Source organism: Pseudomonas emilianonis (genome assembly GCF_023072625.1).
Taxonomy (GTDB): domain Bacteria; phylum Pseudomonadota; class Gammaproteobacteria; order Pseudomonadales; family Pseudomonadaceae; genus Aquipseudomonas; species Aquipseudomonas paraveronii.
The window spans coordinates 1-57,671 of record NZ_JAKNRV010000001.1; the positions used below are offsets into that span (position 1 = coordinate 1).

Annotated in this window: 51 protein-coding genes (1 of these 51 running past the window's edge); 27 read left to right on the plus strand and 24 right to left on the minus strand. The window is 59.9% G+C overall.

All coding sequences use genetic code 11. The annotated features are described in order from the left end of the window. From L9Z73_RS00005 to L9Z73_RS00025, 5 genes are all read left to right on the plus strand, one after another. Positions 1-1,000, plus strand: a 1,000-nt coding sequence (locus tag L9Z73_RS00005; RefSeq protein ID WP_247395476.1) for an amidase, incomplete at its 5' end; no start/stop codon positions are given. 10 nt (positions 1,001-1,010) lie between these two features. Next, on the plus strand, positions 1,011-2,456 hold the full coding sequence (gene gatB / locus L9Z73_RS00010) for an Asp-tRNA(Asn)/Glu-tRNA(Gln) amidotransferase subunit GatB (protein WP_247395477.1): 1,446 nt from the start codon (positions 1,011-1,013) through the stop codon (positions 2,454-2,456). 159 nt (positions 2,457-2,615) lie between these two features. Continuing rightward, complete coding sequence (locus L9Z73_RS00015) at positions 2,616-2,987, plus strand: septal ring lytic transglycosylase RlpA family protein (RefSeq protein WP_247395478.1); 372 nt, start codon at positions 2,616-2,618, stop codon at positions 2,985-2,987. Positions 2,988-3,045: 58 nt separating this feature from the next. After that, the gene (locus L9Z73_RS00020) at positions 3,046-4,092 is read left to right on the plus strand and encodes a calcium/sodium antiporter (RefSeq protein WP_247395479.1); all 1,047 of its coding nucleotides are present in this window, start codon (positions 3,046-3,048) and stop codon (positions 4,090-4,092) included. After that, positions 4,089-4,472 carry a carboxymuconolactone decarboxylase family protein gene (locus L9Z73_RS00025; RefSeq protein WP_247395480.1) on the plus strand — a complete coding sequence of 128 codons (384 nt, stop codon included), beginning with the start codon at positions 4,089-4,091 and terminating at the stop codon, positions 4,470-4,472. Before L9Z73_RS00020 ends, L9Z73_RS00025 begins: the two co-directional genes overlap by 4 nt. Positions 4,473-4,495: 23 nt before the next feature. Here the strand turns inward: L9Z73_RS00025 and L9Z73_RS00030 are convergent, their stop codons facing one another. The 5 genes from L9Z73_RS00030 to kdgD all read right to left on the minus strand — a co-directional run bounded on the left by L9Z73_RS00030 (position 4,496) and on the right by kdgD (position 11,095). Beyond that, entirely contained in the window at positions 4,496-5,437 is a 942-nt protein-coding gene (locus L9Z73_RS00030) for an AEC family transporter (RefSeq protein WP_247395481.1), read from the minus strand. 215 nt (positions 5,438-5,652) lie between these two features. Further along, entirely contained in the window at positions 5,653-7,206 is a 1,554-nt protein-coding gene (gene garD, locus L9Z73_RS00035; RefSeq protein WP_247395482.1) for a galactarate dehydratase, read from the minus strand. Positions 7,207-7,218: 12 nt separating this feature from the next. Further along, complete coding sequence (locus L9Z73_RS00040) at positions 7,219-8,583, minus strand: MFS transporter (RefSeq protein WP_247395483.1); 1,365 nt, start codon at positions 8,581-8,583, stop codon at positions 7,219-7,221. A gap of 100 nt (positions 8,584-8,683) precedes the next feature. Then, positions 8,684-10,129, minus strand: a complete 1,446-nt coding sequence (locus L9Z73_RS00045) for an aldehyde dehydrogenase family protein (RefSeq protein WP_247395484.1) — start codon at positions 10,127-10,129, stop codon at positions 8,684-8,686. Between the two features lie 54 nt (positions 10,130-10,183). Next, entirely contained in the window at positions 10,184-11,095 is a 912-nt protein-coding gene (gene kdgD, locus L9Z73_RS00050) for a 5-dehydro-4-deoxyglucarate dehydratase (RefSeq protein ID WP_247395485.1), read from the minus strand. Positions 11,096-11,327: 232 nt separating this feature from the next. Between kdgD and L9Z73_RS00055 the strand changes: the two genes are divergently transcribed. Both L9Z73_RS00055 and L9Z73_RS00060 read left to right on the plus strand, forming a co-directional pair. Continuing rightward, the gene (locus L9Z73_RS00055) at positions 11,328-12,482 is read left to right on the plus strand and encodes a phospholipase (RefSeq protein ID WP_247395486.1); all 1,155 of its coding nucleotides are present in this window, start codon (positions 11,328-11,330) and stop codon (positions 12,480-12,482) included. Positions 12,483-12,530: 48 nt separating this feature from the next. Next, positions 12,531-12,704: a hypothetical protein gene (locus L9Z73_RS00060; protein WP_247395487.1), complete on the plus strand. Its 174-nt coding sequence runs from the start codon at positions 12,531-12,533 to the stop codon at positions 12,702-12,704. Here L9Z73_RS00060 and L9Z73_RS00065 read toward each other — a convergent pair whose 3' ends face one another. From L9Z73_RS00065 to rplM, 8 genes are all read right to left on the minus strand, one after another. Further along, positions 12,705-13,451, minus strand: a complete 747-nt coding sequence (locus L9Z73_RS00065; protein WP_247395488.1) for a FadR/GntR family transcriptional regulator — start codon at positions 13,449-13,451, stop codon at positions 12,705-12,707. A 158-nt stretch (positions 13,452-13,609) separates the two neighbouring features. Then, positions 13,610-14,029, minus strand: coding sequence for a ClpXP protease specificity-enhancing factor (locus L9Z73_RS00070; RefSeq protein WP_247395489.1), 420 nt, complete (start codon positions 14,027-14,029; stop codon positions 13,610-13,612). Positions 14,030-14,046: 17 nt separating this feature from the next. Then, a complete protein-coding gene (locus L9Z73_RS00075; protein ID WP_247395490.1) occupies positions 14,047-14,664 on the minus strand; it encodes a glutathione S-transferase N-terminal domain-containing protein in 618 nt (205 codons plus the stop codon). 146 nt (positions 14,665-14,810) lie between these two features. Beyond that, on the minus strand, positions 14,811-15,590 hold the full coding sequence (locus L9Z73_RS00080) for a cytochrome c1 (RefSeq protein WP_247395491.1): 780 nt from the start codon (positions 15,588-15,590) through the stop codon (positions 14,811-14,813). Continuing rightward, positions 15,590-16,801: a cytochrome b gene (locus L9Z73_RS00085; protein ID WP_017845421.1), complete on the minus strand. Its 1,212-nt coding sequence runs from the start codon at positions 16,799-16,801 to the stop codon at positions 15,590-15,592. The genes L9Z73_RS00080 and L9Z73_RS00085 overlap by 1 nt, the downstream gene beginning before the upstream one ends. After that, positions 16,801-17,394, minus strand: coding sequence for a ubiquinol-cytochrome c reductase iron-sulfur subunit (gene petA, locus L9Z73_RS00090; protein WP_247395492.1), 594 nt, complete (start codon positions 17,392-17,394; stop codon positions 16,801-16,803). The genes L9Z73_RS00085 and petA overlap by 1 nt, the downstream gene beginning before the upstream one ends. 266 nt (positions 17,395-17,660) lie before the next feature. Then, positions 17,661-18,053, minus strand: coding sequence for a 30S ribosomal protein S9 (rpsI, locus tag L9Z73_RS00095; protein ID WP_003216038.1), 393 nt, complete (start codon positions 18,051-18,053; stop codon positions 17,661-17,663). Between the two features lie 14 nt (positions 18,054-18,067). Beyond that, positions 18,068-18,496 carry a 50S ribosomal protein L13 gene (gene rplM / locus L9Z73_RS00100; RefSeq protein ID WP_010568039.1) on the minus strand — a complete coding sequence of 143 codons (429 nt, stop codon included), beginning with the start codon at positions 18,494-18,496 and terminating at the stop codon, positions 18,068-18,070. A gap of 248 nt (positions 18,497-18,744) precedes the next feature. Here rplM and L9Z73_RS00105 point away from each other — a divergent pair, with 248 nt between their 5' ends. Continuing rightward, positions 18,745-19,785: an NADP(H)-dependent aldo-keto reductase gene (locus tag L9Z73_RS00105; RefSeq protein ID WP_247395493.1), complete on the plus strand. Its 1,041-nt coding sequence runs from the start codon at positions 18,745-18,747 to the stop codon at positions 19,783-19,785. A gap of 114 nt (positions 19,786-19,899) precedes the next feature. Here the strand turns inward: L9Z73_RS00105 and L9Z73_RS00110 are convergent, their stop codons facing one another. After that, the gene (locus tag L9Z73_RS00110; RefSeq protein WP_247395494.1) at positions 19,900-21,036 is read right to left on the minus strand and encodes an acyl-CoA dehydrogenase family protein; all 1,137 of its coding nucleotides are present in this window, start codon (positions 21,034-21,036) and stop codon (positions 19,900-19,902) included. Between the two features lie 219 nt (positions 21,037-21,255). Here L9Z73_RS00110 and L9Z73_RS00115 point away from each other — a divergent pair, with 219 nt between their 5' ends. Beyond that, positions 21,256-22,176: a GlxA family transcriptional regulator gene (locus L9Z73_RS00115; RefSeq protein ID WP_247395536.1), complete on the plus strand. Its 921-nt coding sequence runs from the start codon at positions 21,256-21,258 to the stop codon at positions 22,174-22,176. Between the two features lie 67 nt (positions 22,177-22,243). On the opposite strand, the gene zapE is transcribed toward L9Z73_RS00115, so the two are convergent. From zapE to L9Z73_RS00130, 3 genes are all read right to left on the minus strand, one after another. Next, positions 22,244-23,338 carry a cell division protein ZapE gene (gene zapE, locus L9Z73_RS00120; protein WP_247395495.1) on the minus strand — a complete coding sequence of 365 codons (1,095 nt, stop codon included), beginning with the start codon at positions 23,336-23,338 and terminating at the stop codon, positions 22,244-22,246. Positions 23,339-23,417: 79 nt separating this feature from the next. After that, positions 23,418-24,773 (minus strand): tryptophan--tRNA ligase, encoded by a 1,356-nt coding sequence (locus L9Z73_RS00125; protein ID WP_247395496.1) that lies wholly within the window; start codon positions 24,771-24,773, stop codon positions 23,418-23,420. 24 nt (positions 24,774-24,797) lie between these two features. Further along, positions 24,798-25,427 carry an alpha/beta hydrolase gene (locus L9Z73_RS00130; RefSeq protein ID WP_247395537.1) on the minus strand — a complete coding sequence of 210 codons (630 nt, stop codon included), beginning with the start codon at positions 25,425-25,427 and terminating at the stop codon, positions 24,798-24,800. A gap of 147 nt (positions 25,428-25,574) precedes the next feature. Between L9Z73_RS00130 and L9Z73_RS00135 the strand changes: the two genes are divergently transcribed. After that, positions 25,575-26,012 (plus strand): YhcB family protein, encoded by a 438-nt coding sequence (locus L9Z73_RS00135; RefSeq protein ID WP_247395497.1) that lies wholly within the window; start codon positions 25,575-25,577, stop codon positions 26,010-26,012. 197 nt (positions 26,013-26,209) lie between these two features. Here the strand turns inward: L9Z73_RS00135 and L9Z73_RS00140 are convergent, their stop codons facing one another. The 3 genes from L9Z73_RS00140 to L9Z73_RS00150 all read right to left on the minus strand — a co-directional run bounded on the left by L9Z73_RS00140 (position 26,210) and on the right by L9Z73_RS00150 (position 29,849). After that, entirely contained in the window at positions 26,210-27,934 is a 1,725-nt protein-coding gene (locus L9Z73_RS00140; RefSeq protein ID WP_247395498.1) for an ABC transporter ATP-binding protein/permease, read from the minus strand. A 99-nt stretch (positions 27,935-28,033) separates the two neighbouring features. Continuing rightward, complete coding sequence (locus L9Z73_RS00145; protein WP_004372278.1) at positions 28,034-28,594, minus strand: response regulator transcription factor; 561 nt, start codon at positions 28,592-28,594, stop codon at positions 28,034-28,036. Continuing rightward, positions 28,587-29,849, minus strand: coding sequence for an ATP-binding protein (locus L9Z73_RS00150; protein ID WP_247395499.1), 1,263 nt, complete (start codon positions 29,847-29,849; stop codon positions 28,587-28,589). Before L9Z73_RS00150 ends, L9Z73_RS00145 begins: the two co-directional genes overlap by 8 nt. Before the next feature lie 204 nt (positions 29,850-30,053). Here L9Z73_RS00150 and L9Z73_RS00155 point away from each other — a divergent pair, with 204 nt between their 5' ends. The 11 genes from L9Z73_RS00155 to L9Z73_RS00205 all read left to right on the plus strand — a co-directional run bounded on the left by L9Z73_RS00155 (position 30,054) and on the right by L9Z73_RS00205 (position 47,580). After that, the gene (locus L9Z73_RS00155) at positions 30,054-30,764 is read left to right on the plus strand and encodes an SIMPL domain-containing protein (RefSeq protein ID WP_247395500.1); all 711 of its coding nucleotides are present in this window, start codon (positions 30,054-30,056) and stop codon (positions 30,762-30,764) included. A gap of 191 nt (positions 30,765-30,955) precedes the next feature. Beyond that, entirely contained in the window at positions 30,956-34,855 is a 3,900-nt protein-coding gene (locus L9Z73_RS00160) for a dermonecrotic toxin domain-containing protein (protein ID WP_247395502.1), read from the plus strand. Positions 34,856-34,959: 104 nt separating this feature from the next. Next, on the plus strand, positions 34,960-36,561 hold the full coding sequence (locus tag L9Z73_RS00165; RefSeq protein WP_247395503.1) for an ABC transporter substrate-binding protein: 1,602 nt from the start codon (positions 34,960-34,962) through the stop codon (positions 36,559-36,561). A 258-nt stretch (positions 36,562-36,819) separates the two neighbouring features. Further along, positions 36,820-38,448 (plus strand): ABC transporter substrate-binding protein, encoded by a 1,629-nt coding sequence (locus tag L9Z73_RS00170; protein WP_247395506.1) that lies wholly within the window; start codon positions 36,820-36,822, stop codon positions 38,446-38,448. Between the two features lie 363 nt (positions 38,449-38,811). Beyond that, a complete protein-coding gene (locus L9Z73_RS00175; protein ID WP_430624270.1) occupies positions 38,812-40,356 on the plus strand; it encodes an ABC transporter substrate-binding protein in 1,545 nt (514 codons plus the stop codon). A gap of 170 nt (positions 40,357-40,526) precedes the next feature. Beyond that, a complete protein-coding gene (locus tag L9Z73_RS00180) occupies positions 40,527-41,942 on the plus strand; it encodes an OprD family outer membrane porin (RefSeq protein WP_247395510.1) in 1,416 nt (471 codons plus the stop codon). An 80-nt stretch (positions 41,943-42,022) separates the two neighbouring features. After that, positions 42,023-43,621 (plus strand): ABC transporter substrate-binding protein, encoded by a 1,599-nt coding sequence (locus L9Z73_RS00185; RefSeq protein ID WP_247395512.1) that lies wholly within the window; start codon positions 42,023-42,025, stop codon positions 43,619-43,621. A 76-nt stretch (positions 43,622-43,697) separates the two neighbouring features. After that, positions 43,698-44,708: an ABC transporter permease subunit gene (locus L9Z73_RS00190; RefSeq protein WP_247395514.1), complete on the plus strand. Its 1,011-nt coding sequence runs from the start codon at positions 43,698-43,700 to the stop codon at positions 44,706-44,708. Positions 44,709-44,718: 10 nt separating this feature from the next. Further along, on the plus strand, positions 44,719-45,630 hold the full coding sequence (locus L9Z73_RS00195; protein ID WP_247395517.1) for an ABC transporter permease subunit: 912 nt from the start codon (positions 44,719-44,721) through the stop codon (positions 45,628-45,630). A gap of 10 nt (positions 45,631-45,640) precedes the next feature. After that, positions 45,641-46,609, plus strand: a complete 969-nt coding sequence (locus tag L9Z73_RS00200) for an ABC transporter ATP-binding protein (RefSeq protein WP_102617145.1) — start codon at positions 45,641-45,643, stop codon at positions 46,607-46,609. Next, entirely contained in the window at positions 46,609-47,580 is a 972-nt protein-coding gene (locus tag L9Z73_RS00205; protein ID WP_247395518.1) for a peptide ABC transporter ATP-binding protein, read from the plus strand. Before L9Z73_RS00200 ends, L9Z73_RS00205 begins: the two co-directional genes overlap by 1 nt. Positions 47,581-47,686: 106 nt before the next feature. On the opposite strand, the gene L9Z73_RS00210 is transcribed toward L9Z73_RS00205, so the two are convergent. Both L9Z73_RS00210 and L9Z73_RS00215 read right to left on the minus strand, forming a co-directional pair. Continuing rightward, positions 47,687-47,953, minus strand: a complete 267-nt coding sequence (locus tag L9Z73_RS00210) for a hypothetical protein (RefSeq protein ID WP_247395519.1) — start codon at positions 47,951-47,953, stop codon at positions 47,687-47,689. 294 nt (positions 47,954-48,247) lie between these two features. Next, positions 48,248-49,831: a peptide chain release factor 3 gene (locus tag L9Z73_RS00215; RefSeq protein ID WP_247395520.1), complete on the minus strand. Its 1,584-nt coding sequence runs from the start codon at positions 49,829-49,831 to the stop codon at positions 48,248-48,250. Between the two features lie 328 nt (positions 49,832-50,159). Here L9Z73_RS00215 and L9Z73_RS00220 point away from each other — a divergent pair, with 328 nt between their 5' ends. The 5 genes from L9Z73_RS00220 (at position 50,160) to L9Z73_RS00240 (ending at position 55,255) form a co-directional block, all read left to right on the plus strand. Continuing rightward, entirely contained in the window at positions 50,160-50,876 is a 717-nt protein-coding gene (locus L9Z73_RS00220) for an ABC transporter permease (protein WP_247395521.1), read from the plus strand. Between the two features lie 20 nt (positions 50,877-50,896). Then, positions 50,897-51,790, plus strand: coding sequence for a glycine betaine ABC transporter substrate-binding protein (locus tag L9Z73_RS00225; RefSeq protein ID WP_247395522.1), 894 nt, complete (start codon positions 50,897-50,899; stop codon positions 51,788-51,790). A gap of 15 nt (positions 51,791-51,805) precedes the next feature. Further along, complete coding sequence (locus tag L9Z73_RS00230) at positions 51,806-52,459, plus strand: ABC transporter permease (RefSeq protein WP_247395523.1); 654 nt, start codon at positions 51,806-51,808, stop codon at positions 52,457-52,459. Continuing rightward, on the plus strand, positions 52,456-53,613 hold the full coding sequence (locus L9Z73_RS00235) for a betaine/proline/choline family ABC transporter ATP-binding protein (protein WP_247395525.1): 1,158 nt from the start codon (positions 52,456-52,458) through the stop codon (positions 53,611-53,613). The genes L9Z73_RS00230 and L9Z73_RS00235 overlap by 4 nt, the downstream gene beginning before the upstream one ends. Positions 53,614-54,091: 478 nt before the next feature. Next, the gene (locus L9Z73_RS00240; RefSeq protein ID WP_247395527.1) at positions 54,092-55,255 is read left to right on the plus strand and encodes a type III PLP-dependent enzyme; all 1,164 of its coding nucleotides are present in this window, start codon (positions 54,092-54,094) and stop codon (positions 55,253-55,255) included. Positions 55,256-55,304: 49 nt separating this feature from the next. Here the strand turns inward: L9Z73_RS00240 and L9Z73_RS00245 are convergent, their stop codons facing one another. Together L9Z73_RS00245 and L9Z73_RS00250 are read right to left on the minus strand one after the other, a co-directional pair. Continuing rightward, the gene (locus tag L9Z73_RS00245) at positions 55,305-56,054 is read right to left on the minus strand and encodes a tetratricopeptide repeat protein (RefSeq protein WP_247395529.1); all 750 of its coding nucleotides are present in this window, start codon (positions 56,052-56,054) and stop codon (positions 55,305-55,307) included. A 2-nt stretch (positions 56,055-56,056) separates the two neighbouring features. Next, on the minus strand, positions 56,057-56,737 hold the full coding sequence (locus tag L9Z73_RS00250; RefSeq protein ID WP_247395531.1) for a Fe2+-dependent dioxygenase: 681 nt from the start codon (positions 56,735-56,737) through the stop codon (positions 56,057-56,059). 204 nt (positions 56,738-56,941) lie between these two features. On the opposite strand from L9Z73_RS00250, the gene L9Z73_RS00255 reads away from it, so the two are divergent. Continuing rightward, a protein-coding gene (locus tag L9Z73_RS00255; protein ID WP_247395533.1) for a TonB-dependent receptor crosses the window boundary here: on the plus strand, positions 56,942-57,671 show its 5' portion. It continues 1,556 nt past the right edge of the window; only the first 730 of its 2,286 coding nucleotides appear in the window; its start codon is at positions 56,942-56,944; its stop codon lies off the right edge, out of view.

The window sequence follows — 57,671 nt, forward strand, 5'->3', positions numbered from 1 at the left end:
AGCGATCCGTATCGAGTTGTTCGACGATGAAGTCGAGAGCCTGTCGGCCTTCGACCCGTTGACCGGCGAAGTGATCCGCAAACTGCCGCGTTTCACCAACCTCACCGGGATGAAGCCGACCTACGGTCGCGTGTCCCGCTGGGGCATGATCGCCTATGCCTCCAGCCTCGATCAGGGCGGCACACTGGCACGCACCGCCGAAGACTGCGCAATATTGTTACAAGGTATGGCAGGCTTCGACGCAAAGGACTCCACCTGCATCGATGAGCCGGTGCCGGACTACAGCGCCAGCCTCAACACCTCGCTCAAAGGCCTGCGCATCGGCGTGCCAAAAGAGTATTTCAGCGCCGGCCTCGACCCGCGTATCGCCGAACTGGTCCACAACAGCGTCAAGGAGCTGGAAAAGCTCGGCGCCGTGATCAAGTCCATCAGCCTGCCGAACAACCAGCACGCGATTCCGGCGTACTACGTGATCGCCCCGGCCGAAGCGTCCTCCAACCTGTCGCGGTTCGACGGCGTGCGTTTCGGCTATCGCTGCGAAAACCCGAAAGACCTCAACGACCTGTATAAACGCTCCCGTGGCGAAGGCTTCGGTGTCGAAGTGCAGCGCCGGATCATGGTCGGTGCCTACGCCCTGTCGGCCGGTTACTACGACGCGTACTACCTCAAGGCGCAAAAAATCCGTCGCCTGATCAAGAACGACTTCATGGCGGCCTTTGAAGAAGTCGACGTGATCCTCGGCCCAACCACGCCGAACCCGGCCTGGAAGATCGGCGCCAAGACCGGCGACCCGATCGCCGAGTACCTGGAAGACCTGTACACCATCACCGCCAACCTCGCGGGCTTGCCGGGCTTGTCCATGCCCGCCGGTTTCGTCGATGGCCTGCCGGTCGGCGTGCAATTGCTTGCCCCGTATTTCCAGGAAGGCCGCCTGCTCAATGTGGCGCACCAGTACCAGTTGAACACTGACTGGCACACCCGCACCCCTACCGGCTTCTGAGGAGAACACTATGCAATGGGAAGTTGTGATCGGGCTGGAGATTCATACCCAGCTCGCCACCCAATCGAAGATTTTCTCCGGTAGTGCCACCACGTTCGGCGCAGAACCCAACACCCAGGCGAGCCTGGTAGACCTGGGCATGCCCGGTGTGTTGCCGGTGCTGAACCAGGAAGCGGTGCGCATGGCGGTGATGTTCGGCCTGGCGATTGACGCCGAGATCGGCCAGCACAACGTGTTCGCACGCAAGAACTACTTCTACCCGGACCTGCCCAAGGGCTACCAGATCAGCCAGATGGAGTTGCCGATTGTCGGCAAGGGCTACCTGGACATCCCGCTGGAAGACGGCACCATCAAGCGTGTCGGTGTGACCCGCGCGCACCTGGAAGAAGACGCCGGCAAGAGCCTGCATGAAGAGTTCAACGGTGCCACCGGTATCGACCTGAACCGCGCCGGCACGCCGCTGCTGGAGATCGTGTCCGAGCCGGACATGCGCAACGCCAAGGAAGCCGTGGCCTACGTCAAGACGATCCACGCGCTGGTGCGTTACCTGGGCATTTGCGATGGCAACATGGCCGAAGGCTCGCTGCGCTGCGACTGCAACGTGTCGGTCCGGCCAAAGGGCCAGGTCGAGTACGGCACCCGCTGCGAGATCAAGAACGTCAACTCGTTCCGTTTCATCGAGAAGGCGATCAACACCGAAGTGCGTCGCCAGATTGAACTGATCGAAGACGGCGGCAAGGTGATCCAGCAAACCCGCCTGTACGATCCGAACAAAGACGAAACCCGCGCCATGCGCAGCAAAGAGGAAGCCAACGACTACCGTTACTTCCCCGACCCGGACCTGTTGCCGGTAGTCATCGAAGATTCGTTCCTCGATGACGTCCGCGCCACCCTGCCGGAATTGCCGCCGCAGAAACGCGAGCGCTTCCAGGCGCAGTTCGGCCTGTCGGTCTATGACGCCAGCGTCCTGGCTTCGAGCCGTGAGCAAGCCGACTACTTCGAAAAAGTCGTGAGCATCGCCGGGGACGCCAAGCTGGCGGCCAACTGGGTGATGGTGGAGCTGGGCAGCCTGTTGAACAAACAGGGCCTGGAAATCGACGAAGCGCCAGTCTCGGCCGAGCAGTTGGGCGGCATGCTGCTGCGCATCAAAGACAACACCATCTCCGGCAAAATTGCCAAGACCGTGTTCGAAGCCATGGCCAGCGGTGAAGGCAATGCCGATGAGATCATCGACAAGCGTGGCCTCAAGCAAGTCACCGACAGCGGCGCCATCTCCGCCGTGCTCGATGAAATGCTCGCGGCCAACGCGGAACAGGTCGAACAATACCGCGCGGCAGACGAAGCCAAGCGCGGCAAGATGTTCGGCTTCTTTGTCGGCCAGGCCATGAAAGCCTCCAAAGGCAAGGCCAACCCGCAACAGGTGAACGAACTGCTGAAAAGCAAGCTCGAAGGCTGATAGCGGTGAACGGTCCGAGTGAGATTTCATGCTCGACTCGGACCTCCTGTGGGAGGGGGCTTGCTCCCGATAGCGGTGATTCAGTCAAAACAGTAGTGACTGACACTCCGCTATCGGGGGCAAGCCCCCTCCCACATTTGTGATGAGGGCACCTTGATAATGAAGCGCTTACTTGGCCTTTTAGCCCTGTTCTCTTTACTGGCCGGTTGCGCCAGCGGCCTCATCGACCCCAACGGCTACGACGAAACCGGCACCGCCTCCTATTACGGCGCCAAGCACCATGGCAAAAAAACCGCCAGCGGTGAACCCTTCAACCAAAACGCCCTGACCGCCGCCCATCGGCGCCTGCCTTTTGGCACGCAGGTCAAGGTGACCAATCTCGATACCGACAAATCCGTGGTGGTGCGCATCAACGATCGCGGCCCGCACACCCGTGGACGACTGATCGATCTGTCACGCCAGGCCGCCGCGCAACTGGGCATGCTGGGCAGCGGCACCGCGCGGGTGCGTGTGCAAGCCCTGAGCAATTGAAGACGGAGCCCTGGCCATTTACGGATTAACCGCCCTCTCGCCCTGGAGCCTGATCGAATTGATCAGCGGCCTGGTGTTGCTGATCGTCGGCGCCGAAATCCTGGTGCGCGCCGCCGTGCGCCTGGCTGCCAGCCTCAAGGTCCGGCCGTTGATCATTGGCCTGACGATCGTCGCCTTCGGCAGCAGTGCGCCGCAGATGACCGTCAGCCTGCAAGCCACCCTGGCCGGCAACACCGACATTGCGGTGGGCAGCGTGATCGGCAGCAGCATTTTCAACATCCTCGTCACCCTGGGCCTGTCGGCGCTGATCGTTCCGCTGCGGGTCTCGCGGCAACTGGTGCGCCTGGATATCCCGGTGATGATCCTCGCCGGCCTGCTGGTATTTACCCTGGCGGCCAATGAAGAACTGACGCCGGTCGACGGTTCGCTGCTGCTGGTGGCCTTGCTGGCCTACCTCGGCGTGCTGCACTACCAGACCCGCCATTCACGTCGCCCGCGCACGCTGGACACCGTGGCCAAGGCGCCCTGGCTGAGCAGCGTATTGCTGATGTTCGGCGGATTGCTGGTGCTGGTGCTGGCCGGGCATTTGTTGTTGGGTGCGGCGGTGGATGTGGCGGGCGATCTGGGCCTGTCGGAGCGCATCATCGGCTTGACGCTGATCGGCGTCGGCACTTCGCTGCCGTGCCTGGCCACCTCCCTGATCGCAGCCCTGCGCGGCCAGCGGGAAATCGCCGTGGGTAACGTGATCGGCAGCAACCTGTTCAACCTGCTCGGCGTACTGGGGCTGACCGCACTGCTAGCGCCCTCGCCGCTGTCGGTGTCGCCCAATGCCCTGGATTTCGACCTGCCGGTGATGCTCGGCGTGGTGGTGCTGTGCCTGCCGGTATTTTATTCCGGCTACCGCGTGACCCGTGCCGAAGGCCTGGTGCTGCTGGGGCTGTACCTGGCGTATGGGCTGCATGTGATGGCATTCACCACCGGCATGCCGTTGGCCAACAAACTCGAACAACTGATGCTGTATTACGTCCTGCCAGTGCTGGTGGCTTTCCTGTTGTTCAGCACGCTGCGAGCCTGGCGCCGCCAACACAAGAGGGAATCGCAATGACCGATCAGAAAAAGCCAGGGGTAGAAATGCGTCGTCAGGTGATGGGCGATGCGTTCGTCGACCGCGCCTTGGGCAACGCTACCGAATTCACCCAGCCGCTGCAGGACTTCGTCAACGAACATGCCTGGGGCAGCGTGTGGAACCGCGACGGCTTGCCGCTGAAGACACGCAGCCTGATCACCCTCGCCGCCCTCACCGCGCTCAAGTGCCCGCAGGAACTCAAAGGCCATGTGCGCGGCGCGCTGAACAATGGCTGCACGGTGGAGGAAATTCGCGAGGCGCTGCTGCATTGCGCGGTGTATGCCGGTGTGCCGGCGGCGATCGAAGCGTTTCGGGCGGCGCAGGAAGTGATTGAGGCGTATCAGGCAGACAAGCAGTGACGCTCAGATAGCGATCACAAGATTCAGATCCAGCCACCCGCCTGCAACACGAAGATCCCGATATTCGTGGTCACCGCCGCCATCAAGGTGGTGATCACGATAATCGCCGCCGCCAGCTCATGATTGCCCTCGGCCGCCCTGGCCATCACAAAGCTCGCGGCCGCGGTCGGTGCGCCGAAGTACAGGAACAGAATCCCCAGTTCCGGCCCACGAAACCCCAGCAACCACGCCCCCAGAGTGGCGACCAGCGGCAGCCAGATCATCTTCATCAAGCTCGCACTCAACGCCATGTTGCCGCTCTTGCGCAACGCCGCCAGCGACAAGGTGCCGCCGATGCAGATCAGCGCCAACGGTAATGTCATGTCGGCCAGGTACTGCGCGGATTTTTCCAGCCAGCCCGGCAAGCCGATCTGGAAATAGGCGAACGGCGCGGCCGCAATCACGCTGATGATCAGCGGGTTGGCCAGCACACTTTTGCAGATGCTCCACGGGTCGGATTTGATCACCGGGCTGTACACCGCCAGCACAATGGTCGACAGCGTGTTGTAGAACAGGATCACCAATGCCGCGAGGATCGCGCCGAGGGAGATGCCGTAATCACCGTACATGCTGGCCGCCAGTGCCAGGCCGATCACCCCGTTGTTACCGCGAAAAGCGCCCTGGGTGTAGATGCCCCGGTCTTCACGCTTGCAGCGGAAAATCGCCCAACCCCAGGCCAGCGCAAAGCTCAACAGCGTGGCGACGGCGAAGTAGATCAGCAAACCCGGCTTGAGTGCCGAATGCAGGTCGGCATGCAGGATGCCGAGAAACAGCAGCGCCGGCATGGTGACGTTGAACACCAGCGACGACGCGGTGTGGATGAAGTTGTCGTTGATCCAGTTGATGCGCTTGAGCAACACGCCGAGGAACAACATGGCAAACACCGGCGCGGTGATGGTGAGGGTGGAGAGGAAGATAGCCAGCATGCCGGGGAGAACCTTGGTGAGCGTCGTTAGGGGGCTAATGATAAGCCATACGGCCCAGCGGCGCCTGATAGACCGCTATCGGGGGCAAGTCGAACCGTCGCACCGCCCCTCCCACATAGGGTCTGCGGTGTTCATCCATTATATGTCTGACGCAGACTCAGTGTGGGAGGGGCGGTGCGACGGTTCGACTTGCCCCCGATGAAGGCGACTCGGTCTCAGGTAATCGGCGCCGGGTTGAACAACGTAATGTCGTTATGCAGCTTGTGCTGCTCCGCCCAGGTCTGCTTCCTGCCGCTGGCCACATCCAGGTAGAAGTGAAACAACTCCCACCCCAACTCCTCGATGGTCGCGCGCCCGGTGGCTATGCGCCCGGCGTCGATATCGATCAGGTCCGGCCAGCGCTGCGCCAGCTCCGTGCGGGTCGAGACCTTCACCACCGGCGCCATCGCCAGCCCGTAAGGCGTGCCGCGCCCGGTGGTGAACACATGCAGGTTCATCCCCGCCGCCAGTTGCAAGGTGCCGCACACGAAGTCGCTGGCGGGCGTGGCGCAAAAGATCAGGCCTTTGCCCTTGAAGCGCTCACCCGGGCCAAGCACCCCGTTGATCGCGCTGCTGCCAGACTTGACGATGGAGCCCAGGGACTTCTCGACAATATTCGACAACCCGCCCTTCTTGTTCCCCGGCGTGGTGTTGGCACTGCGATCCGCCTCGCCCTTGGCCAGATAACGGTCGTACCAGTCCATTTCCCGTACCAGTTCCTCGGCGACTTCCTTGGTTTGCGCACGAGAAGTCAGCAGGTAGATGGCATCACGCACCTCGGTAACTTCGGAAAACATCACCGTCGCCCCCGCCCGCAACAACAAGTCCGAGGCGAAGCCCAGCGCCGGGTTGGCGGTGATGCCGGAAAACGCATCACTGCCGCCGCACTGCATGCCCAGGATCAGCTCGGACGCCGGCACGGTTTCCCGACGGCGCTGGTCGAGTTTCTTCAGGCGCACCTCGGCCAGCGCCATGATCTGCTCGATCATCTCGCTAAACCCGTGGCTGGAATCCTGCAGCCGATACAACCACGGCTCGCTCAGGTCGACGGAGCTGTCGTTGTCGTGCATCACCTGCCCGGCCTGCAATTTCTCGCAGCCCAGGCTGATCACCAGGGCTTCGCCTCCCAGGTTCGGGTTGCGCGCCAGGTTGCGCACGGTGCGGATCGGGATATACGCATCCGTCGCGGTGATCGCCACCCCACAACCGTAGCTGTGGGTCAGCGCCACCACGTCATCGACATTCGGGTACTTGGCCAGCAATTCGTCCTTGATGCGCTTGACCGCATGGTCCAGCACACCGGTGACGCACTGCACCGTGGTGGTGATGCCGAGGATATTGCGCGTGCCGACCGTACCGTCGGCATTGCGATAGCCCTCGAAGGTGAACCCTTCCAGCGGTGCCTGGGCCTCAGGCACCTCGGTAGACAGCGGCAAGCTGTCCAACGGCGGCGCGGTAGGCATGCGCAGTTGATCTTCCTGCACCCAACTGCCGCGTGGGATCGGCGCCAGCGCGTAGCCGATGGTTTGGCCGTAGCGAATAATCCGGCCGCCTTCGGGGATATCTTCAAGGGTCACTTTGTGGCTTTGTGGAATGAAATCCACGGTCACCAGGCCGTCCGGGAATTCGGTCCCGGCCGGTACGCCCTGGTCATTGACCACGATCACCACGTTGTCGCGCTCGTGCAAACGAATGGAGCGTGGCGAGTCGGCATGTTCAATCAACTGCATCACACGGCCCCTTCAGGAATGCGCTTGGGTAAGGTTGGTCAACTCGGGCCCTTGGCTTGGCGGCTCTTTGAGCACCACGCGTTTGATCGGGCCGACAATCACCAGGTAACTGAACACCGCCACCAGCGCATTCGCGCCGACAAACACCAGCGCCCATTTGAACGAACCGGTGGTGCTGATGATGTAGCCGATGACAATCGGCGTGGTGATCGATGCCAGGTTACCGAAGGTGTTGAACAGGCCGCCACTGAGACCAGCGATTTGTTTCGGCGACGTGTCGGACACCACCGCCCAGCCCAGTGCGCCAACGCCTTTGCCAAAGAAGGCCAAAGCCATGAAGCCCACCACCATCCACTCGATATCCACATAGTTGCAGGCCACGATGCTGCTGGAGATCAGCAGGCCGCCAATGATCGGCGCCTTGCGGGCGAAGGTCAGGGAATGGCCTTTGCGCAACAGGTAGTCGGATATCACCCCGCCCAACACACCGCCGATAAACCCGCATATCGCTGGCAACGAGGCAATGAAACCGGCCTTGAGAATGGTCATGCCACGGTCCTGCACCAGGTACACCGGGAACCATGTCAGGAAGAAGTACGTGATGCCGTTGATGCAGTACTGGCCCAGGTACACGCCGAGCATCATGCGGTTGGTCAGCAACTGGCGGATGTAATCCCACTTCGGGCCGTCGGTTTTCTTACCCTTGCCCTTGTCCTGATCCATATCGACCAACGCACCATTGGCCGCGATGTGATTGAACTCGGCTTCGTTGATCATCGGGTGCTGGCGCGGGCTGTGGATAACTTTCAGCCAGATCAGTGAGAAAACAACGCCGATCACGCCCATCACGATAAACACGTGCTGCCAGCCGAAGCTGTAGACGATCCAGCCCATCAGCGGCGCGAACAGCACCGTGGCGAAGTACTGCGCCGAGTTGAAGATCGCCGAGGCCGTACCGCGTTCAGCGGTGGGGAACCAGGCGGCCACAATCCGTGCATTACCCGGGAAGGACGGCGCTTCGGCCAGGCCGACCATAAAGCGCAGCATAAACAGCGCCACGACCGCCGTGGAGATACCGAACTCACCGACGTAGCCTTGCAGCACGGTGAACAGTGACCAGGTGAAAATGCTCAGGGCATAGACTTTTTTCGAGCCGAACCGATCGAGCAGCCAGCCGCCGGGAATTTGCCCGGCCACGTAGGCCCAACCGAATGCAGAGAAGATGTAACCGAGGGTGACCGCGTCGATGCCGAGGTCTTTTTGCAGGCTGGAACCCGCTATCGCGATGGTGGCCCGGTCGGCGTAATTGATCGTAGTCACCAGGAACAGCATGAGCAGGATCAAATAGCGGACATGGGTCGGCTTGGTCGCTTGCATGTAGAAGTACTCCCACTAATTATTTTTTTTGCGGGTAATGCGTGTTTTGTCCAGTGGTCACCGGCGCCGACACAAGCCGGTGACCACTGGGTGCTGCGTGTTACGAGCCGATGTAGCTGGTTTTCACCACGGTGTAGAACTCTTGCGCATAGCGACCTTGCTCACGCGAACCATAGGATGAGCCCTTACGGCCGCCGAACGGAACGTGATAGTCCACGCCAGCCGTCGGCAGGTTGACCATCACCATCCCGGCCTGGGAGTGGCGCTTGAAGTGGTTGGCGTATTTGAGCGAGGTGGTGGCAATACCCGCCGACAAACCGAACTCGGTGTCGTTAGCCATGGCCAGCGCCGCCTCGTAGTCCGTCACGCGCACCACGTTGGCCACCGGGCCGAAGATCTCTTCACGGCTGATCCGCATGGCGGCTTCACTGTCGGCAAACAGCGTCGGCGCCAGGTAGTAGCCCTCGGTGTCGCAGGTCACCAGGCCGCCACCGCTCACCAGCCGCGCACCTTCGCTCTGGCCGATGTCGATGTATTTCAAGTCCTGGTCCAACTGGGCCTGGGAGACGACCGGGCCGATGTCGGTGCCGCTTTTCAACGCATGGCCGACCTTGATCGACTTCATGCGCTCGGCCATGGCCGCGACGAACTGGTCATGAATGCCGGCCGTCACGATCAAGCGGCTGGAGGCGGTGCAACGTTGGCCGGTGGAATAGAATGCGCTCTGCACCGATAACTCGACGGCCTGCTTGAGGTCGGCGTCATCGAGAATGATCTGCGGGTTCTTGCCGCCCATTTCCAACTGCACCTTGGCTTGGCGCGACACACAACTGACCGCGATCTGACGCCCCACACCGACCGAGCCGGTGAAGCTGATGCCGTCGACTTTCGGGCTGTTGACCAACACCTCGCCGACCACACGCCCGCTGCCCATCACCAGGTTGAACACACCGGCGGGGAAACCGGCGCGGGAGATGATTTCCGCCAGGGCCCAGGCGCAGCCCGGCACCAGCTCCGCCGGCTTGATCACCACGCAGTTGCCGTAGGCCAGGGCCGGGGCGATTTTCCACGCGGGGATGGCGATCGGGAAGTTCCACGGGGTGATCAGGCCGACCACGCCGAGGGCTTCGCGGGTGACTTCGACATTGACGCCCGGCCGCACCGACGGCACGTAGTCGCCGGATAGGCGCAGGCACTCACCGGCGAAGAACTTGAAAATATTCCCGGCGCGGGTCACTTCGCCAATAGCTTCAGGCAGGGTCTTGCCCTCTTCCCGAGCCAGCAGCGTGCCAAGCTCTTCGCGGCGGGCGAGGATTTCGCTGCCGACTTTATCCAGCGCGTCATGGCGGGCCTGGATGCCGGAAGTGGACCAGGCCGGGAACGCAGCACGGGCAGCATCGATGGCGGCGTTGACCTGGGCGACATCCGCCTTGGCATATTCGCCGACGACATCGGACAACTCCGACGGGTTGAGGTTGACGCAATAATCAGCGCCGGCCACCCATTGACCGTTGATGTAGTTCTCAAAACGTTTGGCTTGGGACACGAATCTTCTCCTGACGCAAAAGGCCGCTGATTGCTCAGCGGCCTTATAGATAAGTTATTGCGGACCTTGCTTGTCGATCAGCGCGGCCAGGGCTTCGTATTCTTCCGGCAGCAGCTCGGTCAGTGGCGTGCGTACCGGGCCTGCGTCGTAGCCGACGATTTTGGCGCCGGCCTTGACGATGCTCACCGCATAGCCGGCCTTGCGGTTACGGATGTCCAGGTACGGCAGGAAGAAGTCATCGATGATCTTGCCGACAGTGGCGTGATCGTCGCGGGCGATGGCGTGATAGAAGTCCATCGCGGTTTTCGGGATGAAGTTGAACACCGCCGAGGAGTACACCGGCACGCCCAGTGCCTTGTAGGCAGCGGCGTAAACCTCTGCGGTCGGCAAGCCACCCAGGTAGCTGAAACGGTCGCCCAGACGACGGCGGATCGACACCATCAATTCGATATCACCCAGGCCGTCCTTGTAGCCGATCAGGTTCGGGCAACGTTCGGCCAGGCGCTCCAGCAAGGGCGCAGTCAGGCGGCAGACGTTGCGGTTGTAGACAACCACGCCGATCTTGACCGACTTGCACACCGCTTCCACGTGGGCGGCAACCCCGTCCTGGCTGGCTTCGGTCAGGTAGTGCGGCAGCAGCAGCAAGCCTTTGGCCCCGAGGCGCTCGGCTTCCTGAGCGTATTCGATGGCCTGACGGGTCGAACCGCCGACACCGGCGAGGATCGGCACGCTGGTGGCGCAGGTATCCACTGCCGTCTTCACAACCTGGGAATATTCGCTGGCGGCCAGGGAGAAAAACTCACCGGTGCCGCCGGCAGCGAACAGCGCAGTGGCACCGTAGGGGGCTAGCCACTCCAGACGCTTGATATAGCCGGCCTGATGGAAATCACCTTGTGCGTTGAAATCGGTCACGGGGAAAGACAGCAGACCGTGGGAGAGGATGGACTTCAGTTCTTGTGGATTCATTATTCGAACACCCTGGCAAAGACTTTCTATCGAGAGGTTATTGTTGGTTCTGGTTATGTCATACGTCATCGTACAACTATAAAATATTTCGTCAACTGCAATTCATCGATGTTCATCGAACCGCCCGTTGAGACAGCGCGTGTTGACGTAGGATTTTTTTCCTCTATGCTCGAATAACTGTATATGCATACAGTAAAAAAGGAAGATTCCTACGACATAGCAAGGAGCTAACATGTCCGGTCTTGAACTCGCAGCACCCGAAAAAAACCTACCCACCCTGCGTTTCGAAGGCGCTGAACACACTGCCATCGGCGATGACACGCTGTTGCGCTTCGCCAAGGACGCCCCGGCGATTGCCGCCCAACACGTCGAACTGCACCTGCCCAACGGCCTGGCGCTGACCTATGGTCAAGTGATCGCCCTGGGCGGTGACTTCTATGGCATTCCCGGCCAACCCATCAGTGATGGCACCTCCCCTGCCGAGCGCGTGCAACGCTTTAGCGCCGCATTCAACTCGCTGGCGGTGCTGCCGGCGTCACGGGAGGAAGCACCGAAGATCCTGGCGGTGATGCAAAAGGAGATCAACGCGGTCAACCAGGCGATCAAGGACGGCCAATCACCCCACGACGCCTACGCCGCGCTCGGTGATACGTTGTCCGAGGAGTGGAACCGCATCACCGGCGGTGGCAGTGTGGTTTCGGCGCTGTTTCCCCTGGGGCGTTACTTGAAGCTGGCGGCGGACAACGCCGACCACTTCGGCGAATGGGCGCTGTCGGCCTACCTGGCCGGGCATACGGCGGCGCTGCAACAAGCCGTTATCGCCCAGCAGAGCGGCGCCGACCAGGCGCTGGAACTGGCCTATGCAATGAACAGTTTTGCCGATCACTTCCTGACCGACCTGTTTTCCGCCGGCCACCTGCGAGTGCCGCGCAAACAACTGGCCGCCGTGGTGACGCCCGGGGATTTGGGCTCGCTGATCAGCCGCTTCATGCACGATGAAGACAGCAAGTTCGGGCTCAAGGTACGCAATGCCGTCGGTGACGAGTGGCATGCCTACGGGGATAAACGCTACTTCGATGCCGACGACGCGGCCAACCGGGCGCAGGTCCAACGCGCCGTGCAGGCGTCGGCCGATGAGATCTTCGACGCGTTTATCAGCGGCGTCGCGCCCTCCCCGGCCCACTTCAAGGCGCCGCTGTATGTGCCGGATCTGAATGCGGCGCAGAACCCGGCGAATAACTTTTCGCCGTTGTTCAAGATGCAGGGAGACAAGGTGCTGCGGCGCAAGGACGTGAATGACTTGAACGACAAGCATTGGACCGCTGATTGGTGGGGGTGGAGTACGTACTTGCTGCTCAAGGACTACACGCCCAATACACCTGCTTGAGGCGTACCGTTTGTCGTGACTGCATGACTGTCCTCAAGGGCCAAGTCCTTGGCTCTTGAGGCTTTTCATTCCCGTCATCCGCAGACGCAGAGCCAGGCAGACCCGTGGGTTCTGGTAACGGCTAAGTACATCTTCATGGCGGCGCAAATCGAGCAGAACGTGATCGTGCTTGATGCCTTGACCACAGCGCCGCCTACCGACATTCGCCCACCGCCGCTTTGATCACTCGGCCCGTTCTGCCGCTTCATGGGCATGCCGCAGCCGCTCCCGGCTGTTCGTCAAATGCAAGCGCATTGCCGCCCGCGCCGCGTCCGAATCCTGACGCGCGATCGCTTCATAGATTTCTTCGTGTTCGCGGCTCAAGCGCTTCATGTAGTGCTGCTGGTCATCCTGGGCCAGGCGCGCCGAGTTCAGGCGGGTACGCGGAATGATGCTAGTGCCCAGGTGAGTCATGATGTCGGTGAAGTAGCGGTTGCCGGTGGACAGGGCAATCTGCAGGTGGAACTGGAAGTCCGACGCTACCGCATCGCCGGCATGGGCGGCGCTTTCATTCAAGGCGTCGAGAGCGGCTCGCATGCCGGCCAGTTGTTCGTCGCTGCGACGCAACGCGGCCAGGCCCGCAGACTCCACTTCCAGGCTGATACGCAGTTCCAGGATCGCCAACACATCACGCAGGGTCACGACGGTGGCCGGGTCAATACGAAAGCCGCTGGGGCTTGGCGTGTCCAACACAAAGGTGCCGATACCGTGGCGGGTTTCCACCTGTCCCGCCGCCTGCAAGCGCGAGATGGCTTCACGCACCACCGTGCGGCTGACGCCATGGGCCTCCATGATCGCCGATTCGGTGGGCAATTTATCACCACGCTTGAGTTGGCCGTCGCGGATCTGCTCGGACAACACCGTGACCAATTCCTGGGCAAGGCTGCGGCGCTTGCGGGGAAAACGCGGGGCGGTGTTGGTGTTTTCCATGTTGGGTCATCTTTCTCGGTGAACTGAACACGCATCATAGCCCATGGCGGTTGTACGATCACCGTCCCCGGCATGTCTTTCATCTACAACGACCAGGCAAAAAAATGCCCCGGCAACCGCCGAGGCATTTTTCAGGCTCGCCCGAAGGCAACAGCCGCTTACTTCACCACTTTCAGACTGGGCCGGCCGCTTGGACGCGGTGGCTCGGTATCCGGTGGCGGCACTTCATCGTCGTCTTCCCCTTCGATCGCGTCGTCATCCTCGAAAGGCGACTCCAGATCGAACACCATGCCTTGACCATTTTCCCGGGCGTAAATCCCGAGGATGGCGCCAATCGGCACGTACAGCGTATGCGGCACACCGCCGAAACGCCCTTCGAAGCTGACGGCTTCGTTGTCCATGTGCAGGTGGCGCACCGCACTCGGCGATACGTTCAGCACAATCTGCCCGTCACTGGCAAAACCCTGCGGAACCTGAACCGCAGGAAACTCGGAATTGACCAGCATGTGCGGGGTGCAATCGTTGTCCACAATCCACTCATAGAGCGCGCGAACCAGGTAGGGTCGACTGGAGTTCATCAACGGCTCCTTAAGCCTTAGCGCATATCGCGTTCGACACCAGACAGACTCGTCTGGAAAGCCTCACGCGCAAACTGGCGCTCCATGTAATCAAGCAGCGGCTTGGCCGGCCGCGGCAGTTCAATGCCCAAAATCGGCAAGCGCCAGAGTATGGGTAATAGGCAGCAATCCACCAGGCTTTGTTCCTCGCTGAGGAAAAAAGGCTTGTCGGCGAACAGTGGCGAAACACCCGTCAGGCTCTCGCGCAATTCCTTGCGCGCCACGACACGGGCCGCCTCTTTGCTGCGCGAATCCAGAATCAAATCCACCAGCCCACACCAGTCGCGCTGAATCCGATGGATCAGCAGGCGGCTGTTGGCACGCGCCACCGGGTACACCGGCAGCAAAGGCGGATGCGGGTAACGCTCATCCAGATATTCCATCACCACGGTTGACTCCCACAACGCCAGGTCACGATCGACCAGGGTGGGCAAGCTGCCGTAAGGGTTCACTTCGATCAGTTTCGGCGGGTGACGACCCACCTCCACACTGATGATCTCGGCGCTGACACCCTTCTCTGCGAGCACGATGCGTACTCGGTGGGAATAGTGGTCGGCGGGGTCGGAGTAACAGGCCAACCGATTGGTCACGCCCATGGCGGTCCTCCTCGCTTGTTGAAATTATCGAAAGCTCAAAAACGAGCGCGCCCAGAGAGCATCTCAGTAGTACCTGATGACCAGGTCGCTACGGGTTAGAGATGCCGCTGGGCGCGCAAGATTAACAGCAATTGCTTACGGTTGGATCAATGCACATCCTTCCAGTATTCGCGCTTGAGCAGATAAGCGAATACGAAGAAGAAAGCCAGGTACAGCAAGACATACGTACCAATGCGCTGGTGCTGCAGTTTGACCGGGTTGGCCGAGTAGGCCAGGAAGGTCACGAGATTCTTGACCTTCTCGTCGAACTGCTCTTCGTTCAGCGCGCCGGACTTGGGCACGATGGTCAGTTGATCGCACGCTTCATGTGTCAGCGGCGTGCCGGTCAACGGGTCAAATTGCTTCTTGCCGCCATCTACTACCTGAACCTGCTTGCATCCTATCACTTGGCGACCCTGCAGGCCGACCAGAACGTTAGGCATACCGACGTTCGGGAACACCACGTTGTTCACGCCCCATGGACGTGCAGGGTCTTCATAGAAGGATTTCAGGTAGCCGTAGAGCCAATCGGTGCCGCGAACCCGCGCCACCAGGGTCAGGTCGGGCGGCGCAGCGCCGAACCAGTTCTTGGCGTCCGCCGTTTGCATGCCGATGTTCATGTGGTCGCCAATCTTGGCGCCGGTGAACACCAGCTTATTGAGCATCACCTCGTGCGGAATGCCCAAGTCATCGGCCACGCGCTCGTATCGCTGGAACTTGGCGCTGTGGCACCCCATGCAATAGTTGGCGAATGTGCGAGCGCCGTCCTGCATGGCCGCTTTGTCAGACACGTCGATAGCGACTTTTTCCAACTCAGGGCCTTGCTCGGCAGCGAAGGACAGTAGCGGCAGCGCCGCAAGCATCAATGCAACGAATAATTTTTTCATCAGCCAGTCACCCTTTCCGGAACCGGTTTGGTCTTCTCAAGCCGGGTGTAGAACGGCATCAGAATGAAGTAGGCGAAGTACAGGAAGGTGCAGACCTGCGACAGCAACGTGCGCTCAGGAGTCGGCGCCAGTACACCCAGTACACCCAGGATCACGAACGCAATGCAGAACACCCACAGCCAGATCTTGCTCAGCCAGCCCTTGTAGCGCATGGACTTGACCGGGCTTCGGTCGAGCCACGGCAGCACGAACAGCACCGCGATGGCCGCGCCCATGGCGATCACGCCCATGAGCTTGTCGGGGATCGCCCGCAAGATCGCGTAGAACGGCGTGAAGTACCAGACCGGGGCAATATGCACAGGCGTCTTGAAGGCGTTGGCCTGCTCAAAGTTAGGTTTTTCCAGGAAATAACCACCCATCTCCGGGAAAAAGAACACGATCGAGCAGAACACGAACAGGAACACGACGACACCGACAATATCTTTTACGGTGTAGTACGGGTGGAACGGAATGCCATCCAGCGGGATGCCGTTCTCGTCCTTGTGCTTCTTGATGTCCACACCATCAGGGTTGTTCGAACCCACTTCGTGCAGCGCCAGGATGTGCAGCACCACCAAACCGAGAATCACGATCGGCAAGGCCACCACGTGCAACGCGAAGAAGCGGTTCAGGGTGATGCCCGAGATCAGGTAGTCACCACGAATCCACTGGGTCAGGTCGTTGCCGATCACCGGGATCGCGCCGAACAGCGAGATGATCACCTGGGCGCCCCAGTACGACATCTGGCCCCACGGCAGCAGGTAGCCCATGAAGGCTTCAGCCATCAGCGCCAGGTAGATCAGCATGCCGAACACCCACACCAGCTCACGCGGCTTCTGGTACGAACCGTAGAGCAAACCACGGAACATATGCAGGTAGACCACGATGAAGAACGCCGAGGCGCCGGTGGAGTGCAGCAGGCGCAGGATCGAGCCGTACTCGACGTCACGCATGATGTATTCGACGGAAGCGAACGCCTCCTCCGCCGACGGGGTGTAGCTCATGGTCAGCCAGACGCCGGTGACGATCTGATTGACCAGCACCAGCAGTGCCAGGGAGCCGAAGAAGTAGAAGAAGTTGAAGTTTTTTGGCGCGTAATACTTGCTGAGATGGTCTTCCCACATTTTAGTGGCGGGGAAGCGCGCATCGACCCAATCCATGAACTTACTCATCACGCGTTCTCCTTATCGAGGCCAATGACAATGATGTCGTCAGATTCGTAGTTATGCGGAGGCACGGGCAGGTTCAGTGGAGCAGGTTGCGATTTGTAGACGCGGCCGGCCAGGTCGTAGTGCGAACCGTGGCAGGGGCAGAAATACCCGCCGACCCAATCCTTGCCCAGGTCGACTGGCGCCACTTCAGGGCGGAAAGTAGGTGAGCATCCCAAGTGGGTACACAGACCGACCAGCAGCAGAATCTCTGGCTTGATCGAACGTGCTTCGTTTTTGGCGTAGGCGGGTTGGTCGGAAAACTCAGATTTCGGGTCAGACAACTGGCCTTCGATCTTTTTCAGATTTCCCAGGATTTCCTCCGTTCGACGAACAATGAAGACCGGCTGACCGCGCCACTCAGCAATCATCTGCTGGCCTGGCTCAATCTTGCCAATATTCACTTTCACCGGTGCACCTGCGGCTTTCGCCTTGGCACTGGGAAACCATGACCCCACGAACGGGACCGCAGCCCCCACCGCTCCTGCAGCACCCACCACGGATGTGGCTGCTACCAAGAAGCGACGCCGGCCTGCATTCACGCCGTCATTGCTCATTCAGTCCTCTCCCATCAGCTTTTTGGCCTGTTAAATCAGGCGTCTACTAAGTATTAAATCTGAACTTATAAAAATTTTGCCGAATGGTAATGAAAAGCCCCACCCCTGACAAGGGAATTACCCGGAGCTCCAGCTCCAAGCCTTGTAGTATAGGGGGTCTACGGCTGTGGCAAGTTGTCACGCCGAAATTTATACATAAATCGCAGGCAATAAAAAACGCCCAGCTCCGTGAGGAGACTGGGCGTTTTTGTGGAACGTAAAGCGAATTAACGCTTCGAGTACTGCGGACGCTTACGCGCTTTACGCAGACCGACTTTCTTACGTTCAACTTCACGAGCATCGCGAGTCACGAAGCCAGCTTTGCGCAGAGCGCCACGCAGGGTTTCGTCGTACTGCATCAGAGCGCGAGTGATACCGTGGCGGATTGCGCCAGCTTGACCACTTACACCGCCACCGATAACGGTGACGTAGATGTCGAACTTTTCAACGGTCTCGGTCAGTTCCAGCGGCTGACGAACTACCATGCGGGCAGTTTCGCGGCCGAAGAAATTTTCCAGAGTGCGGTTGTTGATCGAGATGTTACCAGTGCCCGGACGCAGGAAAACGCGTGCGGTTGCGGTTTTGCGACGGCCAGTGCCGTAATTTTGAGTCGCCGACATAATGAACTATTCCGTTAAAACTTCAGTTCTTGGGGCTGCTGAGCAGCATGAGGGTGAGCAGCGCCCGCATAGACTTTCAGCTTGCGAAACATATCGCGACCCAGTGGGCCCTTCGGCAGCATGCCTTTAACCGCGATTTCAATCGGGGCCTCAGGCTTCTTGGCGATCAGACCTTCGAAATTAGAAGACTTGATGCCGCCTGGGAAACCGGAGTGACGGTAGTACATTTTGTCTTGCGCTTTGTTGCCGGTAACACGTACCTGCTCAGCGTTGATGATCACGATGTAGTCACCGGTGTCAACGTGAGGGGTGTATTCAGGCTTGTGCTTGCCACGCAGACGGCTGGCGACTTCAGTGGCCAGACGACCCAGAGTCTGACCAGCGGCGTCGACGACAAACCAGTCGCGCTGAACTGTTTCCGGTTTTGCAGTAAAAGTTGTCATTCTTTAATAGCCTCAGGGGCCGCCCTGTAAATTAGACGGCGGATCTTACTGAATAGTGCGTACTTTGACAAGTCAAAGGCAGCCGGATACAGACGCTATCGGGGGCTCGGGTCGGCGCGTCCGTTCAACGGCAAGATTCTTCGGCAGGCGGCGCATCACTTCCACTGCAGAAAGAGGTGGGCAATTATGCAGATTGCGAAAAAAAATTCAACCTGCTTTTATGATTGTTTTCCCCAAAGGAGCATCCGATGGATTATCGACAGCTGGGCCGTACCGATCTGAACGTAAGCGCGATAGCCTTGGGCACCATGACCTGGGGCGAGCAGAACAGCGAGGCAGAGGCCTTCGCACAGATCGAACGGGCCAAGGCCGCAGGGATCAACTTCCTCGACACGGCAGAAATGTACCCGGTGCCGCCCAAGGCCGATACCTATGCCACCACCGAGCGTTACATCGGTAATTACTTCAAAAGCCACGGCGACCGGGCCGACTGGATTCTCGCCAGCAAGATCGCCGGCCCCGGCAATACCATCGATTACATCCGCGGCGGCCACCCGCGCCACAACCGCAAGCAAATCGTCGACGCCCTGGATGCCAGCCTCAAGCGCCTGCAGACCGACTGGATCGACCTCTACCAATTGCATTGGCCGGAGCGCAGCACCAACTTCTTCGGCCAGTTGGGCTACAAGCACAAGGACGAAGACGACCTGACGCCGCTGGAGGAAACCCTCGAAGCGCTGGACGCGCAAGTGAAGGCCGGCAAGATCCGCCACATCGGCCTGTCCAACGAAACACCATGGGGCACCATGAAATTCCTCGCCCTGGCCGAAGCCCGTGGCTGGACCCGCGCAGTGTCGATCCAGAACCCCTACAACCTGCTCAACCGCAGCTTTGAAGTGGGCCTGGCGGAAATCGCGATTCGCGAACAGTGTGGCTTGCTGGCTTATTCGCCCCTGGCGTTCGGCATGCTCAGCGGCAAATACGAAGGCGGTGCACGCCCGGCAAAAGCCCGCCTGACGGAATACAGCCGCTTCAGCCGCTACTTCAACCCGCAGTCGGAAGCGGCGTGCAGCCGCTATGTGGCACTGGCCCGCGAACACGGCCTGGACCCGGCGCAGATGGCGTTGGCGTTCGTCACGCAGCAGCCGTTCGTGACCAGCAACATCATTGGTGCGACGAGCCTGGAGCAACTGGACAGCAACCTTGCCAGCGCTGACTTGAAACTGTCGAAAGAGGTGCTGGAGGGGATTGAGGCGATTCAGAAGGATCATCCTAATCCAGCACCTTGATTGATCTCTAGACCGCTATCGGGGGCAAGCCCCCTCCCACAGTTGACCGAGTTCACAAGTATAAGTGTGGGAGGGGGCTTGCCCCCGATGAGGCCCTCAGCCACACCACCGAAATCAAAGCGCCCGCGCAATAATCTCCTTCATGATCTCGTTGGTCCCCGCATAAATCCGCTGCACCCGCGCATCCGCCCAGGCGCGGGCGATCGGGTATTCCCACATGAAGCCGTAGCCGCCATGCAATTGCACGCACTCGTCGAGCACCTTGCATTGCAGGTCCGTGGCCCAGTACTTGGCCATCGCGGCGGTGGGCACGTCGAGCTTGCCCTCAAGGTGCAATGCCAGGCACTTATCGACGAACACGCGGCCGATCTGGATCTCGGTGGCCATCTCCGCCAATTTGAAGCGGGTGTTCTGGAAATCGGCAATCGCCTTGCCGAACGCCCTGCGCTCACGGGTGTAGTCGAGCGTCCATTGCAGCGCTGCTTCGGCTGACGACAGCGCGCCAATCGCCACGGTCAAGCGCTCCTGGGGCAACTCCTGCATCAAATAGGCAAAGCCCATGCCCGCCTGGCCCAGCAAGTTTTCCTTGGGTACACGGACATCCTGGAAGAACAGCTCAGAGGTGTCCTGGGCCTTCATGCCGACTTTCTCCAGGCGCTTGCCCTTATCGAAGCCCGGCGTGGCGGCCTCCACCAGGAACAGGCTGGTGCCCTTGGCGCCGGCCTTGGGGTCGGTCTTGGCGACCACGATCACCAGATCGGCGAGAAAGCCGTTGGTGATGAAGGTCTTGGAGCCGTTGATCACATACTCATCGCCGTCCAGCACTGCGCTGGTCTTGACCCCTTGCAGATCGGACCCGGCACCCGGCTCGGTCATTGCGATGGCCGTGACCATCTCGCCGGAGATCAATCTGGGCAGGTATTTGTGCTTCAACGCCTCACTGCCGTAATGCAGGATGTACGGCGCGACAATATCCGAATGCAGGGAGAAACCGATGCCGGTCAGCCCCAGACGGCTGATTTCTTCGATCACCACTGCGCTGTAAAGAAAGTCCGCACCCAGGCCGCCGTACTCCTCCGGCAGATGGGAGCACAACATCCCCGCCTCGCCGGCCTTGTTCCACAGCGTGCGGTCGATATAGCCCTGCTTCTCCCATTGCGCGTGGAACGGCGCGGCGTCTTTTTCAAGGAAGGTGCGCACGCTCTGGCGGAAGAGCTCGTGTTCCGAACTGAACAAGGTTCTGGGGATCATGGGTCACCTGCGTGGATTGTCGGACAAAGACGAACCACAGAGCCTATGCCCCGACGACGTCACGGGACACTGGACACATGCGACAAAAAATAAGACGATCCAGCCGTCTGGTGACCACTTTCCCCTATAAGAATAAATGAAATTATGTCTAACCAAATCTCCACGCCCCTGCGGCGCGTCAGCATTTTGGCCATTGATCGGGTATTCGCTTCCACCCTCATGCAAGCCAAGGATTTCTTCCACCTCGCCAGCCTGCGTTACGGCAAACAACAAGGCCTGGGCCTGACCCCCGCGTTCGAAACCCGCCTGGTCAGCCCCGACGGGCAATCGGCACACAGCTTCAGTGATGTGATCATGCCGATGGACGGCGGGCTGGAAGACGCCGACATCATCGTGCTACCGGCTTTCTGGGATGACTTCGACGCCCTGTGTACGCGTTACCCGCAAGTGCTGCCGTGGCTGCGTGAACAGCACGCCCGCGGCGCCGTAGTCTGCGGCGTAGCCAACGGGGTGTTCTGGCTGGCCGAAGCCGGGCTGCTCGATGGGAAGGAGGCGACGACCTACTGGCGTTTCTTCAATGCCTTCAGCGAGCGCTTCCCCAAGGTCCAACTTAACCAGGACAAGCACCTCACCGACGCCGACAACCTGTACTGCGCCGGCGGTACCACCTCCGCCTGCGACCTCTACATTTATTTGATCGAACGCTTCTGCGGCGCCAATATCGCCCAGGCCGTGGCCCGCGACATTCTTTACGAAGTGCAGCGTAGCTACTCGCCGGGACGGATCGGTTTCGGCGGGCAGAAGCTGCACCAGGACGTGATCATCCTGCAAATCCAGCACTGGCTCGAAGAACATTTCGCCGACAAGTTCCGCTTCGAGGACGTCGCCCGGGAACACGGCATGAGCATCCGCAACTTCATGCGCCGCTTCCAGACCGCCACCGGCGACAAACCGCTGCATTACCTGCAACGGCTGCGTATCGAGACGGCAAAAGGACTGCTTTCGGGCAGCCGCAAGAGCATCAAGACCATCAGTTATGAGGTGGGTTACGACGATGCGAGCTTCTTTGCGCGGTTGTTCAGGCAGCACACCGAGCTGTCACCGAACCAGTACCGCCAGCAGTTCCAGCAAGCCGCGTAATCAGGGCCGTACAAGGACCAAATGTGGGAGGGAGCTTGCTCCCTCCCACATTGGAGCTGCGTCGTGCTTAAGGCTTGTGCGCCCGCGACAGGAACTCGTGGGATTGCATTTCCAGCAAGCGGCTCAGGGTGCGCTGGAATTCAAAGTTCAAGCGACCGCCGGTGTAGAGGTCCTTGAGCTCGACTTCCGCCGAGATGATCAACTTGACGTTGCGGTCATAGAACTCGTCGACCATGTTGATAAAGCGGCGCGCGATGTCGTCGGTGCTGACGCTCATCTGCTCCACGCCACTGAGGATCACGGCGTGGAAGATCTTGCCCAGTTCGATGTAGTCGTTCTGGCTGCGCGGGCCGTCGCACAGTTCACGGAAGTCGAACCACGCCACGTCATCGCAGGTGCGCAAGGCGATGATTTCGCGGTTTTCGATGATCAACTTGTCGTTTTCCACCGCCTGGGTGCATTCCGGCGTGAGGGCGCGGAAGCTTTTGCGCAGGCTTTCTTGCGCCGCATCGTTGAGCGGGAAGTGGAACAACTCCGCTTGCTCCAGGTGCCGCAGGCGGTAATCGACGCCACTGTCGACGTTGACGATCTCGGTGTTCTGCTTGATCAGCGCAATGGCCGGCAGGAAGCGCGCGCGTTGCAGGCCATCCTTGTACAGGCCATCGGGCACGATGTTCGAGGTAGCGACCAGGGTCACGCCGTTCTTGAACAACTCTTCCATCAAGGTGCCGAGGATCATGGCGTCGGTGATGTCGGAGACGAAGAACTCATCGAAACAGATCACCCGCGCTTCTGCGGAGAACCGCTTGGCGATGATGGTCAGCGGGTTTTTCTCGCCCGGCAGGGTTTTCATCTCTTCGTGGACGCGCTTCATGAAGCGGTGGAAGTGCGTGCGGACCTTTTCCCTGAACGGCAACGCTTCGAAGAAGGTGTCCACCAGGTAGGTCTTGCCGCGACCGACGCCGCCCCAGAAGTACAGGCCCTTGACCGGCGTGTAGCCTTTCTTGCCAAACAACTTGCTGAACACCCCGGGTTTGCTCTGCGAGGCCGCGACCAGGTCTTCGTACAGGCGTTGCAAATGACGCACCGCCGTTTCCTGGGCCGCATCGTGGAAGAATTCAGGGCGTTTCAGATCAGCTTGATATCGTTCTAGGGGCGTCATAATTTCGTTAGCAAGGCAACAAAAACGGGCCGTCACTGTAACGACGGCCCCGGATAATGGCAATCAACCCTTGGTCGGGTTAATCCTCGAGGGGGGTCAATGCGACGCGCAGGGCTTCGATGGCGGCATCGCGCGACGCGGCATCGGCGAACGTAGCGCTGTCGGCCACTGCGGCGGCGTCCAGCCATACACTGAAGCTCAGGGCTTCAGTGCGCACGTCCAGCGCAGCGCCACTTTGCAATTGCTTGGTCACTGCGCCAGCCGCTTTGCCGTCGGCAAAATTGCGCGACAACAGCAGTTGCTCGCCATCGGCCGCCAGCAGGCGGAAGCGGAAGCTGCCGTCGTCTTCACGAAAGCTCACGAAGCGTGCAGCTTTGGCGGCCTTTTTCTTGGTGCTGACCGGCGCTGCGGCCTGGTTGACGAACGAACGCAGGCCCACTGCCTCACGCAGTTCGGCGAGGAACGGCGCGGCCACGGCGCGGGCTTTTTGGGCGCCGATCAGCAGCAGGTCTTCCATGTCCGCCGGGCGCGACATCAATTGGTGATAGCGCTCGCGGGCTTCACCCAGTTGACCGTCCAGCAGTTGGAACAGACGGTTCTTCGCCTCGCCCCAGCCCAGGCCTTGCAACAACTCGGCGCGAAATTCCTGTTCCTGGGCCTTGCTGGCAAACGCCTGGTACAAGGTGAACAGGTGCGAATTGTCCGGGTCTTTGGCTTCGCCGGGCGCGCGGGAGTCGGTGACGATCCGCGAGATCGCGTCTTTCATGTCCTTGGCGCTGCTGAACAACGGGATGGTGTTGTCGTAGCTCTTCGACATCTTGCGACCGTCCAGGCCCGGCAAGGTGGCGACGCTTTCTTCGATCAACGCCTCGGGCATGGTGAAGAATTCTTTACCGTTGCCGAACAGGTGGTTGAAGCGCTGGCCGATGTCGCGGGCCATTTCCACGTGCTGGATCTGGTCGCGACCCACCGGCACCTTGTGCGCGTTGAACATCAAAATGTCCGCCGCCATCAGCACCGGGTAGCTGTACAGGCCCATGGTGATGCCCGCATCCGGGTCTTCGCCGTTTTCCACGTTCTTGTCCACCGACGCTTTGTAGGCGTGGGCGCGGTTGAGCAGGCCCTTGGCGGCCACGCAAGTCAGCAGCCAGGTCAGCTCGGGGATCTCGGGGATGTCGGACTGGCGATAGAACGTCACCCGGTTCACATCCAGGCCACCGGCCAGCCAGGTCGCGGCGATTTCCATGCGCGAGCGCTGGATGCGCTGCGGGTCATCGCATTTGATCAGGGCGTGGTAGTCGGCCAGGAAGTAGAAGGAGTCGGCATTGGCGTCCTGACTGGCCAGGATCGCCGGGCGGATCGCCCCGGCGTAGTTGCCCAGGTGCGGCGTGCCGGTGGTGGTGATGCCGGTGAGGATACGGGTACGAGTCGTCATGGGTAATCGCTTATCAGACTGCTATCAATTCGAGAGGCGCGGCAGCACCAGATCCTTCAGATCGGTCAGCTTGCCATGAAAAAAGTGTCCGCATTCTGCCACTTTCAGCAGCTCATGGGGGCGTTTCAGGGCGGCGGACCAGTCATAGACCCGTTGCGGGTCGACGACTTCGTCGGTTTCCGGCTGGATCAGGGTCAACGGGCAGTTCTGGGGCAGCACGTCGGTATCGCCCAGACGCATCACCGCAGCGGCGACCATGAACAGGTGCGCGAGCTTTTCGCCCTTGGCTTCCAGACGGCCACCGAGGCTGGCGGCGACATAGCCACCAAAGGAAAAACCGAGCAAGGTGATGGGCAGGTCGGGATGCTTTTTGCGCAACCAGGTGGCGGCCGCTTCGGCATCGTCTACTTCACCGCTGGCCATGTCATGGGTGCCGGCGCTGGCACCGACGCCACGGTAATTGAAACGCAACGTGATCAAACCGGCATCGCGCGCGGTGCGTTGCAGGGTCGAAACGACTTTATTGAGCATCGTCCCACCCTGCACCGGATTCGGATGGCAGATCAGCGCCAGGCCACGTGGTTCGGGGTTGTCGAGGTACAGGGCTTCCAATTGGCCTACCGGGCCATCGATCAAAACAGGGGTTTCACGCATGAGCAAGGAATGAACTCCGTGACCTCTCAAAGGGTCGACTCGTCTAGCTAAAAGTCTGTGCATGGCATCATTGCGAGCTTAATCGCGGTATACAGCGCAGGTCCGAGCCGTTAACGTAAAGCAAAGCCGTTTATAGAGGAAGGACTCGTGGAACACTCGCTCTTAGTTTGGTTGTTGCCGACTCTTGCCCTGGTTGCCGGTGTCGCCATTGGATTCCTGGTTGCTCGCTTGCTGCCGAATGCCGCGCCTAACCGCACGCAGCGTCAGTTGGATGACATTCAGGAACGTTTTGACAGTTATCAGAACGAGGTTGTTACCCACTTCAACAGCACCGCGACCCTGGTCAAGAAGCTCACACAGAGCTACCAGGAAGTACAGGATCACCTCGCCGATGGCGCCAACCGCCTGGCGCTCGACGACATCACCCGTCAGCGCCTGCTGGCCGCGCTGCATTCCGATGCACCGCAGACCCCACGGGATCGCCTGACCCCGCCACGGGAAAACCAGGAGCCGCCACGGGACTACGCGCCAAAAACGCCGAACGCGCCAGGCATGCTGGATGAGCATTACGGCTTGAAGAAGTAAGTCTTTTCAGGCGCTGTAAAAAAAGCCCGGCTGATCGATGATCAGCCGGGCTTTTTGTTGGGCCTCAATCTCCAGAACGCTGGAGATCCAATATGGGAGGGAGCTTGCTCCCGATAGCGGCGGATCAGTTGATACATGGGCTGACTGACACACTGCTATCGGGAGCAAGCTCCCTCCCACACTGACCGAGTCCGGCCTCAGGAGACGGGCTGTTCCTGCAACAACCCACTGTCGATCCGCACATGCCGCCCATGGAAGCGCTTGAGGCTGCTGCGATGGCCGACACTGACGATGCTCAGCCCCGGCAGTTCATCGATCAACGCCTGGTACAACGTCGCCTCATCCTCTTCATCCATGGCCGAGGTCGCTTCGTCCATGTACAGCCACTGCGGCGCGAATAGCAGCGCGCGGGCAAACGCCAGGCGCTGCTGCTCGCCCGGCGAGAGCATGCGTTGCCAGTGATTGGCTTCCTCCAGTCGAGCGACCAGGTGCGGCAAACGGCAGGTTTGCAGGACCTGTGCATAACGTTCGTCCAGGTACACGCCGTCGTCCTGTGGATAACTCAACGCGGCCTTCAACGTGCCAATCGGCAGATACGGCTTCTGCGGCAGGAACAGGTAGCGCGCCGCCGGCAGGCGAATGCTGCCGTGGCCCGCCGGCCACAGTTGGCCCATGGCACGCAGCAACGTACTTTTACCGCTGCCGGAACGCCCGCTGAGCATCAGGCGCTGGCCCGGCTCGACGATCATGTCGGCGTCGGCGAGCAAGTGGCGACCATCGGCCAGATCCATGCCGAGCTTCTCTACCACCAGGCGCTCGCCTTCCGGGCGCACGTCGATGGCCGCAGGGCGCTGCTCGTTATCGCTCATGGCCTGCTGGAAACTCAGCAGACGATCACTGGTGGCGCGCCAACTGGCCAGCTCCGTGTACGCGCTGATAAACCAGCTGAAGTTGTCTTGGACGTTGCCGAACGCCGAGTTGATTTGCATCAGCTCGCCCAACTCGATCTTGCCGGCGAAGTAGCGCGGCGCGGCGACGATAAACGGAAAGATGATTGCGATCTGGCCGTAGCCGGCAGTGAAGAAGGTCAGGCGCTTGGACACTTTCATGATGTCCCAGAAGTTATGCCAGACCCGGCCGAAGCGTTGGCTCAAACGTCGATTTTCATTCGGCTCGCCGTTGTACAAGGCGATGCTCTCGGCGTTCTCGCGCACCCGCACCATGGAAAAACGCAAGTCCGCTTCAAAGCGTTGCTGCTGGTTGTTCAGCCCAATCAAGCGACGGCCGATCAGGTGCGTCAGCCAACTGCCCACGGCGGCATAAAGCAAAGCACACCAGAACATGTAGCCGGGGATGGTGAAGCCAAACACTTCGATACTGCCCGACACGCCCCACAGGATGATGGAAAACGACACCAGGCTGACCACGTTGCGCAGCAGCCCCACCCCCAAGTTCAAGGTGCTGGAGGTGAAGGTATTGAGGTCTTCGGAAATCCGCTGGTCCGGGTTGTCGGTGTAACCGCCCTGCTCCATCTGGTAGTAGTTTTTATCGCTGAGCCAACGCGCGAAGTGTTTTTCGGTCAGCCAGGCACGCCAGCGGATGGTCAGCATCTGGGTCAGGTACAAGCGGTAAACCGCACCGAGGATGGCCACCGCAGCGATACCGCCGAAATAGCCAATCAGCTGCCAGAAAGCCGCCGTGTCCTTATGTTCCAGGGCGTTGTAGAAATCCTTGTACCAGTGGTTGATCCACACGGAGATCGCGACGCTGAACAGTGACAAACCAATCACCGCCACCAGCAACAACCAGGCCTTGCCCTTCTCTTCACTGCGCCAATAGGGCGTGATCATCGCCCAGGTTCGGCGAAAAAAGTGCCCATGCACCGCGTCGTTGACCGCGGAGTACTCAGCGTTCTGATTCATCGTTCAGGCCCTGTAAGAAAATGTAACAGGCGTTTGAACCGATCATAGACGATCGGTTCAAGGTGCCGTGCGGCCTGAATCAGATTGTTCAGCCGGCGTTCAGCGCCGTACCGGGCGCTTCTGCAACTTACGTTGCAGGGTACGACGGTGCATGCCCAGGGCACGGGCGGTGGCCGAGATATTGCCTTCGTGCTCGGTCAGCACACGCTGGATGTGTTCCCACTGCAGGCGGTCCACCGACATTGGGTTTTCCGGCACCAGGGTGTCGAGGTCGGCGTGCTCGGAGAGCAAGGCAGCCAGCACGTCGTCGGCGTCCGCCGGTTTGCACAGGTAGTTGCAGGCGCCGCGCTTGATGGCTTCGACGGCGGTGGCGATGCTGGAATAACCGGTGAGGATTACCACGCGCATTTCCGGATCGAGTTCGAGCAGCTTGGGCAGCAGCACCAGGCCGGAGTCGCCGTCCATTTTCAAGTCGAGCGCGGCGTAGTCCGGCAAGTCGGCCTGGGCGATGCTCAGGCCTTCTTCTGCGGAACCTGCCGTGCTGACGCGGAAACCGCGACGGCTCATGGCACGCGCCATGACGCGGGTAAAGGTAGCGTCATCATCTACCAGCAACAGGTGCGGCAGTTCTTCGCCTTCGACTTGGATCTCGTCACTCATCGATATCTCCTCGTGCGACACGGGGTAGGCGCAGCTCGGTGAGCGTGCCGCCTTCCTCATGACTATAGAGCTTCACTGAGCCGCCCGCGCGGGTCACGCTGGCCTTGCTCAAAAACAGGCCGAGGCCGAAGCCTTTGCCCTTGGTGGTAAAGAACGGTTTACCGATCTGCTCGGCGATGGCCAGCGGCACGCCGGCGCCGTGGTCACGAATGCTGATGGTCAGGTCTTCGGTATTCCAGTCCAACTGCACTTCGAGGCCTTCGGGGCAGGCATCGGCGGCATTGTTCAGCAGGTTGAGCAGGGCTTGGGTCAAGTCCGGCGGCGGCGCCAAGCGCGGCACGCTGCCCTGCCCCAGCAGGTGGAAACGGTAACTGGCTTCGGGACGCATCAAGTGCCAGCGGTTCAAGGCTTCGTCGAGCCACTGGGTCACGTCCTGCATCTCCACCGCCAGGCGGCGATTGGCTTCGGCGGCGCGCACCAGTTGCTGCAAGGTTTGCTTGCACTGCTTGACCTGTTCGCGCAGCACGCCGAGATCTTCTTGCAGTGCCGGGTCGTGATGGTCCTGGGTCATTTCGTTGAGCAGTACGCTCATGGTCGCCAGGGGTGTGCCCAACTCATGGGCCGCACCGGCGGCCTGGGTGGCGACAGCCAGCAGTTGCTGGTCGCGCAGGCCTTCTTCGCGGCGAATGGCACGCAACTCTTCCTGGCGGCGCAGTTCTTCGGCCATGCGGGCGGCAAAAAAGGTGATGACGGCAGCGGACAGCGCGAAGCTCAGCCACATCCCGTAGATCTGCAGGTTTTCCCGGGCGATGGGGAACGTCTGCAACGGGTAGAACTGCGCCAGCAGCAAGGTGTACAGGGTCAGGGCAATGCCGGAAAGCACCACCGAGTAGCGCCACGGCAAGGTCACGGCCGCGATGGTCAGGGGCACCAGGTAATACGAAACAAACGGATTGGTGGAACCGCCGGAGAAATACAGCAACACACTGTGGATAAACAGGTCGCAGGCCAACTGCAGGGCGTACTCCAGCTCGGTCACCGGCCAGGTGGTGCGCAACCGGATGGCGGTAAACACACACAGCACGGTGGAAAAGCCCAGGGTCACGCTCAGTTGCAGCCATGGCAGCGCCAGCAGGTCGAACCAATAGGCAAGCCCGACCGAACCGGCCTGCGCGGCCAGCACCAGGGTGCGAATGAACGTCAGGCGCCAGAGGTTCTGGCGGGTGGCGGAAGTCAGTTTTACGACGGCGAGCATGAGCTCTCCCGGTGAGCGCTGCAGGCGGATCGGCAGGAGTATAAACGAAGCAGACACGCTGGCACGGCGTGTGTGGCTCTTTGACGCAGGCGCGGTAAATTACCGTTCGTCGGCGCCACGACAATGTGTAGCGAATGTGTAAACCCGAAGAACCCGACACCACCGTCTACAGTCATATCGACACGAACATCCCAAGGAGCTTCCATGTCCCGTTTCATTCGCAATGCTGCCGTTCTCACCCTCAGCGCCGGGGTCCTGACCAGCCTTCCGGCCATCGCCGCCGATGAACTGCATTACAACCAGATTTCCCTGCGTGCCGAGGTCAGCCAGGAAGTGGCACGCGACCAGATGATCGTCACCCTCTACACCGAATCCCAAAACACCGACCCGGGCAAGCTCGCCGCGGAAATCACCACCACCATGAACAAGGCCCTGGCCCAGGCTCGCGAAGTCAAAAGCGTGACCCTGCGCCAGGGTAGCCGCAACAGCTACCCGATCTACGACAACAAGAACCAGAAAATCACCGGCTGGCGCGAACGTGCCGAACTGCGCATGGAAAGCTCGGACTTTGCCGCCTTGTCCAAGCTCACTGGCGAAATGCTGACCCACCTGAAGATGAACAGCATGGACTTCGCCATCGCCAACCCGACCCGCAAGGCCAGCGAGGATGCACTGCTCAAAGACGCCGTCAACGCGTTCAAGGCGCGTGCGCAACTGGCCACCGATGCGTTGGGCGGCAAGGGTTACAAGATCGTCAACCTGAACTTCAACACCAATGGTTATCCACAGCCTTACGCGCGCGGCGCCATGATGATGAAAGCCGCAGAGATGGACTCGGCGCCGACGCCGGAAGTGGAAGCCGGCACCAGCCAGGTCAGTATGTCGGCGGAGGGGGTCATCGAAGTGCTTCAATAACCCTCCCACGAACCCAAAAAACGGCGCGACCTCAGGCTCGCGCCGTTTTTTTGTGAATGGCAATCAGCAGTAACCCCCGCTGACATCTAGCGTGGAATCGTTTTCTCGATTTTCGGCACACATCAGTACCCTCAGATAAACAAGGAGTGATCTGCGGGCGTGTATCCACATCACTACCGAGAACTCCAACGATGACACTTTCCGTCGTAAACCCAGCGTCGACCAAAACCTTCACCCCCAGCCCGTCAGCCGCCTCGGATACTTCATCCGACTCCGCCACGCCCTCTACCCCGCGCGCGCCTGGCGATAGCCAATTGGTGCAAAACTTCCTCAGTGCGCTCAACAGCACAAGAGGCGAATACGCCGCCCCGATTCAAATCCCGCCAAACTCCACACTGGGACAGTGGCGAACCCAATTGGCCATCGCGCTAAACAACCCCGACTTTCAAAGCTGGATAAAGAGCAAAGGCATTGCGCCCGCAAGCATCGTGATTCTTCCCGACAGTGGTGCAATTTCGGCCGCCATTCACGGCCAGCGCCGCACGTTCAGCCTGACCGATAGCTCCGGCTGGTCAACGGTTGCAGGCCCCATATTGTCGGCGAGCACGGTCATCGCCAGTGGCGGCGCGGCCCCCGTTCACTATAACGATGCCCTGCGCGATACGTTCGAGCTGGGCAAAGTTGCGCATTTCTATGGTTTGCCAGACCTGACAAAGGCCACGACAGACACGCTTGAACGGACCCACGCCTTTGCCGCACCCGCGCCAACCGACACTTACCGTTCCCCCTCCATACGCGGGGAACAGGCGCTATCAGAGCAGCAACGCACAGTCGCAGATATTTACAAGCGCCATGAGGCCACTGCCAACCCTGCCGCACCGGGTGACGCCGCACTGGTGGAAGGTTTCACCCGCGAATGGCAGAAAAAGATCGATGGCCTCCCGGTGGGGCTGATTGCGGTGCCGCCCCAGACGGTTCTAGGGCAATGGCTGGGCCACTATCGCAACGTATTCGAAGGCCCGGTGGTGCAGAACTGGTTACGCGAACAGAAAGTCGATCCTGCCACGGTGAAAATCGTTCCATCCACCGGCGCCATGTCGGCCAAGGTCGACGGGGTTGAAAAGCAGTTTTCGCTCAACGACACTTCGGGCTGGAGACAAGTCGCCGGGCCGTTGCTCGACGCCGCCAGCGTCATTGCGCCTGCCCCAAAACAATCCCTGAACCTGAGCTTCGGCGCAGGGTCTATCGGCGCGTCAATGAAGACGATCGCGACGTTTTATGGCGAACCCAATTCCGCCAACGTCGGCCAGAGCCAGCAGCGCGTGCTCCAGTTAAATCGCCAGAAAACCTTCGACGCCCCGCCAAACGAAAAGCAATCCATAGGCGCGCTTGAAACACAGCGCGCCGCTGCCGGGCAGTTTTATACCCAGGCGCCTCAAAAACTGGCCTACACCAAGCTGGCAACAGGCGTGGCGCAAGCGATGCCAAACCTGCGCGCGCAGGCCAAACAACTGGCGCAGAACATCCTCCGGGAGCATTTACCCAAGGACCAACTGGCCAAACTGGAACCGTTGGACGCCGACAAACTGTACCTGCATCGTTTTCATGGCGGCGTGACGGAAGCACGCGCGCGGTCAGGTTGGGAGCACCCCGGTGAGGAGCCTCACAACTCGAAAACCCTGACGGAGGCGGTACTGAATAACTTCTCCGAACATGACTGGGACCCCGGCGAGCTGGATAGCAACGGCGGCATCTATACCGAAGGTCCAGGGCAGAGCAAGAAAAACGGCTACGGCGCGCACAACGAATTCCCCTTCTCCCCTTCCGTCTTCATGCGTGGCGTATGGAGTGCCAACTTCCAGGATATCGCCACGAAAAAAATCGACGAGTTCTGGAACACTCACGAAAGCGATTTTCGTGCGGTGGCAAAAGGCGAATTCGTCAATCAGGCCCGCCAGCAGTTGAAGGCCATTGAGGCCAAGTCCCCGACCGAACAGGCGCTGTTGGCCGACGAACATAAATTCAGCCGTGATGACTATAAATTGGTGATGGGGGCGGCCTCTAATGTTGCCGTTGATGAAAATACCTCCATCACCGTTGACCAACTACGCGCTGAGGCACCGGCAAAAGGCAAACTTCGGGCACATGCCTTCGATATAAACGGTTATCCCAGCAACATCATTCGATTTGCCGATCTGGATGACGGCCAATACAACTACGAGAACAACCGGCGAGACGGCAGGCAAATACTCTGGCTTCCGGGCGCCACCCCAGCGTTTTTACGCTTCGACTCGCTGAAGAAAATGGACGACTGGGTGGTCGATCAAGCCAAGGACCCGCAAAAACGCGCAGCCCTGGCCTCACACTTTTCCGCCTATATCCGTCAGGACGGCGGTGCATTCGGCAAGTATGGCGTGGACTCTTCATTGGCCCATCTCGCCAGCGGCGACTGGGAGAACTGGGAAGGCAAAACCATCGACCGCGGCGATATTAAAATCGAGAAGGACGTCTTTACGCACCTCAAGGACGAGGCGAAAGCGCGCATGACCAGCGATGCCGATACTGCGATCAAATCCAACAGCGAGGTCAGCCGGGATACCTGGCTCAATGACATTTCGGTGGGTGCGCAACTCTTTGCCAAACTGGCGCCCCTTGGCTGGCCGCTCGCCGCTGCAGCGGTCGGTACCGGCCTTACGGAAGTCGCGTTGGGCGCTGAAAAAGCCGGGTCGGGCGATACCCAGGCAGAACGTAAAGATGGCGCCTGGAAAACCTTCGACGGCACACTTAACACGCTGTTTTCGGCGGGCGCCAGCGGGGCGGCGAAAGATCCGTTTAAACTGCCGCAAGAAAAACTCCCGACGCCAGGGGCACCGGTCCCGCCCATTGATGAAAACCCAATCCATACAACGCAGACGGGTGGATCAGGCATCCCTCCCATCCTGAATACAGCGCCTTTTACGGCCAACCGCTTCCGGACGCCTTCATCCGGCCTCGTGAAAATGAGCGAGCATGCCGTGCCTAATGGCGAGCAATTCATCGCCAATACCACGCCCGATGCGCTGGGTGTTTATCGAGTCACGGACAGCGAGGGCAAGCGCTGGAACTTTGTCCGTCATACCGATGAAACCGGCAGCAGCAAGGTATTCGAGATCGAAAGCCGTTACCGGATGGGGGATAGCGCAACGTCGATTATCAGCCCTGCGACCGGCAGGGCGGTGATGCGCGTCCATCCTGGCCGTGACGGCGAATGGGTAAGGGCGCCGGCAGATGGCGGCATGAAATGGCCATGGCAACGCTCGGTTTCGCCGACGCCAAGTACCGAAGCCAAGCTCTCGCCAATGATTTCAGACCAGTTCCTGGAACTGGATGGCTCGAAAATGAAGGGGGCCGACATACTGGACAAATACTTCAATCTTAATGAACACGGTTATACCTACGGCATTGTCGTGAACGATGAAGGTAACACCCTACCGCAAATCTCCTGGACAACCGAAGAGAACCCAGCCAAGGCCACACTGCCCCCAAAAGCCAGCGCTTCGACGTTAGGCACAAGCGATTACAGTGAGCAGTTCATTAAAGATATCAATCGCAGCAAGTTCACAATACAAACACCGGATGGCATCGCACTGGAAATTGACATCGCCAAGCAGCAGCAGGAAGCAGGCAAGAAATTCTCAACCGACGAACTCAATGAAGCCATACAAAAAAATGTCGAGGCCCTTGAAAGAGTCATTCCTGATCCCGCACTAAGAGCACGAGTGTCTGAAGTTGCCAATCAATGGCTGCTAGGCGCTGCCCCGGATGAATTTCAGAGTTCTCGATTCAAAGGCACCGTCTTTGGTAGCGGACGTGATCCACATTACTACATCCACTATGACCCGGCAGAAGGTGTCACCACTGTCACCGCAAAATCCGATTTCATCGTTACCAAACTAGACGAACAGGATGGTGAACTCGAACCTATTACTGACATCCATGCAAAAGCCTCAAGGACGATAACGATACGAGCCAGCAATGAAATTGGCAGCGACGGTTATGTCATAGAACCCTCGGCGCCTACACGTATAGAAATCACACCGACGCTGAACTGATAAGCACCCATCCACTATCTGCTCCCCCCTGAACGGCGGTAACCTCGGTGACCGCCGTTTTTTCTTTTGGGCAGTGTTATATGCCAGCCATCTCAGGGGTCTCCATGGACAGAATCACCTTCAAACCACTGCTCCTCGCCGCCGGCCTGCTGGCCTTTATGCCAATGGCCCAGGCCGCCAGCACCCTGGTCTACTGTTCCGAAGCCAGCCCCGCCGGCTTCGACCCCAGCCAGTACACCAGCGGCACCGATTTTGATGCCTCCGCCGAAACCGTGTTCAACCGTTTGACCCAGTTCAAGCGCGGCGGCACCGAAGTCGAACCCGGCCTGGCGACCAGTTGGGAGGTCTCCAAGGACGGCCTGGCGTACACCTTCCACCTGCGTGATGGCGTCAAGTTCCACACCACCGACTTCTTCACGCCTACCCGCGACTTCAACGCCGATGACGTGCTGTTCACCTTCAACCGCCTGCTGGATGCCCAAAGCCCGTTTCGCAAGGCCTATCCGTCCGAGTCGCCCTATTTCACCGATATGGGTTTGAACACCACGATCAAAAGCGTCGACAAACTGGACGAGCACACCGTGCGTTTCAGCCTGAACAACGTCGATGCCTCGTTCGTACAGAACCTGGCAATGAGCTTCGCCTCGGTGCAATCCGCCGAATACGCAGCCCAACTATTAAAGGAAGGCCGGGCCGAAGAGATCAACCAGAAACCGGTGGGCACCGGGCCGTTTGTATTCAAGCGCTACCAAAAGGACTCGCAGATTCGCTATGTCGCCAATAAACAGTATTGGAAGCCCGAGGATGTGAAGCTCGACAACCTGGTGTTCGCGATCACCCCGGACGCCGCGTCGCGCTTGCAGAAACTCAAGGCCGGCGAATGCCAGGTCAGCGGCTACCCGCGCCCCGCCGATATCGAGGTGATGAAACAAGACCCCAACCTGCGTGTGCTGCAACAAGCGGGGTTCAACCTCGGCTTTCTGGCCTACAACGTGACGCATCCGCCGCTGGATCAACTCAAGGTGCGCCAGGCCTTGGACATGGCCATCGATAAACCCGCGATCATCAAGGCCGTGTACCAGAGCGCCGGTCAATTGGCGCAGAACGCATTGCCTCCCGCGCAGTGGTCTTATGACCCGACGATCAAGGATGCCCCCTTTGACCCGACCAAGGCACGAGCGCTACTAAAAGAAGCAGGGGTTGCACCCGGTACTACCATCAACCTGTGGGCGATGACCGTACAGCGCGCCTCCAATCCGAATGCGCGAATGTCGGCACAAATGATCCAGCAGGATTGGGCAAAGATCGGCATCAACGCCAACATCGTCAGCTATGAGTGGGGCGAGTACATCAAGCGCGCCAAGAATGGTGAGCACGATGCGATGATTTACGGCTGGACCGGCGATAACGGCGACCCGGATAACTGGCTCGGCGTGCTCTACAGTTGTGCCGCGGTGAAGGGCAGCAACTACGCCAAATGGTGTAACCCCGCCTACGACAAACTGGTGCAGCAGGCCAAGGTCAGCAGCGACCGCGAGCAGCGTATCAAGTGGTATCAGCAGGCGCAGAAAATACTTAAAGAACAGGTACCTATAACGCCTATTGCGAATTCGACGGTGTTCCAGCCGCTTCGAAAGGAAGTGCAGGACTTCAAGATCAGCCCCTTTGGCCTGACCCCGTTCTACGGCGTGAGTCTAGATAAGTAACAGCAGCGCCCCAACTGAGTGCGCCAGACGCCTCAGTTGGGCCTTTTTGGTGCCCCTTCCGCCCCTAAAAAACCCTCCAAATGTGCGCATTTGTGTCGGAAGTTTCATATTTGCGACATTCTTGTACGTTCGTACCACTCTTTCACCCTTGCAACCGTTCAGCATCTTGCAATGGGTATGGCCCCTGCATAAGTATCCGCAGGTCGACTCACGAGGTCGCCCTCACTACCAAAAATGACAACAAATCATGAGGCCAACATGCTTAAACACGCAGTCATTCCGTTACTTGTTAGCGCTGGCCTTATGGCCGCGGCGCCTTTCGCCCAAGCGGCGACTAACCTGGTGTTCTGCTCCGAAGGGAGCCCGGCCGGTTTTGATCCAGGCCAGTACACCACCGGAACAGACTTCGATGCTTCGGCCGAAACCATGTTCAACCGCCTGAGCCAGTTCGAACGTGGCGGCACCGCCGTTGTTCCTGGCCTGGCCACCCGCTGGGAAGTGTCCCCGGATGGCCTGACGTATACCTTCCACCTGCGTGAAGGCGTCAAGTTCCACACCACCCCGTACTTCAAGCCCACTCGTGAATTCTCGGCTGACGACGTACTGTTCACCTTCAACCGGATGATCAACAAAGACGATCCATTCCGTAAGGCCTACCCCACCGAGTTCCCGTACTTCACGGACATGGGGATGGACACCAACATCAAGAACATCGAGAAAGTCGATGCCCACACGGTCAAGTTCACCCTTGGCACCGTGGACGCCGCCTTCATCCAGAACCTGGCGATGAGTTTCGCGTCGATCCAGTCGGCCGAATACGCCGCCAAGTTGCTGAAAAACGGTACGCCACAGGACATCAACCAGAAGCCTGTCGGCACCGGCCCGTTCGTGTTCAAGAGCTACCAGAAAGACTCGAACATTCGCTACACCGGCAACAAGGACTACTGGAAACCTGAAGACGTGAAGATCGACAACCTGATCTTCGCCATCACCACCGACCCGTCGGTACGTATCCAGAAGCTCAAGAAAAACGAATGCCAGATCACCCTGTTTCCCCGTCCGGCCGACCTCAAGGCACTGGGCGACGACAAGGATTTGAAACTGCCGCACCAGGCCGGTTTCAACCTGGGCTACATCGCCTACAACGTCATGCCGGTGCTCAAGGGCCAGACCGCGCCTAACCCACTGTCCGACCTGCGCGTGCGCCAGGCGCTGGACATGGCGGTGAACAAGCAGCAGATCATCGACTCCGTGTACCAGGGCGCTGGCCAATTGGCGGTCAACGCCATGCCGCCGACCCAGTGGTCCTACGACACCACCATCAAAGATGCCCCGCACGACGTGGCCAAAGCCAAGGAACTGCTCAAGGAAGCCGGGATCAAGGACGGCACCGAGATCACCCTGTGGGCCATGCCGGTACAACGTCCGTACAACCCGAACGCCAAGCTGATGGCCGAGATGCTGCAGAACGACTGGAAACAGATCGGCCTGAAGGTCAACATCGTCAGTTACGAATGGGGCGAGTACATCAAGCGTTCCAAAGGCGGCGAGAACCAGGCCATGATCATTGGCTGGAGCGGCGACAATGGGGACCCGGACAACTGGCTGAACGTGCTGTTCGGCTGCGACTCGCTGTCGGGTAACAACTTCTCCAAATGGTGCGACAAGAAATTCGACGGCATCGTGAAAGAAGCCAAGGCCACATCGGATGTCGCCAAACGCACCGAGCTGTATAAGCAGGCGCAACATCTCCTCAAAGATGCAGTCCCGATGACACCTATCGCGCACTCGACGGTGTATCAACCCATGCGCAACACCGTACAGGACTTCAAGATCAGCCCGTTTGGTCTGAACTCCTTCTACGGCGTGGGCGTAAGCGGCAAGTAAGGACCGCTAGCGGCGACGCTTCAAAACGTCGCCGTTATTGCATCCGCCAAGCCAGTAGGAAACAGACCACATTCGCGCTCGCTGCCGTCCTACGGCAATGAACTTCGATTCGCGGCTCCGTTGCCTACAAGGTTAGTCAGATTTTGCGCATTTACTGCGAAGTCCTCGACCCCTAACGTCGTAGGACAGCAGAGGCTCCAATCTGATGGGCACTTGCTGTGTGTGGGATCAGTGATGTCCCCCTGGCCGTATGCCGGGGTGATTGCTCGCTGATGACAACTACAAACAAGGATCGGGATCGTCATGCGCCATACCACCGTTCTATCCGCAATTTTTGGCACCAGCCTGCTGGCTGTGGCCACGATGGGCCACGCCGCCGAGAAAAAGAGCCTGGTGTTCTGCTCGGAAGGCAGCCCGGCAGGCTTTGACACCGCGCAGTACACCACCGCCACCGACAACGATGCGGCCGAGCCGCTGTACAACCGCCTGGTTGAGTTTGAAAAGGGCGAGACCAACGTCGTACCGGGGCTGGCAACCAAGTGGGATATTTCGCCAGATGGCCTGACCTACACCTTCCACCTGCGCGAAGGGGTGAAATTCCACAGCAATAAAGAGTTCAAGCCCACGCGTGACTTCAACGCCGACGACGTGTTGTTCACCTTCAACCGCATGCTTGACCCCGAACATCCGTTTCGCAAGGCCTACCCCACCGAGTTTCCATACTTCAACGGGATGAGCCTGAACAAGAACATCGCCAAGGTCGAGAAAACCGGCCCGTACACCGTGGTGATGACCCTGAACACGGTCGACGCGGCGTTCGTGCAAAACATCGCCATGAGCTTTGCCTCGATTCTGTCGGCCGAGTACGCCGAGCAGTTGCTCAAGCAAGGCAAGCCCAGCGATATCAACCAGAAGCCGATCGGCACCGGCCCGTTCGTCTTCCAGCGCTACCAGAAAGACTCGCAGATCCGCTACACAGGCAACAAGCAGTACTGGGACCCGAGCCGGGTCAAGCTCGACCAACTGATCTTTGCCATCAACACCGACGCTTCGGTGCGGGTGCAAAAGCTCAAGGCCGGCGAATGCCAGATCACCCTGCATCCGCGCCCGGCGGACGTCGACGCCCTCAAGGCCGACCCGAACCTGCAACTGTTGACCAAGCCAGGCTTCAACCTCGGCTACATCGCCTACAACGTGCGCCATAAACCATTCGACCAGCTCGAAGTGCGCCAGGCGCTGGACATGGCGGTGAACAAGCAGAGCATCCTGAACGCCGTGTACCAGGGCGCGGGGCAACTGGCGGTCAACGCCATGCCACCGACCCAGTGGTCTTATGACGACAGCATCAAAGACGCCGCCTACAACCCGGAGAAAGCCAAGGAGCTGCTCAAGGCCGCCGGCGTGAAGGAAGGTACCGAGATCACCCTGTGGGCGATGCCGGTGCAACGGCCGTACAACCCCAATGCCAAGCTGATGGCCGAGATGCTGCAGAACGACTGGGCCAAGATCGGTCTCAAGGTCAAGATCGTCAGCTACGAGTGGGGCGAGTACATCAAGCGCACCAAGAACGGTGAGCACGACATCAGCCTGATCGGCTGGACCGGCGACAACGGCGACCCGGACAACTGGTTGGGCACCCTTTACAGCTGCGACGCCATTGGCGGGAACAACTACTCCATGTGGTGTGACCCGGCATACGACAAGCTGATCAAGCAAGCCAAGGTCGTCACCGACCGCGAACAACGGACTGTTCTGTACAAACAGGCACAGCAACTGCTCAAAGCGCAGGTGCCGATCACGCCCGTCGCCCACTCGACGGTCAACCAGCCGTTAAGCGCCAAAGTCGAAGGTTTCAAAGTGAGCCCCTTCGGCCGCAACGTGTTCTCGGACGTCAGTATCACCCCATAAGAAAATAACCGGATTGCGGAGAGTGGATAACACTCTTCGGCAAACGTGCAGCCTTCTATTGGGAAATTTCCTACGGCAAACGTTTGCAAATGCTTGAACGAGTTACACACCAATAGTCGGTTCACCTAAAAGACCGGCATAAAAAAAAGAGAACCAAAGGAGCTTCATCCATGAAACTGAGCAGCAAAGCGCTTCTGGCCCTGGCCATCAGCAGCATCACGGCGACCGCCTATGCGGAAACCCAGAGCCAGGACTTCGTTCCTACCACACTGGCCGGCGCCAGCGCCCAAAGCGAGGCCAAGGGCTTTATCGAAGGATCGAGCCTGGGCGGTACCACGCGTAACTTCTACTCAAACGAAATGAAGTTTCGTGGCGGGAAGTTCGAGTACTACAAAAATGCGACCGACAAGGCCAATAAAGTTAAAACCGGCGTCTCTCGTCGCTACAACTGGGATCAGGGCACCATCGTCAACTACACCTCGGGTTTCACCCAAGGCACTGTTGGTGTAAGCACCGAAGTCGCGGCCTACAACGCCATCGCATTGATGCGTGACCAAAAGGACATCGCCGGCGGCTCCAACCGCACCCTCGCCCACACCTACGGTGACGCCGTAGACCAGTGGAGCAAATTGGGCCTGGCCAACGTCAAGTTCCGTGTTTCGAACACCACCTTGACCGCCGGTCGCCAGAACTTCAGCAGCGGAATCATGGACACCATCGGTAACCGCGCACTGCCTTCGAGCTTTGAAGGTGTCTCCTTCAACAGCGAAGAATTCAGCAACCTGTCGTTCCAGGGCGGTATGTTTGACCGCGTTTCGCCACGTACCGAACAAAGCCTGTCGAAATTTCGCAGCGAATACAGCAGCAGCGGCGTAGAAACCGACAAGGTCTACACGCTGGGCGTCAACTACCAGCCCCTGAAAAGCCTGAAAACCAGCTTCTTCGGCGCCAACGTCAAAGACTTCTGGAACCAGTACTACTTCGGCGCGACCCATGAACTGGGCGACAGCTCGGTATTGGGCCTGACCACCGGCCTGAACTACTACAAGACCGTCGACGAAGGCAAAAAGTTGATGGGCACAATCGACAACGATACCTACTCGCTGTCGCTCGGCCTGACCCACCAGGCTCACAGCCTGACCTTCGCGTACCAGCAAGTGAACGGTAACGAATACTTCGACTACCTGCACGAAACCAACGGCATCTACCTGGCCAACTCCCTGACCTCGGACTTCAACGGCCCGAACGAGAAGTCCTTCCAGGTCGCCTACGCCATCAACATGGCCGAATACGGCGTGCCAGGCCTGAAGTTCAATATCTACTCCGCTCGCGGCTGGGGCATCGACGGTACTCACTACCGCGGCGACGGCGGCAAAGAAGACTTCGCCTACAACGGCATCCAGAAACAGAACGGCGAACACCACCAGGAATACGGTATTGGCACTTCCTACGCCATCCAGAGTGGTCCTCTGAAAGCCTCCAGCGTTCGCGCCACTTACGTGACGCACCGCGCCAGCGAGAACCAGTCTGACGGCAACCTGCGCGAGTTCCGCGTGGTCACCACCATCCCGTTCAACATTCTTTAATCAGCGCCAGGTAGACGGCGGGCTCAGGACGAGCCCGCCCTCTACGCTTGTCTGGTCCCATCGATTGCAGAGGGCTCCGAATGAACATGCTCCCGTTACAAGCCGCCATTGCCGCTGCGCTGTTGAGCGTGGCGGTTGGCATTTCGGCCAAACCGCTGGTGGTCTGCACCGAAGCCAGTCCGGAAGGTTTCGATCCGGTCCTGTACACCACGGCCGTCACCGCCGACGCCGCCGCCGAAACTATGTTCAACCGCCTGGTGGACTTCAAACCAGGCACCACCGAAGTGGTCCCCGCGCTGGCCAAAGACCTCCCGCAAATCAGCGCCGACGGCCTGACCTACACCTTCCACCTGCGTGAAGACATCAAGTTCCACACCACCGACTACTTCAAACCCACGCGCAACCTGAACGCCGACGACGTGCTTTGGAGCTTCCAGCGCCAGCTGGACCCGAAACACCCGTGGCACACCAAGTCCAACGTGGGCTACCCGTACTTTGAAAGCATGGGCTTCAAGGAACTGCTCAAGAGCGTCGAGAAGACCGACGATCACACTGTCGTCTTTACCCTGACGCGCCGTGAAGCACCGTTCCTGGCCGACCTGGCCATGGCGTTTTCCTCGATTCACTCCGCCGAATACGCCGACCAGTTGCTCAAGTCCGGCAAGACCGATGACCTCAACGCCAAGCCGATCGGCACCGGCCCGTTCATCTTCACCCGCTACGCCAAGGACGCCCAGGTGCGCTTCAAGGCCAACCCGGACTACTTCCGCGGCAAGCCACCGGCCGACCCGCTGATCCTCGCGATCACCACCGACAACAACGTGCGCCTGCAGAAGCTCAAGGCCAACGAGTGTCAGGTCGCGCTGTATCCAAAGCCGGATGACATCCCAAGTATCAAGAAAGACCCGAACCTGAAGATCGATGAACTGGCGGCGATGACCACCAGCTACACCGCCCTGAACACCACCCACAAGTACATGAGCGACCCGCGGGTACGTCACGCGATCAACATCGCGTTCGACAAGGCCGGCTATACCAAAGCACTGTTTGGCGAAGGCAACGCCGTCGTGGGCACCGGCCCGTATCCACCAACGCTGCTAGGCTTCAGCGACACACTGAAAAACCCGCCACGCGACCTGGACAAGGCCCGCGCCCTGCTCAAGGAAGCCGGCGTACCGGAAGGCACCGAATTCACCCTGTTCACTCGCGCCAACGGCGGCCCGACCAACCCCAACCCAATGATGGGCGCCCAGCGTATGCAGGCGGATCTGGCCCAGGTTGGCCTGAAGATCAACATCAAGGTCATGGAATGGGGCGAGATGCTCAAGCGCGCCAAAGCCGGCGAACACGACATGGTTTCCGCAGGCTGGGTAGGTGATAACGGCGACCCGGATAACTTCCTCACGCCTAACCTGAGTTGCGATGCCGCCAAAAACGGCGAAAACTACGCGCGCTGGTGTAACGAGGCGTTTCAAGCCTTGATCGACAAGGCCCGCGCAATCGAGGAACCGGCAGCACGGGCTGCGCTCTATGAACAGGCACAGGACGTTTTCGGCAAGGATCAACCATGGCTTCCCATGGCTTACCCGAAACTGTTCACCGCCATGCGCAAAAACGTAGAAGGCTTTACCCAAAGCCCTCTAGGTAACAATAACTTCGCCACCACCCAGGTGAAGTAAATAAGAAAAACGCTCGACACCGTCGACGTTGACGGTGCCGAACCTGCCTAACCGGCTGATTGAGGTACACCACAAGATGTTTAGTTTTATTGCCCGCCGATTGGGGTTATTGATCCCCACATTCTTCGGCATCACGTTGCTGACTTTTGCGTTGATTCGCATGATTCCCGGCGACCCCGTCGAAGTCATGATGGGCGAGCGCCGCGTCGACCCCGAGATGCACGCACAGGCAATGGAACGCCTTGGCCTTAACAAGCCGCTGTATGCGCAATACCTGGACTATGTCGGCAAGCTCGCCCAAGGCGACCTTGGCGAGTCCCTGCGCACGCGCACCAGCGTGTGGACCGAGTTCACCGCACTCTTCCCGGCGACCCTGGAACTGTCCATGGCCGCCCTGTTGTTCGCCGGTATCCTGGGCCTGTTGGCGGGGGTGATCGCGGCCTTGAAGCGAGGATCGCTGTTCGACCACGGGGTGATGGGCATCTCCCTCGCGGGCTATTCGATGCCGATCTTCTGGTGGGGCCTGATCCTGATCATGTTCTTCTCGGTGAGCCTGGGCTGGACCCCGGTTTCCGGGCGTATCGACCTGCTCTACGACATCGAGCCACGCACCGGTTTCATGCTGATCGACACCCTGCTGGCCAACGAGCCGGATGCGTTCTGGGACGCCCTGCACCACCTGATCCTGCCGGCTATCGTGCTCGGCACCATCCCGCTGGCGGTGATTGCGCGGATGACCCGCTCGTCGATGCTCGAAGTACTGCGCGAAGACTACATCCGCACCGCCAAGGCCAAAGGCCTGTCGCCGGCGCGCGTCGTCTTCGTCCACGGCCTGCGTAACGCGCTGATCCCGGTCCTCACCGTGGTCGGCCTGCAAGTCGGCACCTTGCTGGCCGGTGCGGTATTGACCGAAACCATCTTCTCGTGGCCCGGCATCGGCAAATGGCTGATCGAAGCCATTGGCGCGCGGGACTACCCGGTGGTGCAAAACGGCATTCTGCTGATCGCCTGCCTGGTGATCGTGGTGAACTTCGTGGTGGATATCCTCTACGGCTTCGCCAACCCACGCATCCGTCACCAGCGCTGAGATCATGACCATGACCACACCCACTCCAGTGTCAGCAGTCGATCAAAGCCTGCTGTACCCGTCCCCGTACAAAGAATTCTGGCAAGCCTTCTCCCAAAACAAAGGCGCAGTCGCCGGCCTGCTGTTTATGCTGCTGATCGTGTTCTGCGCGCTCTTCGCCCCCTGGGTGGCGCCGCACAACCCCAGCGAGCAATACCGTGACTTCCTGCTGACCCCGCCGTCGTGGCTGGAAGGTGGGCAGATCCAGTTCCTGCTCGGCACCGACGAACTCGGCCGTGACTTGCTCTCGCGCCTGATCCAGGGCTCGCGCCTGTCGTTGCTGATCGGCTTGTCGTCGGTGGTGATGTCGCTGATTCCGGGCATCCTGCTCGGGCTGTTCGCCGGGTTCTTCCCGCGCCTGCTCGGCCCGACCATCATGCGCCTGATGGACATCATGCTGGCCCTGCCGTCGCTGCTGCTGGCCGTTGCCATTGTCGCGATCCTCGGCCCTGGCCTGATCAACACCGTGATCGCCATCGCCATCGTGTCGCTGCCGTCCTACGTGCGTTTGACCCGCGCTGCGGTGATGGGCGAACTGAACCGCGACTACGTGACCGCCGCCCGCCTGGCCGGTGCCGGCCTGCCCCGCCTGATGTTCATCACCGTGCTGCCCAACTGCATGGCACCGCTGATCGTCCAGGCGACCCTGAGTTTCTCTTCGGCGATTCTCGATGCCGCAGCCCTCGGCTTCCTCGGCTTGGGCGTGCAACCGCCAACGCCGGAGTGGGGCACCATGCTGGCTTCGGCCCGTGACTACATCGAACGCGCCTGGTGGGTCGTGAGCCTGCCGGGTCTGACCATTTTGCTCAGCGTGCTGGCAATCAACTTGATGGGCGACGGCCTGCGCGATGCGCTAGACCCGAAACTCAAGAACGCCGCCTGAGGAGCTTCCCATGTCACTGTTAGAAATCAAAAATCTCAACGTGCGCTTCGGCGACAAGACCGCCGTGCCGGTGGTCGACGGCCTCGACATTAGCGTCGACAAAGGCGAAGTGCTGGCGATCGTGGGCGAGTCGGGCTCGGGTAAATCCGTGACCATGATGGCGCTGATGGGCCTGATCGAGCACCCCGGCATCGTCACCGCCGACGCCCTGAACTTCGACGGCAAAGACATGCTCAAGCTGAGCAACCGCCAGCGTCGGCAAATCGTCGGCAAAGACCTGGCGATGGTGTTCCAGGACCCGATGACCGCACTGAACCCCAGCTACACCGTGGGTTTCCAGATCGAAGAAGTGCTGCGCCTGCACCTGAAGATGTCCAGCAAGCAAGCGCGCAAGCGCGCCATCGAACTGCTGGAAAAAGTCGAGATCCCTGGCGCTGCCAGCCGGATGGACGCCTACCCGCACCAATTGTCCGGCGGTATGAGCCAGCGTGTGGCCATCGCGATGGCGATTGCCGGCGAACCGAAGTTGCTGATCGCCGACGAACCGACCACCGCGCTAGACGTGACCATCCAGGCGCAGATCATGGACCTGCTGCTGGCCCTGCAAAAAGAGCAGAACATGGGCCTGGTGCTGATCACCCACGACCTCGCGGTCGTGGCAGAAACCGCCCAGCGCGTGTGCGTGATGTACGCCGGCCAAGCGGTGGAAGTCGGCCAGGTGCCGCAACTGTTCGATATTCCGGCGCATCCCTACAGCGAAGCGCTGCTCAAGGCGATCCCGGAGCACAGCCTCGGTGCCGCGCGCCTGGCCACGCTGCCCGGCATCGTGCCCGGCCGTTATGACCGCCCGCAAGGTTGCCTGTTGTCGCCGCGTTGCCCCTACGTGCAGGACAGCTGCCGCCAGACCCGTCCGGGCCTGGACCCTAAATCGAACAGCCTTGCACGCTGCTTCTACCCCTTGAACCAGGAGGTGGCGTAATGGCCGTCGTTCTTACCGCCCGCGACCTGACCCGTCACTACGAAGTGTCCCGTGGCCTGTTCAAGGGCCACGCCACCGTGCGCGCCCTCAACGGCGTGTCCTTTGAGCTGGAAGCCGGCAAGACGCTCGCGGTGGTAGGCGAGTCGGGTTGCGGCAAATCCACCCTGGCCCGTGCGCTGACGCTGATTGAAGAACCGTCTTCAGGCTCGTTGAAAATCGCCGGCCAGGAAGTCACCGGCGCCAACAAAGCGCAGCGCAAGCAATTGCGCAAAGACGTGCAGATGGTATTCCAGAGCCCGTATGCCTCGCTGAACCCACGGCAGAAAGTCGGCGATCAACTCGGCGAACCGTTGCTGATCAACACCAACCTGTCCGCCGCCGAGCGCCGCGAAAAGGTCCAGGCGATGATGAAGCAGGTGGGCCTGCGCCCTGAGCACTACCAGCGCTACCCGCACATGTTCTCCGGTGGCCAGCGCCAGCGGATCGCATTGGCCCGCGCCATGATGCTGCAACCCAAAGTGCTGGTGGCGGATGAACCGACCTCGGCGCTGGACGTGTCGATCCAGGCCCAGGTGCTTAACCTGTTCATGGATTTGCAGCAGGAATTCAACACCGCCTACGTGTTCATTTCCCACAACCTCGCGGTGGTGCAACACGTTGCCGACGACGTGATGGTGATGTACCTCGGCCGCCCAGTGGAAGTCGGCCCCAAGGACGACATCTACGCCCGCCCCTTGCACCCGTACACCCAGGCGCTGCTGTCGGCGACCCCGACCATTCACCCGGACCCGAACAAGCCGAAGATCAAGATCGTCGGCGAGTTGCCCAACCCGCTGAACCCACCGTCGGGTTGCGCCTTCCACAAGCGCTGCCCGTATGCGACCGAGCGTTGCAGCAGCGAGGAGCCGCAGTTGCGGCCGTTGGATAACCGCCAGGTGGCTTGCCACTATGCGGAGCAGTTCGTCGCCTGAAACGAGCACCGCGCTCCCGTGTGGGGAGCGCGTTGACACAGCGTTCTACAGCCCTTCCCGTCAGGTTGCGCATCAGCCTGGAGGGAGGGGCTTTTTTTCGCCGGATCTACGTCTGGCTATCGCCTTCATCATCCGCGTTGTCATCGCCCGGCTCGTCGGTGGTGGAGTCGTCATCGCCCTTGCTGCCACCCTGATCCTCATCGCCAGCCTCCGATTCGGACTTGGCCAACTGCAGGACCTTGCCCTCCCCACTCTGAACCGCAAACACCGCCGCCCCGCTCTGCACCGGGTTATGTGCCCAGGCCGTCGACATTCCCAATGACAACAGCACCAGCACCTTTAGCAACAGCACAACGCGTTGAACAATACTCATGGTCGATCCCCTCCAGTCAGTAGGTGAATCCCGCACGACGGCTGTTTAGTGCCGCCAGCGTTGACGCTAGTCCCGATGCCGGGTTCTCGCCAATCCCATGCCGGGGGAGATCAAAAAATGTGGGAGGGAGCTTGCTCCCGATAGCGGTGGATCAGCCAGCACAGAGAGTGGCTGATCCACCGCTATCGGGAGCAAGTCGAATCGTCGCACCGCCCCTCCCACAGGTTGTTTTGTCGCGCCCATGAAAAAGGGCGGAGCCATGACAGCTTCGCCCTCTTGTCCACCGCTCAGACCTTAATGGTGCTCGCGGGTCGCGCGGAATTTCACATCCGGCCAGCGCTCTTCCATCAGCGCCAAATTGACCCGGGTCGGGGCCAGGTAGGTCAAGTGACCGCCGCCGTCGATCGCCAGGTTTTCCACGGCTTTGTTGGAGAACTCTTCCAACTTCTTCTTATCGCTGCAATCGATCCAACGCGCCGAATACACGGTGATTGGCTCGTAGGAGCATTCGACCTTGTATTCCTCTTTCAAGCGGCTGGCGACCACATCGAACTGCAGCACACCGACGGCGCCGAGGATGATGTCGTTGCTGCGCTCGGGGAAGAACACCTGGGTCGCGCCCTCCTCCGCCAGTTGCTGCAAACCTTGGCGCAGTTGCTTGGATTTCAGCGGGTCGCGCAGGCGCACGCGGCGGAACAGTTCCGGGGCGAAGTGCGGGATACCGGTGAAGCCCAGCGTTTCGCCTTCGGTGAAGGTGTCGCCAATCTGGATGGTGCCGTGGTTGTGCAGGCCGATGATGTCGCCGGCGTAGGCTTCTTCGAGCTGTTCACGCTCGGAGGAGAAGAACGTCAGGGCGTCGCCGATGCGCACGTCCTTGCCGATGCGCACGTGGCGCATCTTCATGCCTTTTTCGTATCTGCCGGAGCAGATGCGCATAAAGGCGATACGGTCGCGGTGTTTGGGGTCCATGTTCGCCTGGATCTTGAACACGAAACCGGCGAATTTCTCTTCCACCGGCTCCACGGTACGCTCGTTGGCGACCCGGGCCAGCGGGCGCGGGGCCCAGTCCACCACGGCGTCGAGCACGTGGTCGACACCGAAGTTGCCCAACGCAGTACCGAAGAACACCGGGGTCAGTTGGCCGTCGAGGAATTCCTGCTGGTTGAATTCGTGGCAGGCGCCCTGCACCAGCTCCAGTTGGTCCACGAAACGGTCGTACTCATCGCCCAAGTGAGCGCGGGCTTCGTCGGAGTCGAGCTTTTCGATGATTTTCACATCGGTGCGTTCGTGACCGTGGCCGGCGGTGTAGACAATGATGTAGTCGTCGGCCAGGTGGTACACACCCTTGAAGTCGCGGTAGCAACCGATCGGCCAGGTGATCGGCGCGGCCTTGATCTTCAGGACCGCTTCGATTTCATCCAACAACTCGATCGGGTCGCGGATGTCGCGGTCGAGTTTGTTGATGAAGCTGACGATCGGCGTGTCGCGCAGACGGCAAACGTCCATCAGCGCAATGGTACGTGGCTCAACGCCCTTACCGCCGTCGAGGACCATCAAGGCCGAGTCCACCGCGGTCAGGGTGCGGTAGGTGTCTTCGGAGAAGTCTTCGTGGCCCGGGGTGTCGAGCAGGTTGATCATGTGATCGCGATATGGGAACTGCATGACCGACGTGGTAATGGAAATACCCCGTTGTTTTTCCATTTCCATCCAGTCGGAGGTGGCATGGCGGTCGGATTTGCGGGATTTCACCGTGCCGGCCACTGCGATTGCCTTGCCCATCAGCAGGAGCTTCTCGGTGATGGTGGTTTTACCGGCATCGGGGTGGGAAATAATGGCGAAAGTGCGGCGTTTCGCGACTTCGGCGGCCTGGTGGGTCATGGGAAATCGCCTGGCAGGTGAGTCAAAAAAGGGCGGCGAGTATAGCGCAAACCCAGGGTGCCGGACCACCGTTCACCCGGTTGGGGGTGGCTAAATACTGCCAAGTATGGAACCTTTTAAAAGGTAGAGACGTCCACTCCCCTGCTACCGCACTCGGAACAGGGGCTGAAAAATCAGCAAGTTAGCCTGACGAGGCTGCGCTCATAGCTCGACCTCACGCCGTCTTACCGGCATTGGCGAGCTGCTTTTCGCGTCCACATCCGTTGACAGCCAGAAATGGCATGCCACGAAGAAATGTGTTCGCCGACTGAACAAAAGGAGTCCGCCTGTGGCTATTCGCTATGGCAAAGGGCTGATAGGAGGAGCGGTTGTCGTCGCTCTCCTGGCCCTGCTGATCCACTGGATCGGCATCAACACGATCGAACTGTACCGCGACGATTTGTTGTTTTACCTGCAAGCTCACCTGATTCTCGTCCTAGTCTCCATGCTGGCCGCCCTGATTGTGGGCATCCCCGCCGGTATCCTGCTCAGCCGACCGAACATGGTCGGGCGCGCAGAACGCTTCATGCAAATCTTCAACATCGGCAACACCGTCCCTCCCCTGGCCGTACTGGCCATCGCCCTCGGCGTCCTCGGCATCGGCAGCGGCCCGGCGATCTTCGCGCTGTTCCTCGCCTCCTTGCTGCCCATCGTGCGCAACACCTACGAAGGCCTGAAAAACGTCCAAGGTTCGCTGAAAGAAGCCGCCACCGGCATCGGCATGACCCCGCGCCAGGTGCTGTTTCGCGTCGAGTTGCCGAACGCCGTGCCGATCATCATCGGCGGCGTGCGCGTGGCACTGGCGATCAACGTCGGCACCGCGCCGCTGGCGTTCCTGATCGGTGCCAACAGCCTGGGCAGCCTGATCTTCCCCGGCATCGCCCTGAACAACCATCCGCAACTGCTGCTCGGTGCCGCATGTACCGCGTTGCTGGCATTGCTGCTCGACGGCCTGGTGACCATGGCCAGCCGCCTCTGGCTGGAACGCGGGTTGCGTCCGTCTTAAGGCTTGGCATAGGAACCAACATGAAAAAACTGACATTGATATTGAGCTGCGTCCTGCTGTTCGCAGGTATTGCGCAAGCCGCAGAAAAACCAGTCATCCGCATCGGCGCCCGGGTGTTCACCGAACAGACCTTGCTGGCCGAAATCACTGCCCAGTACCTGCGCACCAAGGGCTATGACACCCGCGTAACCGGCGGCCTGGGCAGCAATCTGGCGCGCAGTGCCCAGGAAAGCGGGCAACTGGATATGCTCTGGGAATACACCGGGGTGTCGCTGGTGAATTACAACCATGTGGACGAGAAACTCAGCAGCGAACAGTCCTACGCACGGGTGAAAGAACTCGATGCAAAAAGAGGTCTTGCCTGGCTGTCGCCGTCTAAATTCAGCAACACCTACGCGTTGGCGCTGCCAGAGAACGTGGCCAAGGAATTTCCGCAGATCAACAGTATCAGCGACCTGACCCAAGCCCTGGCGCAAACAAACAAAGGCACGCGCCTGGTGGCCCTGGACACCGAATTCGCCAACCGTTCCGACGGGATGGACGGCATGGTCAAGCTGTACGACATGAACCTGACCCGCAAAAACACCCGGCAGATGGACGCCGGCCTGGTCTATACCGCGCTGCGTAATGGCCAGGTGTTTGCCGGTTTGGTCTACACCACCGACGGTCGCCTGAGCGCCTTCAAATTGAAGCTGCTCGAAGACGACAAACATTACTTCCCGGACTACACCGCCGCGCCGGTGGTGCGCCAGGCGTACCTCGATGCACACCCACAACTGGCGGCAGACCTCAAGCCGCTGGCCGCACTGTTCGACGATGAAACCATGCGCCAGTTGAACGCGCGGGTCGACGTCGACCATGAAAGCCCGTCCGCCGTGGCCGCAGATTTCCTGCGCCAACATCCGATCAACTAATTAAGAGGAGAAGACATGGAATTTCTGAACGCCTTTTCCCATCTTGATTGGGCACTCGTCCTGCACCTGACCTGGCAGCACATCACCCTGGTCGGCATCGCCGTGATCCTCGCGATTGTCGTCGGCGTGCCCCTCGGCGTGCTGATGACCCGTTTCCCGAGCTTGGCCGGCCCGCTGCAAGCCAGCGCCACCGTGCTGCTGACCGTGCCGTCCATCGCGCTGTTCGGTCTGCTGCTGCCGTTCTACTCCACATTCGGCCAGGGCCTGGGGCCAATGCCGGCGATCACCGCCGTGTTCCTCTACTCCCTGCTGCCGATCATGCGTAACACCTACCTGGCCCTGACCGGCGTGGACCCGGGTATTCGCGAAGCCGCCAAAGGCATCGGCATGACCTTCGGCCAGCGCCTGCGCATGGTCGAACTGCCCATCGCCGTGCCGGTGATCCTGGCCGGGGTGCGCACCGCCGTGGTGATGAACATCGGCGTGATGACCATCGCCGCCACCATCGGCGCCGGCGGCCTGGGTGTACTTATTCTGGCTTCCATCAGCCGCAGCGACATGTCGATGCTGATCGTCGGCGCCGTGCTGGTCAGTCTCCTGGCCATCTTCGCCGACCTGCTTCTGCAATGGCTGCAACGCTCGCTGACTCCAAAAGGACTGCTCAAATGATCGAACTTCAACACCTGACCAAGACTTTTCAAAGCAACGGCAAAACTGTCTCCGCCGTGAACGACGTAAGCCTGACCGTCAATGAAGGCGAGATTTGCGTATTCCTGGGGCCCTCGGGCTGCGGCAAGAGCACCACGCTGAAAATGATCAACCGCCTGATCAAACCTACGTCGGGCAAGATCCTGATCAACGGCGAAGACACCACCGACCTCGACGAAGTGACCCTGCGTCGCAATATCGGCTACGTGATCCAGCAGATCGGCCTGTTCCCGAACATGACCATCGAGGAAAACATCGTGGTCGTGCCCAAGTTGCTGGGCTGGGACAAGCAGAAATGCCACGACCGCGCCCGCGAGTTGATGAGCATGATCAAGCTGGAACCCAAGCAGTACCTGCACCGCTATCCGCGCGAACTGTCCGGTGGCCAGCAACAGCGCATCGGCGTGATCCGTGCGCTGGCGGCGGATGCGCCGTTGCTGCTGATGGATGAGCCGTTCGGCGCGGTCGACCCGATCAACCGCGAAATGATCCAGAACGAATTTTTCGAGATGCAGCGCGCACTGAACAAGACCGTGATCATGGTCAGCCATGACATCGATGAAGCCATCAAGCTGGGTGACAAGATCGCCATCTTCCGCGCCGGCAAGCTGCTGCAGATCGACCACCCGGACACCCTGCTGGCGCACCCGGTGGACGAGTTCGTCAGCAACTTCGTCGGCCAGGACAGCACCCTCAAGCGTCTGCTGCTAGTAAAAGCCGAAGACGCGGCGGACAACGCCCCCTCGGTCAGCCCGGAAACCCCGGTGGCCGACGCCCTGGAGTTGATGGACGAACTCGACCGCCGCTATGTGGTGGTCACCTGCGCCGAGAACAAGGCGCTGGGTTATGTGCGACGTCGCGACCTGCACCGTCAGACCGGCACTTGCGGTCAATACCTGCTCGAGTTCAACGCCACGGCGGCGTATGACGAGCACTTGCGCATCCTGTTGTCGCGCATGTACGAGTTCAACCGTTCGTGGTTGCCGGTGATGGATGCCGAGCGGGTGTTTTTGGGTGAAGTGACGCAGGAGTCGATTGCCGAGTACTTGAGCTCCGGTAAGTCGCGTGGGGGCAAGACCAGTATCGTTTCGCCTGCAGAAACAGCCCTGGCCTGATCTGACACAACACGCTTAAAACTGTGGGAGGGGGCTTGCCCCCGATGGCGGTGTATCAGTCGTGAATACATTGACTGACACACTGCCATCGGGGGCAAGCCCCCTCCCACATTTGCCCCTCTGTGTGTCAGGGAAATACCCTCGATTATCCGCCTGCGGGGAACATCAATCCGTCACACCTGTCGGTTACATAAGTAGCTGCACGTGGTCCCGCGACGAACGCGTGCAAAAACGCGACATTTTTAGTTGATCTATGGTCCCTCACGTCCTAAAGTTCGCGCCGAACGTCCATGCTGGAAACGATCCATCCGGCTCAAGTACTGACGACGAGACAGCAAGGCCAAGGGAAGCGGTTGATCCCATGGCCTTTTTGCTTTCGGCGACATGCCTTGGGAAGTAGGCGAACCAAAGTGGGGATACGGAGGACGTTCATTTGCACCCATTGATTAATACAGTTTGCCCTTAGGAGTCCCCAAGCATGTCGATCAACGTCGAAGATTATTTCGCGCGCGCCACTTTTGACAAAATGAAGGCGTTCGCCGACAAGCAAGAAACCCCGTTCGTGGTGATCGACACCGCGATGATCAGCCAGGCCTACGATGACCTGCGCGCCGGTTTCGAATTCGCCAACATCTATTACGCGGTCAAGGCCAACCCGGCCGTCGAGATCATCGACCTGTTGAAAGACAAGGGCTCGAGCTTCGACATCGCCTCGATCTACGAGCTCGACAAAGTGATGGACCGCGGCGTCAGCGCCGACCGTATCAGCTACGGCAACACCATCAAGAAGTCCAAGGACATCCGCTACTTCTATGATAAGGGCGTGCGTCTGTTCTCCACCGATTCCGAAGCCGACCTGCGCAACATTGCCAAGGCCGCACCGGGCTCGAAAATCTATGTGCGTATCCTCACCGAAGGCTCGACCACGGCTGACTGGCCTTTGTCGCGTAAATTCGGCTGCCAGACCGACATGGCCATGGACCTGCTGATCCTGGCGCGTGACCTGGGCCTGGTGCCGTATGGCATCTCGTTCCACGTCGGCTCGCAACAGCGCGACATCAGTGTGTGGGACGCGGCGATCGCCAAGGTCAAAGTGATCTTCGAGCGCCTGAAGGAAGAAGACGGCATCCACCTCAAGCTGATCAACATGGGCGGCGGCTTCCCGGCCAACTACATCACCCGCACCAACAGCCTGGAAACCTACGCCGAAGAAATCATCCGCTTCCTCAAGGAAGATTTCGGCGACGACCTGCCGGAAATCATCCTGGAACCGGGCCGTTCGCTGATCGCCAACGCCGGCATCCTGGTCAGTGAAGTGGTACTGGTTGCACGTAAATCGCGTACCGCCGTCGAGCGTTGGGTGTACACGGACGTGGGCAAGTTCTCCGGCCTGATCGAAACCATGGACGAAGCGATCAAGTTCCCGATCTGGACCGAGAAGAAAGGCGAGATGGAAGAAGTGGTGATCGCCGGTCCTACTTGCGACAGCGCCGACATCATGTACGAAAACTACAAGTACGGACTGCCGCTGAACCTGGCGATCGGTGATCGGATGTACTGGTTGTCGACCGGTGCGTACACCACCAGCTACAGCGCGGTTGAATTCAATGGCTTTCCGCCGTTGAAGTCGTACTACGTGTAAGACGGCCCTAAAACAAAAAACCCATGACCTGTCATGGGTTTTTTATAGCTCAGAAACAGGTCAGAGCACGTTGCTCATAGGCATCGGCCATCGCCCGAATCCGCGGATCATTCGCTGCCGCCAGCGCCTGATGCGCCACCCGCAAAAACTTCAGATTGCCGCCTGCCAGCGCCTTGCGCAGCCACGCCAGCGCCGCCTCGATCTGGCCGCTGTCGGCCAGCACCGCCGCATAACTGAACTGCCCACGAAAATCCCCAGCTTCGGCTGAGCGTCGATACCACGCCACGGCAGCGTCCAGATCCCTCGGGCAAAATTGCCCCTCTTCCAGATAGCGTCCCAACAGGTTCATGGACTTCGCGTGGCCCTGCTCCGCCGCCTGGCGATAACACCTCAGCGCGTGTGCTTGATCCTCAGCGACGCCACGCCCGGTGGCCAGCAGGTTGGCGTAGTTGTACTGCGCCCAATCCAACCCGGCTTCGGCCGCAAGCTGATATTCCCGCGCCGCAGCCGCTTCGTCGGCGCTGCAACCCCAGCCATGCTCCCGGCAGCGCCCCAACATATTGCGCGCCATCAAGTGCCCGCCCTGCGCCGCGATCTGGAACCAGCGCAGTGCCAGCGCTTGATCGCGCTTGATGCCACGCCCTTCCAGCAGGATCTGCCCGAGCAATGCCTGGGCCTCGACCACGCCCTCCTTGGCCGCGATCAGGATCGCCTGGGCCGCACGCACCGGTGAGTCGTCGAGCATGCGCTGCAACTGTTCGACGTTGAGCACTTCTTCACGGCGCAATAAAAAGCCCATGCTCAGACCTCGACCCAGCGACGCAACAGGTTGTGGTAAGTGCCGGTGAGCTGGATCAACGCCGGGTGGTCGGGGACATCCGCGCTCAGTTGCTGGATCGCACCGTCCATCTCGAACAGCAAGGTGCGCTGGCTGTCTTCGCGCACCAGGCTTTGGGTCCAGAAAAACGAGGCGTAGCGTGCGCCACGGGTCACGGCGTTGACTTTGTGCAGGCTGGAGCCGGGGTAGAGCACCATGTCGCCGGCGGGCAGTTTGACCCGTTGCAGGCCGAAGGTGTCCTGGATCTCCAGTTCGCCGCCGTCGTATTCCTCCGGGTCGCTGAAGAACAGGGTGGACGACAGGTCGGTGCGCACCCGCTCATGGCTGCCCTTGGGCTGGCGCACGGCATTGTCGATATGGAAATCGAAACTGCCCCCGGCGGTGTAGCAGTTAAGCAGCGGCGGGAAGACTTTGTGCGGTAACGCCGCCGACATGAACAGCGGGTTTTGCCACAACCGCTCAAGCATCGCCGCACCGATTTCCTTGGCCAGCGGGTGGCCTTCGGGCAATTGCAGGTTGTGCTTGGCCTTGGCGGACTGGTACCCGGCGGTGATTTTACCGTCGGCCCAGTCGGCCGCTTCCAGCGCTTGGCGGATGCGCTGCACTTCCTCACGAGAGAACAGGCCGGGAATATGCAGCAACATGGTCAATACCTGAGAGAGGAAAGACGTTAATGGTATTGATTCTTATCCACTCTGTAAAACGCATAGACGAGCGAGATCGTAAAAACCGTAAGGGGAAAGTGTAAAGAATGTAAATTCAGTACGAATAGCAATGAATCGCAATTGATACAAAGTCTTGTTCAATCTATATTCCGCGGCCTCACATCCTTGGGGAAAGGACACGTCATGTCGCGCACTTGCTTAAAAACACCTGCCAGTTCACCACGTTTGCTGGCTTCGGCCATCGGCGTTGCTCTCGGCGCCAGCTCCGTTGCCCATCTGGCGCAAGCGGCCGAAGACACCGAGCAGAAAGGCCAGCGCAACAGCATCTCCCTGGGCGCCACCAGCATCACCGGGGAAGAACAGGACGCCACCTCCTATCAGGTCGAGAAAGCCTCTTCGCAAAAATACACCGCGCCGCTGGTGGACACGCCGCGCTCCGTCACCGTGGTGCCGCAGCAAGTGCTCAAGGACACCGCTGCCACCTCGCTGCAGGACGCCTTGCGCACCGTGCCCGGCATTACCTTCGGCGCCGGTGAAGGCGGCAACCCCCAGGGCGACCGCCCGTTCATCCGCGGTTTTGACGCCCAGGGCGACACCTACCTGGACGGCGTGCGCGATACCGGCGGCCAGAGCCGTGAAATCTTCGACATTGAATCGATCGAAGTCAGCAAAGGCCCGAACTCCTCGTTCGGCGGGCGTGGCTCGGCCGGCGGTAGCCTCAACCTGGTGAGCAAGACGCCCCAGGCGCGGGACTTCACCAACGGCGGCTTCACCTACGGTTCCGACCAGACCCGCCGCTACGTGCTCGACGTCAACCGCCAGTTCCTCGACGACAGCGCCGCGTTCCGCCTGAACCTGATGAGCCACGAGCAGAACGTGGCCGGCCGCGACGCAGTGAACTACGACCGCTGGG

What these genes read in the sequence shown, in the direction of transcription:
- L9Z73_RS00190 (WP_247395514.1), top strand. Translation starts at nt 43,698, where the DNA reads ATGTTTAGTTTTATTGCCCGCCGATTGGGGTTATTGATCCCCACATTC.
- L9Z73_RS00225 (WP_247395522.1), top strand. Translation starts at nt 50,897, where the DNA reads ATGAAAAAACTGACATTGATATTGAGCTGCGTCCTGCTGTTCGCAGGT.
- L9Z73_RS00055 (WP_247395486.1), top strand. Translation starts at nt 11,328, where the DNA reads ATGTCCGGTCTTGAACTCGCAGCACCCGAAAAAAACCTACCCACCCTG.
- L9Z73_RS00105 (WP_247395493.1), top strand. Translation starts at nt 18,745, where the DNA reads ATGGATTATCGACAGCTGGGCCGTACCGATCTGAACGTAAGCGCGATA.
- L9Z73_RS00170 (WP_247395506.1), top strand. Translation starts at nt 36,820, where the DNA reads ATGCTTAAACACGCAGTCATTCCGTTACTTGTTAGCGCTGGCCTTATG.
- L9Z73_RS00125 (WP_247395496.1), bottom strand. Translation starts at nt 24,773, where the DNA reads ATGACGACTCGTACCCGTATCCTCACCGGCATCACCACCACCGGCACG.
- gatB (WP_247395477.1), top strand. Translation starts at nt 1,011, where the DNA reads ATGCAATGGGAAGTTGTGATCGGGCTGGAGATTCATACCCAGCTCGCC.
- L9Z73_RS00235 (WP_247395525.1), top strand. Translation starts at nt 52,456, where the DNA reads ATGATCGAACTTCAACACCTGACCAAGACTTTTCAAAGCAACGGCAAA.
- L9Z73_RS00115 (WP_247395536.1), top strand. Translation starts at nt 21,256, where the DNA reads ATGCAAGCCAAGGATTTCTTCCACCTCGCCAGCCTGCGTTACGGCAAA.
- L9Z73_RS00180 (WP_247395510.1), top strand. Translation starts at nt 40,527, where the DNA reads ATGAAACTGAGCAGCAAAGCGCTTCTGGCCCTGGCCATCAGCAGCATC.
- L9Z73_RS00250 (WP_247395531.1), bottom strand. Translation starts at nt 56,737, where the DNA reads ATGTTGCTGCATATTCCCGGCCTGTTCTCTCGTGAGGAAGTGCAGCGC.
- garD (WP_247395482.1), bottom strand. Translation starts at nt 7,206, where the DNA reads ATGCAGTTGATTGAACATGCCGACTCGCCACGCTCCATTCGTTTGCAC.
- L9Z73_RS00065 (WP_247395488.1), bottom strand. Translation starts at nt 13,451, where the DNA reads ATGGAAAACACCAACACCGCCCCGCGTTTTCCCCGCAAGCGCCGCAGC.
- L9Z73_RS00155 (WP_247395500.1), top strand. Translation starts at nt 30,054, where the DNA reads ATGTCCCGTTTCATTCGCAATGCTGCCGTTCTCACCCTCAGCGCCGGG.
- L9Z73_RS00130 (WP_247395537.1), bottom strand. Translation starts at nt 25,427, where the DNA reads ATGCGTGAAACCCCTGTTTTGATCGATGGCCCGGTAGGCCAATTGGAA.
- L9Z73_RS00150 (WP_247395499.1), bottom strand. Translation starts at nt 29,849, where the DNA reads ATGCTCGCCGTCGTAAAACTGACTTCCGCCACCCGCCAGAACCTCTGG.
- L9Z73_RS00025 (WP_247395480.1), top strand. Translation starts at nt 4,089, where the DNA reads ATGACCGATCAGAAAAAGCCAGGGGTAGAAATGCGTCGTCAGGTGATG.
- L9Z73_RS00230 (WP_247395523.1), top strand. Translation starts at nt 51,806, where the DNA reads ATGGAATTTCTGAACGCCTTTTCCCATCTTGATTGGGCACTCGTCCTG.
- L9Z73_RS00015 (WP_247395478.1), top strand. Translation starts at nt 2,616, where the DNA reads ATGAAGCGCTTACTTGGCCTTTTAGCCCTGTTCTCTTTACTGGCCGGT.
- L9Z73_RS00215 (WP_247395520.1), bottom strand. Translation starts at nt 49,831, where the DNA reads ATGACCCACCAGGCCGCCGAAGTCGCGAAACGCCGCACTTTCGCCATT.
- L9Z73_RS00140 (WP_247395498.1), bottom strand. Translation starts at nt 27,934, where the DNA reads ATGAATCAGAACGCTGAGTACTCCGCGGTCAACGACGCGGTGCATGGG.
- L9Z73_RS00245 (WP_247395529.1), bottom strand. Translation starts at nt 56,054, where the DNA reads ATGGGCTTTTTATTGCGCCGTGAAGAAGTGCTCAACGTCGAACAGTTG.
- L9Z73_RS00185 (WP_247395512.1), top strand. Translation starts at nt 42,023, where the DNA reads ATGAACATGCTCCCGTTACAAGCCGCCATTGCCGCTGCGCTGTTGAGC.
- rpsI (WP_003216038.1), bottom strand. Translation starts at nt 18,053, where the DNA reads ATGTCGGCGACTCAAAATTACGGCACTGGCCGTCGCAAAACCGCAACC.
- L9Z73_RS00175 (WP_430624270.1), top strand. Translation starts at nt 38,812, where the DNA reads ATGGGCCACGCCGCCGAGAAAAAGAGCCTGGTGTTCTGCTCGGAAGGC.
- L9Z73_RS00210 (WP_247395519.1), bottom strand. Translation starts at nt 47,953, where the DNA reads ATGAGTATTGTTCAACGCGTTGTGCTGTTGCTAAAGGTGCTGGTGCTG.
- L9Z73_RS00240 (WP_247395527.1), top strand. Translation starts at nt 54,092, where the DNA reads ATGTCGATCAACGTCGAAGATTATTTCGCGCGCGCCACTTTTGACAAA.
- L9Z73_RS00030 (WP_247395481.1), bottom strand. Translation starts at nt 5,437, where the DNA reads ATGCTGGCTATCTTCCTCTCCACCCTCACCATCACCGCGCCGGTGTTT.
- kdgD (WP_247395485.1), bottom strand. Translation starts at nt 11,095, where the DNA reads ATGAATCCACAAGAACTGAAGTCCATCCTCTCCCACGGTCTGCTGTCT.
- L9Z73_RS00165 (WP_247395503.1), top strand. Translation starts at nt 34,960, where the DNA reads ATGGACAGAATCACCTTCAAACCACTGCTCCTCGCCGCCGGCCTGCTG.
- L9Z73_RS00075 (WP_247395490.1), bottom strand. Translation starts at nt 14,664, where the DNA reads ATGGGCGTGACCAATCGGTTGGCCTGTTACTCCGACCCCGCCGACCAC.
- L9Z73_RS00085 (WP_017845421.1), bottom strand. Translation starts at nt 16,801, where the DNA reads ATGAGTAAGTTCATGGATTGGGTCGATGCGCGCTTCCCCGCCACTAAA.
- zapE (WP_247395495.1), bottom strand. Translation starts at nt 23,338, where the DNA reads ATGACGCCCCTAGAACGATATCAAGCTGATCTGAAACGCCCTGAATTC.
- L9Z73_RS00080 (WP_247395491.1), bottom strand. Translation starts at nt 15,590, where the DNA reads ATGAAAAAATTATTCGTTGCATTGATGCTTGCGGCGCTGCCGCTACTG.
- L9Z73_RS00145 (WP_004372278.1), bottom strand. Translation starts at nt 28,594, where the DNA reads ATGAGTGACGAGATCCAAGTCGAAGGCGAAGAACTGCCGCACCTGTTG.
- L9Z73_RS00160 (WP_247395502.1), top strand. Translation starts at nt 30,956, where the DNA reads ATGACACTTTCCGTCGTAAACCCAGCGTCGACCAAAACCTTCACCCCC.
- L9Z73_RS00200 (WP_102617145.1), top strand. Translation starts at nt 45,641, where the DNA reads ATGTCACTGTTAGAAATCAAAAATCTCAACGTGCGCTTCGGCGACAAG.
- rplM (WP_010568039.1), bottom strand. Translation starts at nt 18,496, where the DNA reads ATGACAACTTTTACTGCAAAACCGGAAACAGTTCAGCGCGACTGGTTT.
- L9Z73_RS00205 (WP_247395518.1), top strand. Translation starts at nt 46,609, where the DNA reads ATGGCCGTCGTTCTTACCGCCCGCGACCTGACCCGTCACTACGAAGTG.
- L9Z73_RS00195 (WP_247395517.1), top strand. Translation starts at nt 44,719, where the DNA reads ATGACCACACCCACTCCAGTGTCAGCAGTCGATCAAAGCCTGCTGTAC.
- L9Z73_RS00070 (WP_247395489.1), bottom strand. Translation starts at nt 14,029, where the DNA reads ATGAACTCCAGTCGACCCTACCTGGTTCGCGCGCTCTATGAGTGGATT.
- petA (WP_247395492.1), bottom strand. Translation starts at nt 17,394, where the DNA reads ATGAGCAATGACGGCGTGAATGCAGGCCGGCGTCGCTTCTTGGTAGCA.
- L9Z73_RS00040 (WP_247395483.1), bottom strand. Translation starts at nt 8,583, where the DNA reads ATGCAAGCGACCAAGCCGACCCATGTCCGCTATTTGATCCTGCTCATG.
- L9Z73_RS00110 (WP_247395494.1), bottom strand. Translation starts at nt 21,036, where the DNA reads ATGATCCCCAGAACCTTGTTCAGTTCGGAACACGAGCTCTTCCGCCAG.